The 55,949-nt window shown below is 60.9% G+C and carries 56 protein-coding genes and 1 riboswitch (2 of these 57 cut by a window edge); of the genes, 36 read left to right on the top strand and 20 right to left on the bottom strand.

The annotated features are described in order from the left end of the window. Nucleotides 1-1,199, top strand: partial view of a DUF1501 domain-containing protein gene (locus KCG45_RS01680; protein ID WP_218315412.1) — the 3' portion only. The gene continues 238 nt to the left of window position 1, outside the view; the window shows 1,199 of its 1,437 coding nt (coding positions 239-1,437); its start codon lies off the left edge, out of view; its stop codon occupies nucleotides 1,197-1,199. Between the two features lie 88 nt (nucleotides 1,200-1,287). Here the strand turns inward: KCG45_RS01680 and glnA are convergent, their stop codons facing one another. From glnA to KCG45_RS01655, 5 genes are all read right to left on the bottom strand, one after another. Further along, the gene (gene glnA, locus KCG45_RS01675) at nucleotides 1,288-2,697 is read right to left on the bottom strand and encodes a type I glutamate--ammonia ligase (protein WP_218315411.1); all 1,410 of its coding nucleotides are present in this window, start codon (nucleotides 2,695-2,697) and stop codon (nucleotides 1,288-1,290) included. 82 nt (nucleotides 2,698-2,779) lie between these two features. Further along, entirely contained in the window at nucleotides 2,780-3,118 is a 339-nt protein-coding gene (locus KCG45_RS01670) for a P-II family nitrogen regulator (RefSeq protein ID WP_218315410.1), read from the bottom strand. Between the two features lie 208 nt (nucleotides 3,119-3,326). Beyond that, a complete protein-coding gene (gene argC, locus KCG45_RS01665; protein WP_218315409.1) occupies nucleotides 3,327-4,271 on the bottom strand; it encodes an N-acetyl-gamma-glutamyl-phosphate reductase in 945 nt (314 codons plus the stop codon). A 31-nt stretch (nucleotides 4,272-4,302) separates the two neighbouring features. After that, complete coding sequence (locus tag KCG45_RS01660; protein WP_218315408.1) at nucleotides 4,303-4,656, bottom strand: hypothetical protein; 354 nt, start codon at nucleotides 4,654-4,656, stop codon at nucleotides 4,303-4,305. 130 nt (nucleotides 4,657-4,786) lie between these two features. Then, entirely contained in the window at nucleotides 4,787-6,184 is a 1,398-nt protein-coding gene (locus KCG45_RS01655; protein ID WP_218315407.1) for a leucyl aminopeptidase family protein, read from the bottom strand. A 62-nt stretch (nucleotides 6,185-6,246) separates the two neighbouring features. On the opposite strand from KCG45_RS01655, the gene KCG45_RS01650 reads away from it, so the two are divergent. From KCG45_RS01650 to KCG45_RS01640, 3 genes are read left to right on the top strand one after another with little or no spacing between them, the layout of a single operon-like run. Further along, the gene (locus KCG45_RS01650) at nucleotides 6,247-7,023 is read left to right on the top strand and encodes a DUF4163 domain-containing protein (protein WP_218315406.1); all 777 of its coding nucleotides are present in this window, start codon (nucleotides 6,247-6,249) and stop codon (nucleotides 7,021-7,023) included. Nucleotides 7,024-7,074: 51 nt separating this feature from the next. Further along, nucleotides 7,075-7,902 carry a type I methionyl aminopeptidase gene (map, locus tag KCG45_RS01645; RefSeq protein WP_218315405.1) on the top strand — a complete coding sequence of 276 codons (828 nt, stop codon included), beginning with the start codon at nucleotides 7,075-7,077 and terminating at the stop codon, nucleotides 7,900-7,902. Nucleotides 7,903-7,941: 39 nt separating this feature from the next. Next, nucleotides 7,942-8,505, top strand: a complete 564-nt coding sequence (locus KCG45_RS01640) for a CDP-alcohol phosphatidyltransferase family protein (RefSeq protein ID WP_218315404.1) — start codon at nucleotides 7,942-7,944, stop codon at nucleotides 8,503-8,505. On the opposite strand, the gene KCG45_RS01635 is transcribed toward KCG45_RS01640, so the two are convergent. The 3 genes from KCG45_RS01635 to ccmA are packed head-to-tail and all read right to left on the bottom strand — an operon-like array spanning nucleotide 8,502 to nucleotide 10,423. After that, the gene (locus tag KCG45_RS01635) at nucleotides 8,502-9,164 is read right to left on the bottom strand and encodes a hypothetical protein (RefSeq protein ID WP_255547899.1); all 663 of its coding nucleotides are present in this window, start codon (nucleotides 9,162-9,164) and stop codon (nucleotides 8,502-8,504) included. The genes KCG45_RS01640 and KCG45_RS01635 overlap by 4 nt on opposite strands. Beyond that, nucleotides 9,165-9,815, bottom strand: a complete 651-nt coding sequence (locus tag KCG45_RS01630) for a heme exporter protein CcmB (RefSeq protein WP_218315403.1) — start codon at nucleotides 9,813-9,815, stop codon at nucleotides 9,165-9,167. It lies immediately after the preceding gene. Continuing rightward, complete coding sequence (ccmA, locus tag KCG45_RS01625) at nucleotides 9,812-10,423, bottom strand: heme ABC exporter ATP-binding protein CcmA (RefSeq protein WP_218315402.1); 612 nt, start codon at nucleotides 10,421-10,423, stop codon at nucleotides 9,812-9,814. Before ccmA ends, KCG45_RS01630 begins: the two co-directional genes overlap by 4 nt. A 60-nt stretch (nucleotides 10,424-10,483) precedes the next feature. On the opposite strand from ccmA, the gene KCG45_RS01620 reads away from it, so the two are divergent. Further along, nucleotides 10,484-10,789 (top strand): 4a-hydroxytetrahydrobiopterin dehydratase, encoded by a 306-nt coding sequence (locus KCG45_RS01620; protein ID WP_218315401.1) that lies wholly within the window; start codon nucleotides 10,484-10,486, stop codon nucleotides 10,787-10,789. Here KCG45_RS01620 and KCG45_RS01615 read toward each other — a convergent pair whose 3' ends face one another. The 3 genes from KCG45_RS01615 to KCG45_RS01605 form a co-directional block, all read right to left on the bottom strand. Further along, the gene (locus KCG45_RS01615; protein WP_218315400.1) at nucleotides 10,790-11,605 is read right to left on the bottom strand and encodes an SDR family oxidoreductase; all 816 of its coding nucleotides are present in this window, start codon (nucleotides 11,603-11,605) and stop codon (nucleotides 10,790-10,792) included. A 97-nt stretch (nucleotides 11,606-11,702) separates the two neighbouring features. After that, nucleotides 11,703-13,787, bottom strand: coding sequence for a S9 family peptidase (locus tag KCG45_RS01610; protein ID WP_369410709.1), 2,085 nt, complete (start codon nucleotides 13,785-13,787; stop codon nucleotides 11,703-11,705). A gap of 98 nt (nucleotides 13,788-13,885) precedes the next feature. Continuing rightward, nucleotides 13,886-14,503, bottom strand: a complete 618-nt coding sequence (locus tag KCG45_RS01605; protein WP_218315399.1) for a DNA-3-methyladenine glycosylase family protein — start codon at nucleotides 14,501-14,503, stop codon at nucleotides 13,886-13,888. 110 nt (nucleotides 14,504-14,613) lie between these two features. Here KCG45_RS01605 and KCG45_RS01600 point away from each other — a divergent pair, with 110 nt between their 5' ends. The 31 genes from KCG45_RS01600 (at nucleotide 14,614) to KCG45_RS01450 (ending at nucleotide 48,423) form a co-directional block, all read left to right on the top strand. After that, a complete protein-coding gene (locus KCG45_RS01600) occupies nucleotides 14,614-14,931 on the top strand; it encodes a 2Fe-2S iron-sulfur cluster-binding protein (RefSeq protein ID WP_218315398.1) in 318 nt (105 codons plus the stop codon). A gap of 41 nt (nucleotides 14,932-14,972) precedes the next feature. Further along, entirely contained in the window at nucleotides 14,973-15,995 is a 1,023-nt protein-coding gene (locus tag KCG45_RS01595; RefSeq protein WP_218315397.1) for a cysteine synthase A, read from the top strand. Nucleotides 15,996-16,007: 12 nt separating this feature from the next. Next, on the top strand, nucleotides 16,008-16,403 hold the full coding sequence (locus KCG45_RS01590) for a hypothetical protein (RefSeq protein WP_255547898.1): 396 nt from the start codon (nucleotides 16,008-16,010) through the stop codon (nucleotides 16,401-16,403). Continuing rightward, nucleotides 16,403-17,215, top strand: coding sequence for a motility-associated ABC transporter substrate-binding family protein (locus tag KCG45_RS01585; RefSeq protein ID WP_218315396.1), 813 nt, complete (start codon nucleotides 16,403-16,405; stop codon nucleotides 17,213-17,215). The genes KCG45_RS01590 and KCG45_RS01585 overlap by 1 nt, the downstream gene beginning before the upstream one ends. A gap of 404 nt (nucleotides 17,216-17,619) precedes the next feature. Then, complete coding sequence (locus KCG45_RS01580; protein ID WP_218316348.1) at nucleotides 17,620-18,132, top strand: division/cell wall cluster transcriptional repressor MraZ; 513 nt, start codon at nucleotides 17,620-17,622, stop codon at nucleotides 18,130-18,132. After that, on the top strand, nucleotides 18,132-19,070 hold the full coding sequence (rsmH, locus tag KCG45_RS01575) for a 16S rRNA (cytosine(1402)-N(4))-methyltransferase RsmH (protein ID WP_218315395.1): 939 nt from the start codon (nucleotides 18,132-18,134) through the stop codon (nucleotides 19,068-19,070). The genes KCG45_RS01580 and rsmH overlap by 1 nt, the downstream gene beginning before the upstream one ends. Continuing rightward, a complete protein-coding gene (locus KCG45_RS01570; protein WP_218315394.1) occupies nucleotides 19,067-19,633 on the top strand; it encodes a hypothetical protein in 567 nt (188 codons plus the stop codon). Before rsmH ends, KCG45_RS01570 begins: the two co-directional genes overlap by 4 nt. Further along, nucleotides 19,630-21,426: a peptidoglycan D,D-transpeptidase FtsI family protein gene (locus KCG45_RS01565; protein ID WP_218315393.1), complete on the top strand. Its 1,797-nt coding sequence runs from the start codon at nucleotides 19,630-19,632 to the stop codon at nucleotides 21,424-21,426. The genes KCG45_RS01570 and KCG45_RS01565 overlap by 4 nt, the downstream gene beginning before the upstream one ends. Beyond that, nucleotides 21,423-22,922 (top strand): UDP-N-acetylmuramoyl-L-alanyl-D-glutamate--2,6-diaminopimelate ligase, encoded by a 1,500-nt coding sequence (locus tag KCG45_RS01560; protein WP_218315392.1) that lies wholly within the window; start codon nucleotides 21,423-21,425, stop codon nucleotides 22,920-22,922. The genes KCG45_RS01565 and KCG45_RS01560 overlap by 4 nt, the downstream gene beginning before the upstream one ends. Continuing rightward, nucleotides 22,919-24,379 carry a UDP-N-acetylmuramoyl-tripeptide--D-alanyl-D-alanine ligase gene (locus KCG45_RS01555; RefSeq protein ID WP_218315391.1) on the top strand — a complete coding sequence of 487 codons (1,461 nt, stop codon included), beginning with the start codon at nucleotides 22,919-22,921 and terminating at the stop codon, nucleotides 24,377-24,379. Before KCG45_RS01560 ends, KCG45_RS01555 begins: the two co-directional genes overlap by 4 nt. A 20-nt stretch (nucleotides 24,380-24,399) precedes the next feature. Then, entirely contained in the window at nucleotides 24,400-25,470 is a 1,071-nt protein-coding gene (gene mraY / locus KCG45_RS01550; RefSeq protein ID WP_218315390.1) for a phospho-N-acetylmuramoyl-pentapeptide-transferase, read from the top strand. A gap of 10 nt (nucleotides 25,471-25,480) precedes the next feature. After that, on the top strand, nucleotides 25,481-26,866 hold the full coding sequence (murD, locus tag KCG45_RS01545; RefSeq protein ID WP_218315389.1) for a UDP-N-acetylmuramoyl-L-alanine--D-glutamate ligase: 1,386 nt from the start codon (nucleotides 25,481-25,483) through the stop codon (nucleotides 26,864-26,866). Then, nucleotides 26,863-28,107 (top strand): FtsW/RodA/SpoVE family cell cycle protein, encoded by a 1,245-nt coding sequence (locus tag KCG45_RS01540; protein ID WP_218315388.1) that lies wholly within the window; start codon nucleotides 26,863-26,865, stop codon nucleotides 28,105-28,107. The genes murD and KCG45_RS01540 overlap by 4 nt, the downstream gene beginning before the upstream one ends. Then, nucleotides 28,104-29,327, top strand: coding sequence for an undecaprenyldiphospho-muramoylpentapeptide beta-N-acetylglucosaminyltransferase (gene murG, locus KCG45_RS01535; RefSeq protein WP_218315387.1), 1,224 nt, complete (start codon nucleotides 28,104-28,106; stop codon nucleotides 29,325-29,327). Before KCG45_RS01540 ends, murG begins: the two co-directional genes overlap by 4 nt. Continuing rightward, nucleotides 29,324-30,760, top strand: a complete 1,437-nt coding sequence (gene murC, locus KCG45_RS01530; protein WP_218315386.1) for a UDP-N-acetylmuramate--L-alanine ligase — start codon at nucleotides 29,324-29,326, stop codon at nucleotides 30,758-30,760. The genes murG and murC overlap by 4 nt, the downstream gene beginning before the upstream one ends. Then, nucleotides 30,757-31,731, top strand: coding sequence for a UDP-N-acetylmuramate dehydrogenase (murB, locus tag KCG45_RS01525; protein ID WP_218315385.1), 975 nt, complete (start codon nucleotides 30,757-30,759; stop codon nucleotides 31,729-31,731). Before murC ends, murB begins: the two co-directional genes overlap by 4 nt. After that, complete coding sequence (locus KCG45_RS01520) at nucleotides 31,728-32,216, top strand: DUF4262 domain-containing protein (protein ID WP_218315384.1); 489 nt, start codon at nucleotides 31,728-31,730, stop codon at nucleotides 32,214-32,216. The genes murB and KCG45_RS01520 overlap by 4 nt, the downstream gene beginning before the upstream one ends. Further along, nucleotides 32,213-33,193 (top strand): D-alanine--D-alanine ligase, encoded by a 981-nt coding sequence (locus KCG45_RS01515; RefSeq protein WP_218315383.1) that lies wholly within the window; start codon nucleotides 32,213-32,215, stop codon nucleotides 33,191-33,193. The genes KCG45_RS01520 and KCG45_RS01515 overlap by 4 nt, the downstream gene beginning before the upstream one ends. Then, the gene (locus KCG45_RS01510; protein WP_218315382.1) at nucleotides 33,186-34,097 is read left to right on the top strand and encodes a cell division protein FtsQ/DivIB; all 912 of its coding nucleotides are present in this window, start codon (nucleotides 33,186-33,188) and stop codon (nucleotides 34,095-34,097) included. The genes KCG45_RS01515 and KCG45_RS01510 overlap by 8 nt, the downstream gene beginning before the upstream one ends. After that, entirely contained in the window at nucleotides 34,097-35,440 is a 1,344-nt protein-coding gene (ftsA, locus tag KCG45_RS01505; RefSeq protein WP_218315381.1) for a cell division protein FtsA, read from the top strand. Before KCG45_RS01510 ends, ftsA begins: the two co-directional genes overlap by 1 nt. Nucleotides 35,441-35,620: 180 nt before the next feature. Then, nucleotides 35,621-37,381 carry a cell division protein FtsZ gene (ftsZ, locus tag KCG45_RS01500; protein WP_218315380.1) on the top strand — a complete coding sequence of 587 codons (1,761 nt, stop codon included), beginning with the start codon at nucleotides 35,621-35,623 and terminating at the stop codon, nucleotides 37,379-37,381. A gap of 130 nt (nucleotides 37,382-37,511) precedes the next feature. Continuing rightward, nucleotides 37,512-38,876 (top strand): SPOR domain-containing protein, encoded by a 1,365-nt coding sequence (locus KCG45_RS01495; protein WP_218316347.1) that lies wholly within the window; start codon nucleotides 37,512-37,514, stop codon nucleotides 38,874-38,876. Nucleotides 38,877-39,020: 144 nt separating this feature from the next. Further along, nucleotides 39,021-39,527, top strand: coding sequence for a type III secretion system chaperone family protein (locus tag KCG45_RS01490; RefSeq protein WP_218315379.1), 507 nt, complete (start codon nucleotides 39,021-39,023; stop codon nucleotides 39,525-39,527). A 32-nt stretch (nucleotides 39,528-39,559) separates the two neighbouring features. Then, the gene (locus KCG45_RS01485; protein ID WP_218315378.1) at nucleotides 39,560-40,372 is read left to right on the top strand and encodes a pyrroline-5-carboxylate reductase family protein; all 813 of its coding nucleotides are present in this window, start codon (nucleotides 39,560-39,562) and stop codon (nucleotides 40,370-40,372) included. 144 nt (nucleotides 40,373-40,516) lie between these two features. Next, nucleotides 40,517-41,266 carry a Bax inhibitor-1/YccA family protein gene (locus KCG45_RS01480; protein WP_218315377.1) on the top strand — a complete coding sequence of 250 codons (750 nt, stop codon included), beginning with the start codon at nucleotides 40,517-40,519 and terminating at the stop codon, nucleotides 41,264-41,266. Nucleotides 41,267-41,453: 187 nt separating this feature from the next. Further along, nucleotides 41,454-42,422, top strand: a complete 969-nt coding sequence (locus KCG45_RS01475) for a hypothetical protein (RefSeq protein ID WP_255547896.1) — start codon at nucleotides 41,454-41,456, stop codon at nucleotides 42,420-42,422. A gap of 80 nt (nucleotides 42,423-42,502) precedes the next feature. Beyond that, a riboswitch (cobalamin riboswitch) is annotated at nucleotides 42,503-42,690 on the top strand. A 116-nt stretch (nucleotides 42,691-42,806) separates the two neighbouring features. Continuing rightward, nucleotides 42,807-44,735, top strand: coding sequence for a TonB-dependent receptor plug domain-containing protein (locus tag KCG45_RS01470; protein WP_218315376.1), 1,929 nt, complete (start codon nucleotides 42,807-42,809; stop codon nucleotides 44,733-44,735). 63 nt (nucleotides 44,736-44,798) lie between these two features. After that, nucleotides 44,799-45,857 carry a GTPase ObgE gene (obgE, locus tag KCG45_RS01465; protein ID WP_218315375.1) on the top strand — a complete coding sequence of 353 codons (1,059 nt, stop codon included), beginning with the start codon at nucleotides 44,799-44,801 and terminating at the stop codon, nucleotides 45,855-45,857. After that, entirely contained in the window at nucleotides 45,832-46,983 is a 1,152-nt protein-coding gene (gene proB / locus KCG45_RS01460; protein ID WP_218315374.1) for a glutamate 5-kinase, read from the top strand. The genes obgE and proB overlap by 26 nt, the downstream gene beginning before the upstream one ends. After that, nucleotides 46,980-47,891 carry an NAD-dependent epimerase/dehydratase family protein gene (locus KCG45_RS01455; RefSeq protein ID WP_218315373.1) on the top strand — a complete coding sequence of 304 codons (912 nt, stop codon included), beginning with the start codon at nucleotides 46,980-46,982 and terminating at the stop codon, nucleotides 47,889-47,891. Before proB ends, KCG45_RS01455 begins: the two co-directional genes overlap by 4 nt. Before the next feature lie 106 nt (nucleotides 47,892-47,997). Next, nucleotides 47,998-48,423 (top strand): hypothetical protein, encoded by a 426-nt coding sequence (locus KCG45_RS01450; protein ID WP_218315372.1) that lies wholly within the window; start codon nucleotides 47,998-48,000, stop codon nucleotides 48,421-48,423. A 67-nt stretch (nucleotides 48,424-48,490) separates the two neighbouring features. On the opposite strand, the gene KCG45_RS01445 is transcribed toward KCG45_RS01450, so the two are convergent. The 9 genes from KCG45_RS01445 to KCG45_RS01405 form a co-directional block, all read right to left on the bottom strand. After that, nucleotides 48,491-49,288: a phosphoadenylyl-sulfate reductase gene (locus tag KCG45_RS01445; protein WP_218315371.1), complete on the bottom strand. Its 798-nt coding sequence runs from the start codon at nucleotides 49,286-49,288 to the stop codon at nucleotides 48,491-48,493. Beyond that, entirely contained in the window at nucleotides 49,281-49,733 is a 453-nt protein-coding gene (locus KCG45_RS01440; RefSeq protein ID WP_218315370.1) for a DUF934 domain-containing protein, read from the bottom strand. The genes KCG45_RS01445 and KCG45_RS01440 overlap by 8 nt, the downstream gene beginning before the upstream one ends. Nucleotides 49,734-49,819: 86 nt before the next feature. Next, a complete protein-coding gene (locus KCG45_RS01435; protein WP_218315369.1) occupies nucleotides 49,820-51,454 on the bottom strand; it encodes a nitrite/sulfite reductase in 1,635 nt (544 codons plus the stop codon). Between the two features lies 1 nt (nucleotide 51,455). Continuing rightward, on the bottom strand, nucleotides 51,456-51,755 hold the full coding sequence (locus KCG45_RS01430) for a DUF2849 domain-containing protein (RefSeq protein WP_218315368.1): 300 nt from the start codon (nucleotides 51,753-51,755) through the stop codon (nucleotides 51,456-51,458). After that, nucleotides 51,752-52,510 (bottom strand): uroporphyrinogen-III C-methyltransferase, encoded by a 759-nt coding sequence (cobA, locus tag KCG45_RS01425; RefSeq protein WP_218315367.1) that lies wholly within the window; start codon nucleotides 52,508-52,510, stop codon nucleotides 51,752-51,754. Before cobA ends, KCG45_RS01430 begins: the two co-directional genes overlap by 4 nt. An 80-nt stretch (nucleotides 52,511-52,590) precedes the next feature. Then, nucleotides 52,591-53,715: a mechanosensitive ion channel family protein gene (locus KCG45_RS01420; protein ID WP_218315366.1), complete on the bottom strand. Its 1,125-nt coding sequence runs from the start codon at nucleotides 53,713-53,715 to the stop codon at nucleotides 52,591-52,593. After that, nucleotides 53,712-54,926, bottom strand: coding sequence for a cystathionine beta-lyase (metC, locus tag KCG45_RS01415; RefSeq protein WP_255547895.1), 1,215 nt, complete (start codon nucleotides 54,924-54,926; stop codon nucleotides 53,712-53,714). The genes KCG45_RS01420 and metC overlap by 4 nt, the downstream gene beginning before the upstream one ends. Next, nucleotides 54,923-55,777: a sulfurtransferase gene (locus tag KCG45_RS01410; RefSeq protein ID WP_218315364.1), complete on the bottom strand. Its 855-nt coding sequence runs from the start codon at nucleotides 55,775-55,777 to the stop codon at nucleotides 54,923-54,925. Before KCG45_RS01410 ends, metC begins: the two co-directional genes overlap by 4 nt. Nucleotides 55,778-55,826: 49 nt before the next feature. Next, nucleotides 55,827-55,949, bottom strand: partial view of a hypothetical protein gene (locus KCG45_RS01405; protein WP_218315363.1) — the end only. It continues 1,158 nt past the right edge of the window; the window shows 123 of its 1,281 coding nt (coding positions 1,159-1,281); its start codon lies off the right edge, out of view; its stop codon occupies nucleotides 55,827-55,829.

Below are 55,949 nucleotides of genomic sequence, written 5' to 3'. Positions count from 1 at the left end.
ATATCCGCGGCGGTGGGGGGTCGGAAGCTGGCGGCGGGATCGCGCTGGCGCGTGACAGCCTCGCCTCCACGATGCTGATGACGCCGGATGATCAGACATTGACGGACGACATCACGTATTCGCTCGCGCCTACGATGCCGCTTCTGAAGGCGCGCTATGATGAGGGCGTTATGGCGCCGCTGCTTAATGTCGGACCGCTGGAGGCACCGCTTACCCGCGCGCAATATGACGATCGCAGCGTGCCGCGTCCCGCAAAGCTGTTTTCTCACAACGATCAGCAATCGACATGGCAAAGTTCGCAGCCTGAGGGGTCGCGCACCGGCTGGGGCGGGCGCATGGGCGATCTCGCCCAATCGTCGAACACCAATTCCATGTTCACCGCGATCAACGCGACTGGAAATGCGGTCTTCCTGAGCGGTGACGAGGCCGTTCCATACCAGGTTTCAGCAAACGGCGCGACGCTGTTCCGGCCGCTCCGAAACGGACGCCTTTATCGTTCGGAGGCGGCGGCTACGGCATTGGAAACCGTCTTGCGAACCGGTACCGGGAACATCTTCGCCGCCGATCATGCTTTGATCAACGATCGCTCGATCCAGTACGGCACTTTCGTGAACGATGCGATCGCTTCGACAGCGGTCACGACCGATTTCGGAGACGATAACTCGCTGGCAGGCCAATTGCGCACCGTAGCCGCGTTAATTGCCGCGCGCGGTTCGCTGGGTGTGACCCGGCAGGTGTTCATGGTTTCAATCGGTGGTTTCGACAACCATGACGGACTGATCGGGCAGCACGAGGGACGGCTGGCGCAGGTCGATTTTGCTCTCGATGCATTCTATCGCGCGACGATAGAGCTTGGCGTCGCCGATAAAGTCACGACCTTCACGGCATCGGATTTCGGTCGGACGCTTGCATCGAACGGCGATGGCTCCGATCATGGTTGGGGTAGCTTCCACTTTATCATGGGCGGCGATGTGAATGGCGGGCGTTTCTATGGCCGCGCGCCACAGGTTTCGGTCGAGACGGCAGATCAGGTCGGACGGGGCAGACTGCTTCCGACGACTTCGGTTGATGAATATTCTGCGACTCTGGCGCGTTGGTTCGGCGTTTCCGATTCCGAATTGCCGATCATATCACCCAATATCGGCCGGTTCGCATCGCCGAATCTCGGGTTCATGAAAGAGTTAACTCCAGCCACTTGATACGACTGAGGGAGGTTGGGCCTCTCCACACGAAAAGGGCCGCCCGGAACGCACCGGACGGCCCTTTTTGTTTGAGAGCGCGTAGCGATCAGGCGCTGTAATACATGTCGAACTCGACGGGGCTCGGCGTGGTTTCGAGGCGCATGACCTCTTCCCATTTGAGCTCGGAATAAGCGATGATCTGATCTTGGGAGAAGACGTCGCCCTTCAGCAGGAATTCGTGATCGTCTTCGAGCGCTTCGAGAGCTTCACGAAGCGAACCGCACACGGTCGGCACATCGGCAAGCTCGGCCGGCGGCAGGTCGTAGAGATTCTTGTCCATGGCATCGCCGGGATGAATCTTGTTCTCGATACCGTCGAGCCCGGCCATCAGCAGCGCGGAGAACGCGAGATAGGGGTTCGCGAGTGCATCGGGGAAGCGGAATTCGACCCGTTTCGCCTTGTCGCCTGCTCCATACGGGATTCGGCACGATGCAGACCGATTGCGCGCTGAATAAGCGAGCAGAACGGGTGCTTCGAAACCAGGCACAAGACGCTTGTAGCTGTTGGTCGTCGGGTTGGTGAAGGCGTTGATTGCCTTCGCGTGCTTGATGACCCCGCCGATATAATGGAGGCAGGTTTCCGAAAGCCCGGCATATTCGTTGCCCGCGAATGTTGGCTTGCCGTCCTTCCAGATCGACATGTGCGAGTGCATTCCGCTGCCGTTATCTTCCTTGATCGGCTTTGGCATGAATGTCGCGGTCTTGCCGTAAGCATGCGCAACCTGCTGCACGACATATTTATAGACCTGCACCTGGTCGGCTGCGGTGGTCAGCGAGGAATACGTAATGCCGAGCTCGTGCTGGGCAGCGGCCACCTCGTGGTGGTGCTTGTCCATGTTGAGGCCCATTTCGAGCATCGTCGCGACCATTTCGCCGCGAATGTCCATGGCGCTATCGACCGGTGCCACCGGAAAATATCCACCCTTGGCGCGCGGGCGGTGGCCCATGTTGCCCATTTCATACTCTTTGCCGGTGTTGGTCGGCAGCTCGATATCGTCGATCGCATAACCTGAACCGGCATAGCCGTCTTCGAACCGGACATCGTCGAACATGAAGAACTCAGGCTCCGGTCCGACATAGACAGTGTCGCCAATTCCGGTCGATGCGAGATAGGCCTCGGCCCGCTTTGCGGTCGAGCGCGGATCGCGCGAATACAGCTGGCCATCGGACGGTTCCACGATGTTGCAAAAGATCGACAGCATCGGCGTGGCCGAGAACGGATCGATATAAGTCGCGTCCATGTCCGGCTTCAGGATCATGTCGCTTTCATTGATGGTCTTCCAGCCTTCGATCGAGGAGCCGTCGAACATCAGGCCGTCTTCGAGCGCATCTTCATCCATGACCCCTGCAGCCATCGTGAGGTGCTGCCATTTGCCCTTGGGATCGGTGAAACGCAGATCGACCCATTCGATTTCTTCATCCTTGATCTGTTTCAGGACGTCTTTGGTGCTAGCCATGGTGGTGTTCTCCAGCTGGTAGTTCGAGAGGAAAGCTCGTCACTATGACGAGCGAGAGCGGGAATCGTTCAAAAGTCAGGCGTCAAATCGCGTCGTCGTTGGTCTCGCCGGTGCGGATACGCAGCGCCGTTTCAACGGGGCTGACGAAAATCTTGCCATCGCCGATCCGCCCGGTCTGGGCCGCAGCGGCCACGGCCTCGACCACGCGTTCAGCCTGATCGTCTGCGACCACGACTTCGAGTTTCACCTTGGGAAGAAAATCGACGACATATTCTGCACCCCGATAGAGTTCGGTATGCCCTTTTTGTCGGCCAAAGCCGCGCGCCTCGGTGACGGTGATGCCGGACACGCCGATCTCATGGAGCGCCTCTTTCACCTCATCGAGCTTGAAAGGTTTGATAATCGCCTCGATCTTCTTCACGTGTGCGGTTTCCCCCGGATCGGTATCATTATTGGCAATTATATAACCAAGAATCGTGCCAAGTGACGAGCATACCGAGTTACTTGATACTCGCGCAGACGCAAGTGTCTTGCTCGCTGCCCTGACAGCTACGAAAGATAGTTCCGCGCTGCGATCCGTTGCCCAGTTTACAGCCCTTGCCTGCCCAATAAATGGGCAGTTCCGTGCGCTATGCTTCAGCGTGAGAGAGCGCCAATCCCGTCGTTTCGGGCAGGCCACACATGATGTTCAGGTTCTGGATAGCCGCACCCGATGCGCCTTTGCCGAGATTGTCGAGCACGGCGACGAGCCGCGCTTGCGCGCCGTCTTGGGAATCGTAGACGAACAGGTCGATCCCGTCCCAGGCCTTCGCGCCCTCACGCAAAAGCAATTCATTGGGTAAATCGGCAGCGGAGCGGACGGTTACGATCTCGCTCTCTTCGTAGAAACCGGTGAGTTCCCCTTCGAGAAAGGCCGCCGAAGTCGCGCCGGTCATGGCTGAGAGGGGCAGAGGCACATCGACCACCATACCCCGGTGTGCGTGCACGACGCTTGGCGAAAAGACCGGCGGATAAGCCAGCCCTGCAACATGCTGCATTTCGGCCAAATGCTTGTGCCCCAATCCGAGACCGTAGGCGCGGTATGCAATGTCGCCTTCATCACAGAAACGGTCGATCAGTGCGTTTCCACCGCCAGAATATCCGCTCACGGCGTTGACGGTATAGGGCCAGTCGAGCGGCAGGAGCCCAGCCTTTACCAGTGGGCCTACCAGCGCCAGGAACCCGGTCGGATAGCATCCAGGGTTTGCCACATATTGCGCCGAAGCGATCGCGTCCCGCCCAGTCAGCTCGGGAAAGCCGTAGGTCCAGCCTTCCGCGACGCGGTGGGCCGAGGAGGCGTCAATTATCCGCGTATCACTGCCGCTTGCGAGCGCCACGGCCTCTCGCGCGGCATCGTCCGGCAAGCACAGGATTGCCACATCTGCATCGACCAGCGCCTGTTTGCGAGGCTCGGCTTGCTTGCGCTGCGCATCGTCAAGAACGATCAGGTCGAATTCGTTCCGCCCCCTCAGCCTGTCGCGGATCTCAAGGCCGGTCGTACCGGCTGCCCCGTCGATGAAAATGCGCGTCGTCATTGCAAGGTTTGTAACGGCTTCCGCCCGGCGTTCAATCGGTAAGGCAAGCAGCCTTGCAATAGCCGCTTGGCCCTTCAGGCCCGACACAGCCCCAGGCCCACTCTCCAGCGAAGTCGAGAAGCTCGAAACGCGTGCCTGCGGCGAGGCGATGCATAATCTCGCTGTCATCGCGTGCGGCGAGATAAAGGTCGGCGCCTTGATCGCCGATCGTGCGGACATGGGGGACGACATAATGCGCCGCTAGGTGCGTTCCGGCGAGCGCGATATGGGCGAGGTCTCCGCGAAGGGGCAGGCTGCCGGGAGCCGGTTTCGCGACCGGACCGGTCAGGCCAAGAATGCCGTCCGGTATACCGTAATTGCCTGATTGCACGCCTGTGCCGCTCATTCAGGAAAGACCTTCCGCCCCGTTCGGTTTGCTCTGCCAAAGAGACAATCGCAATGAAGATGCGCGCTTAGCGGCAAGCGGATGCACGGGCAAGTCGGCGTTTTTCCAACGTCCCGCGGGAAGACGTTTGTCAGGCTGAGAAGCGGTCCTTAAGCATATTCCAGGCGGCGCGCAGGCCATAGGCGGTGCCGCCTTTGGTGCGGCCTGGCTTGGCAAAGGGGCGCCACGCAAAGGTGTCGAAGTGGACCCAATCGATATCATCGCCAACGAACCGGTCGAGAAACAGACCAGCAACGCTCGCTCCGGCATAGGGATTGGTGTGGGCGTTCGCGATATCGGCGATGTCGGATTTGAGGTATTCGCGGTACGCTTCGGGCAGAGGCAAGCGCCAGGGTTCGTCGTCATTTGCCTTGCCCGCATCGATCAACGCCTGTGCGGTCGCATCCTCGCGCGCCATCATGGCAGCGTAATCCGGACCCAGGGCAACGCGTGCGGCACCTGTCAACGTCGCGAAATCTATGATGAGTTCAGGCTGCTCCTCGCTTGCACGCGTCAGCGCGTCGCCGAGTATGAGTCGCCCTTCGGCGTCAGTGTTGTGAATCTCGACGCTGAGGCCCTTGCGACTGCTCAGAACGTCACCGGGACGGAAGGCATTACCCGCAATGGCGTTTTCGACAGCCGGGACGAGCAAGTGCAGCCGGACTTTCAGCCTGCCGGCCATGATCAGGCCCGCAAGCGCGATTGCGTGCGCTGCGCCGCCCATGTCTTTCTTCATCAGGCGCATGCCAGAACCCGGCTTGATATCAAGACCGCCGGAATCGAAGGTCACGCCTTTGCCGACGATCGCAAGCACGGGATCGCTTTCCGAACCCCAGGTCAGGTGCATGATGCGCGGGGCATGTGCGCGCGCAGCGGCGCGGCCGACGGCGTGCACCATGGGATATCCCTGCTCCAGCGCATCGCCTTGTGTCACGATGAGCTTGCCGCCATGGGCTTTGGCAAGTTTGTCGCACTCGGCCTCCAGCGCGGCTGGGCCCATGTCTTCGGCGGGCGTGTTGACCAGATCGCGCACGAGCATTTCGGCCTGCGCTTCGGCCGCGACAGCGTCGATCCGGCCAGGCTTGTCTGTCAGCAAAATGCGCGGCCCGGCGGCGTTCTCTTCCTCTTTATAACGGTTGAAGCTGTACTGCCCGGTGAGCCACCCGAACATCGCGGGGCCGGCCCCGGTTTCCGCTGCTGCGCCAGCCAACCGGTATGTGCCTCCGGGAAGCTGTTCGGCAAGCTTGGCAAGGCACCAGCTTGAAAGCTCATGCGGATCGGCGACCCCGCCAACCGCGAAAAAACTGTCGCCATCGGGCACGATTCCGACCTGATATCCGTGGCCTTCGAATTTCTGCCCCGCAAGACTGGCGCGCTGCGCAGCGCTCAACGTCTTGGCAAAATCATCGAACCCTTCCGAGTTCACAAGGTGAATGGCGATGGCGTCTTGGCCGCGGTCGGCCTGGATCAAGTCATTTATATCGGTCATGCTGTTTCAATTAGTCACCATCGGCGGCATGTCACGCAAACTTTCGCGGGAGGGAAAGCAGAATGGGAACCAACAGAGCGTATGCGGCGCTGTCTGCAATTGCGTTGAGCGCGTGTTCGTCGCCTGCCGAAGTCGGCGATGACGTGGGGGTCGACACCGGCGGCGCTTTCACCGCCGAAGGGCTGCGAAGCCAAACCGGCGAATACGAGTTCGATTATTCATGGCCGAGCGAGGCGGCCGCCATTCCTGTCTTGCGAGACCTGATGAGATCGCGGGCGGAAGCGGAAAAGGCCGCGCTTGATGAGGATTCCAGCGAATCCCGATCCGATGCCGAGGAATTTGGCTATCCGTTCAGGAGCTACACCCGCGAAACGAAATGGGAGGTTGCCGCCGATACGCCGCGCTTGCTGTGGCTTTCGGCGACAAGCTCTTTCTACACAGGCGGCGCGCATGGGAATTCTGAGTTTGACGCGCTCGTCTGGGACCGCGACGCCGGACAGGCGCTCGCGCCGCTCGGCTTGTTCGTCTCCGCGGACGCGCTGGAAAGTGCGCTTCGTGAGCCTTATTGCGAGGGATTGCTCGCCGCGCAGGAAGAGCAGCGCGGAGACGCGGTGGTCATTGAGGGGGACATGTTCGCTGGCTGTCCCGCGTTATCCGAACTGGTTCTGTCCGGAAGCTCCCGGGATGGCGTTGCTATCAATGGGCTCACACTCCTCGCGGCGCCCTATGTCGCCGGGTCGTTTGCGGAAGGATCGTACAAGATTGCCGTGCCAGTGACCGGCCGCATACTCGAAACCGTGAAGCCTGAATATCTAGAGGCGTTCGCCATCCTCGACTAGATTTCGGCCACGAAGTGGAAATCCGCCGTCACCTTCGCTACATGGTCAGGCATGGCAGAATACCAACTCGTAGAGAGCAGCGACACCGTCTACCGCGACGGAACGATCAAGCTGCACACAGAAGAGGGCTTTGAAGGCATGCGCAAGGCCGGGCGACTGGCCGCGATTATCCTCGACGAAGTCGCGAACCTTGTGGTGCCAGGTGTCACCACGGCGCAGATCGACGACCGCATTCGCGAAATGATGCTGGATGCAGGCGCGGTGCCAGCGACACTGGGTTACCGCGGGTATGCCCATTCGAGCTGCATCTCGATCAACCATGTCATTTGCCACGGAATACCCAGTGACAAGGTGCTGAAGGAAGGCGACATCCTGAATGTCGACGTTACGCCGCTGCTGGATGGCTGGCACGGCGATACCTCGCGCATGTTCTTCGCGGGAGAGCCATCTATCAAGGCGAAGCGCCTGGTCGATGTCACCTATGACTGCCTGATGCTCGGCATCGAGGCAGCAAGCAAACCTGGCGCTAGGCTTGGCGATATCGGGGCGGCGATCGAAGCGCATGCGAAACAGTTTCGTTACGGCGTGGTGCGCGAATTTTGCGGCCATGGCCTCGGGCGGTTGTTCCACGATGCACCCGAAGTGGTCCATGCTGGAAAAGCCGGGACCGGCCCTGAGCTGAAACCCGGCATGTTCTTTACGATCGAACCGATGATCAATCTCGGCAAGCCGTGGGCGAAGGTGCTGGGTGATGGCTGGACCGCCGTCACGCGCGACAAATCCTTGTCCGCTCAGTTCGAGCATAGCCTGGCGATAACCGAAGACGGGGTCGAGATATTCACCGAAAGTCCGACGGGGCGCAATAAGCCGCCTTATTGATGATCGGGTGACCTGATATTACGGCGCAGGCGGGGTCATATGCGTTCGTTTGCAGACTTACTCACTATCTATCGCATAGCGGCTGCGCCGGTCGTAGCGGGTGTAGCGCTTGCCGGGGTGCGCGATGCGTTTTTCATTCTGCTCATTATCAGTATCGCGACCGATGCTGCGGACGGTCCGATTTCGAGGTGGATGGGGACGGCGTCCCGTCGCGGAGCGCGGCTCGATACGATTGCCGACGCGCTGACCACGATCGCGGCCCTTCTGGGACTTTACATATTCGAGCGAGCGACTTTGCAGCCGGACATAGGCTGGCTCTATGCCTTCCTCGCAACATACACCGCCGCGGCAATCGCATGCCTGGCTAAGTTCGGTGTGCTGCCAGCCTACCACTTGTATCTGTCGAAGCTCAGCGCGGTCCTCGCAGCGTTGTTTATCGTCTTTCTCTACGCTGCCGGATATTCGCGAGAATTCCTGATAGCTGTCTTCGCCGTTGGCATCGCTGCCAATCTCGAATCCATCATCGCGACGCTGCGGCTGCGACAATTTCGGGCTGACATCGGCAGTGTATTTCTCATCAGGGGGCGCGGCGCAGGCGCTTAAAGGAAAAATGCCGCAAGGACAGCGACCATGACGATCACCACCGCGACCGAATAGCCCAGCATGGCCTGGACCTCTTGCGTCAACCGGCCCATCGTCAGCCATTCATAGCTGATCGCCATCAGGACGGTAATCGTCAGTTGGACGACTATCGCGAGCGGGTCAGGCAGGCCGAGCACCTGGATAACGCGGGCATAGGCGGGGGTCATCAGTGCAAGCGTGCCGATCAGCATTGCTTGCCTGTGTGCGTGGATCCTCCGCTTGCGCGCAAAATAGATGCCCGCGCAATACAGAGGTACGAACGTCACGAATGCGGCGACGTTCACAATGGTGACCTCGAACCGGCCGAGTTCCTGTCCGATCTTCCATGAGATTATCACGCCTGAAGCCACCATCGCTGCGACCAGCAATACCGACGCCCGCCCAAGCGTCTTGTGCAAACCAAACCGCTTCCATGCGGCAAGCGAGGCCTGGTTTGCGAAAAGCGCGAGCCACGCCAGCATTACTGCCGCATGAAAGATCACTATCGGGGTGAAACGCGCTTGCACCTCGGTATGGATCAACGCTTTCGCCCCAAAAGCGAGCGCCGAGAACAGCAGCAGGCCGTTGCCGATCCGCCGCAGCCGGATATTGGCAGCGATCTGGTCTCTTGGTTCGAGCAATTAAACGTCCCTTGCGGCTCTGATTGCGGCGCCCGCTGCGAACGGCGCAATCGCCACCAGCAGAAGGCTCGTAGCAACAACGAAGCCGAGGCTTGCTTGATCCTGACGGGCCAATGCTCCCGCGCCAAAAATCAGTATGGGCAGGGCGAGGGGGATCAGCAGCAGACCCGAAAGCGCTGCGCCTGCACGCAGAGATGCGGTGAGCGAGGCGATCATCAGGCCGATTGCGGCGAGGCCCGGCGTGCCGGCAATCAGGCCGAGTAGCAGCAGGTGAAGGGCCGGCCCATCCAGCGCGAGCAGGGCAGCGGCAGGGAAAGCGGCCAGGATCAACGGTGGGCCGAAGCTGAGCCAGTGCGCGAACAGGCGCACAACCATCATTGTCTCTTCTGTCATGCCGCGCAGCCTGAGCTGGTCAAACACGCCGAGTTCAATGTCCTGCGCGACCAGTTTTTCTAGCGGAAGGATCGCTGCAAGCAGTGCCGCAATCCATACGATGCCGCCGCCCGTTCTCGCGAGCATTTGCGGATCCGGGCCGACCGCAAAGGGATAGAGCATTGCAACCGCGACAAAGAAGACGACCGGCAGCGCGGCCCCTCCGCCGGCGAAGGGGAAGAACTTGCCAAGGTCGCGTTTCAACAGGGCGCCGATCATGAAGCGGTTTCCGCAGCGGGAACGTATGGCTCGATCGCGAGCGTCGTAAGTTCTCCTATCGCCAACGGCTGATGCGAGGCGATCAGCGCGATCCCACCTTCGTTGACATGCTGACTTATGAGCGCGGTGACTTGGTCAATGGCACGCGCATCGAGCCCGCTCAGCGGCTCGTCGAGCAGCCAGATCGGCACCTTGCGGTTCACCAACGCGGCGAGGCCTGCTCGCTTCCTTTGTCCCGTCGAAAGGTAGCGCACCGGCACATCAAGCAGCGGCTCCAGCCCGAGCAGCGCGAATGTCGCGAAAGGATCGGTGCACCGGTCCACGCTTTCCCAAAAATGCAGCGCCGTACCCAGCGGCTGGTCGGGATCGAGCCCGGTGCGCTCGTCCAGCAGTCCGACTGCTCCTTCGCTCACCACGCTGCCGCCATAGGGCGTGATCAGACCTGCCAAAGCGCGAATGAGTGTCGTCTTCCCGGTGCCATTGGCGCCTGTCACATGCATCGCGTCGCCTGCCTGCAAATCGAACGAAAGACCACGAAAAAGCACTCTGTCGCCGCGGCGGCAGGCGAGGTCTTTCGACGAAAGGGAAGGAGTGGCAGAACCTTGCATCGAGATGTGCGTTAGGCAAAAGCAACCCTGCTAACAACACTCTCCCCTAGGAGTTTCCCAATGGCCAATGTTCCAGAGCTCGATGACAAGGAACGCGAGACGCTTCTGTCGGATCATCCCGACTGGGAGCTGACCCGCGAAGGCAAGGCGATAATTCGCACATTCCAGTTCGGTGATTTCTCCGAAGCATGGGGCTTCATGAGCCGCGTCGCACTGCTGGCGGATGCGCACGATCACCACCCGGAATGGTTCAACGTGTATGCCAAGGTCGAGATCACGCTCACGACCCATGATGCTGGCACGCAAGGCGGCCTGTCGCACCGCGACGCCAAATTGGCGCGGGCAATTGACAGGCTGGTCAGCTGATCACTTTCCTAGCAGCGATGCCGCCTTGCGTTGTTGCTTACGGATTTTACCCGGCATCCAGCGCTTGGCAAAATTGAGCTGCCGCGCGGTCTTGCCGACGATGTAATGCATCTCCTGCCCGTGGACCGCACGCCAGATTGTCTCGGCGACTTCTTCCACAGGGGTGATTTCTAGCCCCGCCGCCTTCACGCGGTCGCGCACAGCCTCATTCGAATGGCGGTTGCCAGTGCCGTCGAGTAGCGGCGTCTCGATGAAGCTTGGGCATATCGAGCACACCGTAATGTCGTCGGGCGCCCATTCGGCATCAAGGCTTTCTGCAATTCCGCGCACGGCGAATTTCGTGGCGCTGTAGACGCTCATCCCGCTGCCACCGGTAATGCCCGCTGCACTTGCAATATTGACGAGGCATGATCCCGGCGCGGTTCTCTTGAGATAGGGGTACGCCGCCTGCGCGCCCCACAACACACCCTTGAGATTAATATCGAGACACCGTTCGATTTCATCCTGCTCAAGCTCGGCCAGCGGGCCGCCTGTGCCGATCCCGGCATTGTTCACCACCGCATCGATCCGTCCGCCTGCCGCGGTTGAAAAGGCTTCGAGCGCGACGTCCCATGCATCGCGGTCACGTACATCGAGTTTGTGCATGTATTTGTATCCGCCGGGGATCAGGCCGAGCGTGTCTTCCATTCCGCTCTCGTTAACATCGGAAATTCCGATGAACCAGCCTCGCTCACCAAAGTATCGCGCCGTCGCCCGGCCGATGCCCGAAGCGCCGCCAGTTATGAAAATGCTGCGCCGCTGCTCTGTCGCGCTCATCTGATCCCTCCAAAAAACAAAATCGCCCGGAGGTCTATCTCCGGGCGATCGGTTTGTCAGCAATTGACAGCAATGTCAGCTAGGTTTGCTTCGATCCTCAGCTTCCAAGGGCGTCCTGCAGACCTTTGACGTGTTCTGCCCCTTCGACGATTTCGGCGGTCGACGGCTCGAGCACATCGCCGAGCGGCTCTGCGCGTCCGCCAAGGCATTCCGACAAGAAGTTTTCCGCGATGCCGAAGAACGCAATATTGTTCGCAGGCTTGGCAAAGCCGTGCCCTTCATCGGGATAGAGGACGTAGGTAACCGGGATCCCGGCTTCCTTCATTGCGCCGACGATCTGGTCGCTTTCCGATTGCTTCACGCGCGGGTCATTGGCGCCCTGCGCGATCAGCAGCGGCTTGGTAATCTGGTCCGCTTTGTAAAGCGGGCTTGCCGCCTTGAGCAGGGCCAGGCCTTCCTCCGTGTTCGGGTCGCCCATGCGCTCGTGGAAGATCTTCACCAGCGGTGCCCAGTAAGGCGGGATCGTGCTGAGCAGCGTTTCGAGGTTCGAAGGGCCGACGATATCGACACCGCATGCAAACTTGTCCGGCGTGAAGGTCAGGCCTGCGAGCGTCGCGTAGCCACCATATGATCCGCCCATGATGGCAACTTGGCTTTCGCTCGTGATGCCTTCGGAAATGGCCCAATCGGTCGCGTCGATCAGGTCATCGTGCATCTTCAAGCCCCATTGCTTGTTCCCAGCATTGAGGAAATCCTTGCCGAAACCGGTGCTGCCGCGGAAATTCGTGCTGAGCACGGCATAGCCGCGGTTCGCGAGCATCTGGTGTGCGGAATTGAACCCGTACTCGTCGCGCGCCCAAGGGCCGCCATGGACGAGCAATACCATCGGCACCGCTTCATCGGGCCGGCCATCGCCGTCCGTGTCCGAGCCCGGCGGCAGGGTGAGGTATGACGGAAGTGTCAGCCCGTCGCGGCTCGTGATCTCAACCGTTTGCATCGGCTGGAGCGGCGCGCCTTCAAGCTCAGGCCGGGCAACGTAGAACGGCGTCAGCGTGCTCGCGGCGCGATCATAGATATAGGTCGCACTCGGTGCGGTCAGCGGGTCATTCCAGACGATCCAGGTCTGGTCGTCATCGGTGCGGCTCGAAATTCCGAACTCACCATCGAGCCGTTCATCGAGCCATTCCATCGACGCCTTCAGATCGGGATCGATCGCGACCCATTCGTTCTGGAGGTAATTGACGGAATACGCCTCGACCTCGCCGGTCTTCGGATCGCGGATCGTGCCGCCCAGATCGGCCTTGTCATCCTCGGCGATCATGGTTTTCTCACCGGTCGCGGTATCTTGAGCATAAAGTGCAGCCGTGTTGCGTCCCCGGCTGTCGATCCAGTAAAGAGTCGAGCCGTCCGTGGTATATCCTGCGGGGCTGGTCGTGAGGGAATCTTCCATCGCCGTGGCCTCGAACGGTTCATTGGCGACCACGTTGTCCGTGACCTTGAAATAGTCGGTCCCACCCTCGGCGTTTTGCCGGAATGCCATACGCACGGTCAGCGTGTCGTCGGCCATGAAACCTGCATAGCTTTCATTCTGGAGAACCAGCTCGCTCTCACCCGTGTTGAGGTTGAGCATATAAACGTCGTGAAATTGCGGGTTGCGGTTGTTCAGGCCAACCAGGATGCTGTCCTTGATCGTCTCCGAGGTGCCAATGATCTGCACACGGGTGTTTTCGAACGGTGTCAGCGTGGTCTCTTCGCCGGTCGCTACATCCACCTTGTACAGCAGGAAATTCTCGTCGCCTCCCTTGTCCTGGATATAATTGACACTCTTGCCGTCCGGTGCCCAGAAATGCTGGCGAATGGGGCGGTCGGTCGAAGACGTCATCGCTTTGGCATCGTCCGGATTATCGCGCGGGGCGACCCAGATGTTGAGCACCCCATCCTTGGGCGCGAGCCAGCTCAGCCACTGGCCATCGGGGCTCAGGCGACCTTGCGCTTTGGTCGGGTTTCCGAACAGCGCGTCGCGAGGGATCAGGGGAGTGGCTTCGGCAGTAGACGTCATCGAGGCTCCGTTCTGAGCAGTTGAATTGGCATGGTGGTCAGCCGACAGGATTGCCGGAGCTGACAGTGCAAGAGCCGCCACCGAGGCGGCAAGCATGCGAGCGGATTTTGCAGAATGAAACATGGTTTTGAGACCCTCCAAATCAAGCCAGTGTTACGCGAAATGCATTGGAGGCACCGTACACATGGGCGCAGAGCCTGCAAGCCAAACCGATAGCCGTATTAAAGCGCTGGATTGGCGTAATAATGCCAGGTGAAGATCGCCATCGCGCCTCTGTGCGGGGACCATCTCCCGCCGATCTCGCGAGCGGCCTTTTCAGTCGGGCGTTCGTTCAGTTCCAGCAGGCGTTTCACGCCTTCCTGCACCGCGAGATCACCGGCTGGCCAGATGTCGGCGCGACCTTCAGCGAACAGAAGGTATATCTCAGCCGACCAGCGCCCGATGCCCTTGATCCGGGTCAGCTCCTCGATGGCAGCTTCGTCGTCGGTTGGAAGCGAATGAAAGTCGATCTCCCCGGCGTCGACCAGCTCGCACAGGCTTCTCGCATAGCCCTGTTTCTGACGTGACAACCCGCAGGCGCGAAGGGTATCGAAGTCGCGGCTCAGCAGGTCGATGCATGTGAAATTCGCACCAAGTTCCGCCTCCAGCTTGTTCCACATGGAGCTGGCCGCCGCGACAGAAACCTGTTGCCCGACGATCGTTCGCAGGAGTGTCATGTAGCCGCGCTCTCTCATCCGCGGTTCTGGATAGCCGACGCGCTCTAGCTCGGCGGCGAGTTTGGGATCGGAGCTCGCCAATGTGTCCAATCCGCTCTTGATCTGCCGCGCCGTCAGCCCCACTCATCATTTCCTTAGCTTGCGTTGGAATTCGGAACGTCCTAGCAGCGCGGCTGTTTTAGCGATAGCGCGCATTCTTGCGCTCAACCTGAGTCAAAAAGGAATTCGAATCCATGCCAAAGCTGGTCGTCACCAATCGCGAAGGCGAAACGAGCGAGATCGAGGTTGAGGACGGCCTGACGGTGATGGAAGCCATCCGCGACAATGGTTTCGATGAACTTCTTGCGCTGTGCGGTGGGTGCTGTTCCTGCGCAACCTGCCACATCCACATCGATGGCGGTGCGACCGACAAGCTCCCGGCGATGAGCGAGGACGAAGACGACCTGCTGGAATCATCCGAGCATCGAACCGAGAATTCGCGCCTGTCGTGCCAGATCCCCTTCACGGCCGAATTGGACGGGCTCAAGGTAACTATCGCCGAAGAAGATTAATGTTGTTTGCGGGGGCGGGGCGAAGGCCCTAAATCCCGGTCATGAACATCACCCAACCTTTCGGCGATACACTCGCCCTGATCGGAAATACTCCGCTCGTCCGACTTGCCGGTCCCAGCGAAACGGCTGGATGTGACATCTGGGGCAAGTGCGAATTCGCCAATCCCGGATCGTCGGTAAAGGATCGCGCTGCCCTCTACATGATCCGCGACGCTGAGGAGCGCGGCGAGCTGAAGCCCGGCGGGACCGTGATCGAAGGCACGGCCGGCAATACCGGCATCGGCATTGCTCTGGTCGCCAACGCGCTGGGGTACAAGACGGTCATTGTGATGCCCGATAACCAGTCCAAGGAGAAGATGGACACACTGCGGGCGCTTGGTGCCCAGCTCGTCCTGGTGCCACCGACGAAATATGCCGACCCGGCGCATTTCCAGCATGTCTCGCGGCGTATGGCAGAGGAAACCGAAGGCGCGATTTGGGCCGGACAGTTCGACAATGTCGCCAATCGTAAAGCTCATATCGAAGGGACAGCCCAGGAATTGTGGCACCAGACTGGCGGCAGGATAGACGGGTTCACCTGCGCCGCAGGCACCGGCGGCACGATCGCCGGGGTAGGCATGGGCCTCAAGGAAAAAGACGAGAACGTTCGTATCGCGCTTACCGATCCGCACGGCGCAGCGCTTTACAATTACTTTGCTCACGGCGAGCTGAAAAGCGAAGGATCCTCGGTTGCCGAAGGGATCGGGCAGGGCCGCATTACCGCCAATCTCGAAGGTGCGCCGATCGACACTCAATTCCGGATTTCCGATGAGGAAGGCCTGGTCTGGGTCGAGCGTATGCTGCGCGAGGAAGGGCTTTGCCTTGGGCTTTCGTCGGGTATCAACGTTGCGGGCGCGATTGCGCTGGGCAAGCAACTGGTCGCGGAAGGGCGCGACAATCCGCAGGTCGCCACCATTCTATGCGATACCGGATTTCGGTATCTTTCCACGCTTTACAACGCTGAATGGTTGGCCTCGAAAGACCTGCCGGTATTCGACTGGCTGGCGCAGGCGGCGACCGCCTGATAGTCTGCAGCGATGGCAGGCGAAAAGCTTCTTGGACGCATGAAAGACGGAAAACCCGCAGAAAGCTTGCCGCCTGAAGGCGCTCCGCTCGGCGGGACTCGTGCCGAGGCGATACAGCGCTTGCAGGTCGGTCTGTTCGGACTGTTCGCCATGGTCCTGCTGGTCGGATTGGCAAGCATCATCGGCGGGCAGGCGGCATTAACCGAACAGACTGCCGTGCCCGAGGCAGCACCTACTACAGAGCCAAGCGAGGCGCCGCCTCAGCGCGACCCCTTGGTCGATGCGGGCGTGGTGCCCGATATCCCGGCCGAATCCCCGCAGAACTCGGACGAAGATGACGAGGCGAGCACGAATTCCGAGGCGCCGCCGGAAAGTGCCGCACCGCCTGCCGATGTGGACTTCCCATAGTGCGACTATCTTTTCGGCCATCGGTGATGGCGCTGTTGTTCGCGGTGCAGTGCAGTCTTGCAGCCTGCGAATCCAGATCAGCCGAAGCCGAGGCAATCGAACAGTCGGATCCATTGGCGAAAGTCGAAAAACCACGCCTGGGATTGATGACCAGCCTGCCGCTTTATTGGCCTCTCGGGGCTCAGTTCGGTGAACTATTGTCATCGGACGCGCCGATTTCTGATCAGCGCCAAGCGCTTGAGGCGCGCTTCGAATTGCTGCCGCTCGACACGCTGTCGCCCATCGCCGGACTTTCTGCTGGCGAGCCCGACCTTGATCCGCTCGAGGGTCTGGAACGGCTCGCGGTAATCCAGCCTCGCGGTCTCTCGCCCGCGGACAATGTTGCCTTGGACGCGTGGGTGAGGGGAGGCGGGAGGTTGCTGCTCGTACTGGATCCCATGCTGACGGCGGATCATCATCTCCCGCTGGGCGATCCCAGGCGTCCCGTCGACATCGCCTTGATCCCCCCCGTGGTTGGCCGCTGGGGACTTGAGATAGACTTCGATGAAGACCAGCCGGTGCCCCGTAAGGTCGCACTCGGCGACATGCAGCTTTCTGTCGCGCTCGCCGGTGGTATCAGGGTGCGGGATAGTGGCGCGGATGATTGCGACATAATGGGTGATGCCGTCGTCGCCCGCTGCCGGATCGGGGAAGGGGAGGTGACTCTGATTGCCGACGCCCACGCGTTCGAAGGTAATGCCGAGCATGACCACGATCACGCGCTCGACCAGCCGAACCAACTGAGCGAGGTCATTGACTTCGCATTCCGATAGCAATGGAATGGGGAAAACGCGGGAATACGCCGCGAGCCTGCGACTCTGGTCAGGGACTCGGGCGGAAAACTCGGGGAAACGGTCTGAATTCAGCGCCTTCGAGCGGGAAATAGTGGGACCAGGAGGGGTTTCGGGCCGAGGTCAATATGCCGAAGTGTGGGTAAATCCATAAAAATATCATATACTTAACGCTTAATCCCTAGATTTCCCGTAAAAACCCCTTCCATCCCGCTCGTATCCCCGATATTACCGGGTTCCATCAAACATACTCGTTTGCTCCGCGTCACCTCGGTCGGTTGGCGTGCCGTCACCGCTCGCGCGGCGATGGCGACGGAGAAGGTGTGTCTGATGCGGCGGCTATTTCATGGAGGAGTGGCCGGTCAGGGATAAGGGGATTGGGAAGCGTGTCTGCGCTGGGGACATATAGTGGCAAAGCCTACTCGCCGGCAGGCGATAAGGGCCGCTTCGTCCTGCCCCCCGCATTCCGCAAGGCGGTCAAGGAGAGTTCGGGAGGCAGCAAGACCCTGTGCCTTGCCGCGCACGAGAAATTCGATTGCCTGATCGGTTTCGGCCTCTCTCGCATAGATGAACTGCACAAACAGCTCGACCGCGAGGAAGAGCGCGCGATACGTATGAACATCGCCGAATTCGATCGCGACATCCGCGCCCAGCAGCTCTTCGGATTCGAGCAGCTTCCTTTCGATGACAGCGGGCGCTTCGTCATGCCGGATCACCTTCGCGACCTCGGCAATGTCGGCGACGGCCTTTATTATCACGGGGCAGGCGAATTTTTCTTCGTCTGGAACCCGGAAGAGCTCGCTCGCATGGATAAGAGCTTCCGGGGAGCGCAGGTCACCTGTGCGAGCATGGTCAAGGAAGCCGCTGCGAAAGCATCCAAGAAGGGTGGCGGCAAGTGATGAGTGCGCCTCATATCCCTGTCCTGCTCGATGAAGTGATCGCGGCCATCGGTCCAATCGCGGGCATGGAGATCGTCGATGCGACCTTCGGGGCCGGCGGGTACTCCGCCGCACTGCTAGGCAGTGGCGCGCGGGTCTACGCATTTGACCGCGACCCAAATGCGATCCGCGATGGCGCGGCAATGGTCGATGCCTACGATGGGCGGCTCACCCTTCATGCCGAACGCTTTTCGCGCATGCGCGAAGAGATGGAGCGCATCGGCGTGCCGCAGGTTGATGCAGTCGTCATGGATATCGGGGTGTCCTCGATGCAGCTCGATCAGGGGGAGCGCGGCTTTGCGTTCTCAAACGATGGTCCGCTCGACATGCGCATGAGCCAGGAGGGCGAGAGTGCGGCGGATTTTCTCAATACGGCAGACGAAGCGGCGATAGCCGACGTGCTCTACCAGTATGGCGAGGAGCGCCAGTCGCGCCGCGTCGCCCGCGCGATTGTCGCGGCGCGCCCGCTGGAGACGACCGGCGAACTCGCTCGTGTCGTGCGCAAGGCGCTGGGCCACAAACCGCATGACAAGAAAGACCCCGCCACCCGCACGTTTCAGGCGGTGCGGATTCACGTGAACGATGAGCTCGGCGAGCTGAGAGCGGGGCTGCTCGCCGCCGAGGCATTGCTCAGGGAAGGCGGCGTCCTCGCCGTGGTCAGTTTTCACAGCCTCGAAGATCGCATCGTCAAGCGCTTCCTGAAAGAAGCGTCCGGCGCGGGCCGTGCGGTATCGCGGCACTTGCCGGGCGAGCTTCCCGGACCAGCCCCGGTCTTCACGAATGTTTCCAAAGCGATCCGCCCGTCAGAAGCAGAGATCGAACGCAATCCGCGCGCGCGCTCGTCCACGCTCCGCCACGCGCTCCGAACGGCAGCTCCAGCAAGGGAATTGGCACCATGATGGTTACCCGCACTCAAATTCGCTCGCTCGGCTGGGCTGCTGTCCTCGCGATGTGCCTCGGCCTGTTCGTGGTTCTGAGCCTGCGTGTTCACGCCGTAAAAAGCGAAGTGCTGCTGGCGGAACGCCAGATCGTCTCCCTTGAACGCCAGACCAAACTCCTCGAAACGGAGTTCGAGACGCGCGCCAGTCAGCGCCAGCTTGCCAATTGGAATTCGGTTGAATTCGGTTTCGAAGCGCCGCGTGCGGATCAATATCTCGAAGGCGAACGCCAGCTTGCTAGCCTCGGCGAGCCGCTCGGTCCGGATGCTCCGCGGCAGATACGCGTAGCGCGCGCAGAATTGCCAGGTGCCAGCGGGGAGGAAACGCAAGAGCGCGAAATGGTATCGCCCATCACCGGAACTCCGATCACGCTCGCTGCTGCCGCGACCGAGCAGGATGCGGGCACTGTTTTTGCAAGCGCATTCGGCGATTTTCTGATTGAAGCCTCTCCGATCCGCGCGGCCAATGCGCGGACCAATGCGAGCTCCGGCCTTGTCGGTGAAGCGGCAAGAGTCCGCGAATGAATGCGTTTACGCCGCAACTGGGGTTAGGTTTCGCGGAAGCACGGCCGGTTGCGCTGGGAACCTCGCTGCGCGCTCCACTGAAGCCTGCGCAAGGGCCCGCGATTCCCGTCGGACGCATTCAATTGGTCCAGTTGCGGTTCCAGTCGCTTCTCACCGCGCGCATGCGGATACTCTTCATCGCGGTCATTTTCACCGCAGTCGCCGCCGCGGCGCTTTTACGTATCACGTGGCTTGGATTCGCGGGTTCCGCACCGACGCAGTCCAGCCTGGCCGACCGGCTCCTGCCGCCGCGCGGCGAAATCACCGATCGCAACGGCGCACCGCTGGCGCGGGCATTCCCGGCCTACGCCTTGTGGTACGATCCAGATGCGATGGGCGATGGGGGCAAGCCCTTGGTCGGAGAGCCATCCGAAATCGCGGCCAAACTTGCCGCGATATTCCCCGACATGGACGAGGCTGAGACCGCACGAAAGCTCGCCAGCGGCCGCGGGGGATATTTGCGGCGCCGTGTATTGCCCGAAGATGCCAACCGAGTGTTCGAACTCGGCGAAATCGCTCTGCAATTCCCGCAGGAACCCGACCGCCATTACCCGCAGGGCTCGCTTGCGGCGCACGTGCTTGGCTATGTGGTCGAGCAGCAAGGCGGGAAAATCGGCATGGAGGAAGTGCTTGAAGAGCGGCTGTCCGATCCGACCCTGCGCGCCAATCCCGTCGCGCTTTCGATCGATGTGCGGGTGCAGGGAGCACTTGAGGACGAGCTGCGCCGGGGAATGCTGGCGACGGACGCGCTCGGTGCGGCAGGCATCGTGCTCGACGTGGATACCGGCGAGATCATGGCGATGGCATCTTTGCCCGAATTCGATCCCAACGTGGTCGGCGCGGATGGTGCGCCGAATGTCTTCAATCGTGCAACGAACGGCCTTTACGAACTTGGCTCGACCTTCAAACCATTGACAGTCGCTGCCGCCATCGATGCGGGTGTTGTTCGCAATCTTGGCCGCGACTGGGACGCTACCACAGTGGAGGTGGGCAATCGGCGCATTCGCGACCTCAAGCCGAAGGGTGACACGCTCAATGTCCCGCAGGCGCTGGTCTATTCCTCAAACACGGTGACAGCGCGCGTCGCGGACAAGCTCGGCACGGAACGGCTCCAGCAAATGCTGGTTGATCTCAACATGGATCAACGGCCGTTCATCGAGCTTCCCGCACGGGGCAAACCGCTCTGGCCGCAAAACCCCGATAACCGCCATACGAACATGGTGATCGGGTATGGCCACTCCCTTGCGGTAACACCGCTGCACCTGGCGAACGCTTACGCCGCAATGGTCAACGGCGGTATCTGGCGTCCGGCAACTCTGCACAAGCTCGACTCTGCCGATGTTCCTCGGGGCAAGCGCGTGTTCAAGGCGTCGACGTCTGCCCGGATGCGGCAGATGCTGCGTATGATTTCGATTTATGGCACCGGTCGCAGCGCGGATGCGCCCGGCTTCCGTGTCGGAGGCAAGACCGGCTCTGCTGAAAAACCGGGCAAGGGCGGGTATAGCCAGCGCAAGATAATTTCCACTTTCGCCGCCGCTTTCCCGATGGATCGCCCGCGCTTCGTCGTGGTGGCGATGATCGACGAACCACGCGGCACGGTGGCGAGCTCGTTTCAGCGCACCGCCGCGTTCAATGCTGCGCCGGTGGTTGGCCGGTTGGTTCCGCGCATCGGTCCAATGCTGGGAGTGCGCCCGGACGCGAAGCGTGACGTAGACATTTCAGACCTCCGCTATCTGGTGGAAAAGGACAAATGAAGCTCGGCAAACTGATCGAAGAGGCGGGCCTGGCAATCGGTGATGCGGGGCCAGACATCGGCGTTACAGGCTTCGCGATCGATCACCGCAAGGTCGCACCGGGGACCGTGTTCGGGGCGTTCCAAGGCGCCAAATTCAACGCCGAAGACTTCATTCCTTCTGCAATCGAAGCGGGTGCGGTAGCGATTGTGGCGCGGCCTGAGGTCAAGGTTTTAGGCGCGCTCCATATCGCCAGCGACGAGCCGCGACGCGCATTTGCGAACCTTGCTGCACAATTCTTTACTCCGGTGCCCGAAACGATCGTCGCGGTCACCGGGACCAACGGCAAGACTTCGACCGCCGAAATGACTCGCCAGATATGGCGCATGTGCGGCGAACGCGCGGCCAGCATCGGTACGCTTGGCGTTACCACGCCCGATGGAAGTGTCTCAACCGGCCTGACCACACCGGACATCGTCACGTTTCTGTCAAACATGAGCGGCTTGGCGCGCGAAGGGGTGACGCATGTCGCTTACGAAGCTTCCAGCCACGGCCTTTCGCAATTCCGCAACGAAGGTCTGCCGGTCACTGCCTGCGCCTTCACCAATTTCAGCCGCGACCACCTCGATTATCACGGCACGATGGAAGAATACTTCGCCGCCAAGATGCGTCTGTTTGACGAGGTCGTCGATAGCGGCGCGCCGGCGATCATCTGGGCGGGAGCGGACGCAAATGAATGGACGGACAGGGCGATCAAACATGCCGCGAGGCGCGGCCTCGAAGTGCGGACGGTCGGCGAGGGGGGCGATTTCCTGCGCCTGTCCGCGCGGGAGGCCACCCAGCTTGGGCAGTCGCTTACGGTAGAACATGACGGTGAGAGCCGGACGTTGAGACTGCCGCTGATCGGAGCCTATCAGGCTGCAAATGCGCTGGTTTCGGCGGGTCTCGCGCTGGCTACTGGTGCTGACGCATCGCAGGTGTTCGACGCGGTTGGGCGGTTGCAGCCGGTCCGCGGGCGGCTTGAGCGCGCGGTCATCACCGCCAGCGGCGCTCCCGTCTATGTTGATTACGCGCACACACCCGATGCGCTTGAGGCTGCCATCATCGCTCTCAGGCCACATGTGAATGCGAACAGGGGCGGTAAGCTTATTGCCGTGTTCGGCGCAGGCGGAGATCGCGATCAGGGCAAGCGAGCACCCATGGGCGGAGCGGCGTCGCGGAACGCCGATATTGTCATTGTTACCGACGACAATCCACGCGGCGAAGACGCAGCCAGCATTCGAAAAGCGGTTCGTTCGGGCGCGGGCGGCAATGCCTCGGAAATTGGCGGACGGCGCGATGCGATCGCGGCTGCAATCGGGCAAGCGAGGGAGAACGACATTATACTCATCGCAGGTAAAGGCCACGAAGAGGGCCAGATCATCGGTTCGGGAGACGATATGCGGGTTTTGCCCTTCAATGATGTCCAGGTGGCGCGCGAATGCGCAGCCGAAACCACCAGGGAAGGCATCGCATGAGTGCGGTACACGCGCTGTTGCGGGCATGGCCCGCCGATCCGCGAGATGAATGTCCGCTAGCGCTATGGGATGCTGCGGGCATCGAAGCGGCGACCGGCGGGACGGCCAGCCACGCGTTCAGGGCATCCGGGGTCGAAATGGATTCGCGCGATGTGCGTCCGGGAGACCTTTTTGTCGCGCTGAAAGGCGAGGCGATGGATGGACATAAGTTTGTCGGCGCCGCTTTTCAGAAAGGTGCCGTTGCGGCCTTGGTTGATCGTCCGGTTGATTATCCGCATGTGCTGGTCGAGGACACCACGAAGGCGCTGCACGACCTCGCCCATGCAGCGCGCGAACGCTCCTCGGCGGTGCGCGTCGCGGTCACCGGATCGGTCGGAAAGACCGGTGTGAAGGAAGCGATATTTGCGAGCCTCGATCGTTCGAGCCGCGGCGCAGCGCATCGCAGTGTGCGCAGCTACAACAACCACGTCGGGGTTCCGCTGAGCCTTGCCCGGCTACCCGCGCGCGCAAGGTTCGGCGTTTTCGAAATGGGCATGAACCACGCGGGCGAGATCGCTCCTCTCGCAGGCCACGTCAGGCCCGATGTGGCGCTGATCACGACGATCGCGCCAGTTCACATTGAACATCTCGGCAGCGAAGAGGCGATCGCGGATGAGAAGGCGCAGATTTCCACCGGCCTGGTGAAAGGCGGCACTGCAATCATTCCGGCGGACAATGTGCATACTCCCCGCCTGATCGAGCATGCGCAGGCTCTGGGTGCCGAAATCGTCACCTTCGGGCGCAGCGCTGGGGCCGATGTGCGTCTCCTCGATGCAATCCCCAGTGCGCATGGCGGATCGCTCGTCACGGCGGAACTGGGCGACCGGAGGGTTTGTTTTACAGTGGCCGAACCGGGCGAGCACTGGATCGACAATTCGCTTGGCGTGATGGCGGCGGTTCGCGCTGCCGGCGGTGATCTGGCTGCTGCCGGACTGGCTCTCGCCGAAATGGGTGGCCTCAAGGGGCGGGGCGCGCGTTTCGATATCGAAGTGCCCGGCGGGAAGGCCTTGTTGCTCGATGAAAGCTACAACGCCAATCCTGCATCCATGCGCGCAACTCTGCGGCAGCTGGGCCAAACGCCAGCGCATCGCCGGGTGGCGGTGCTTGGCAGCATGGGCGAGCTTGGCGATTTCTCGGCCAAGTTCCATCGCCAACTCGCCGAACCGCTGGCCGATGCCAAGATCGACCATGCGATCTTGGTCGGCGATGAGATGCGCCACCTTGCTGCACAATTGGGGAAAGCGGCAGTCGACCCGCTTGGCTTTGCACCGAGCTTCGCGCATTGCGAAGACAGCGCTCAGGCCATCGCGCAGCTCGAGCAATTCGGCTTGACCCATGGTGATGCGGTACTCGTCAAGGGCTCGAACTTCCTTGGTCTCGGCAAACTGGTGACACACTTTACGAACACCTCGAGCTAAGCGGGGGGCGAAGGACCTGGATGCTCTATCTACTCGCTGAATGGCTGGGCTTCGAAGGGGCACTCAACCTCGTGCGTTATCAGACGTTCCGTTTCGGCGCGACGCTGATGACGGCGCTGATTTTTGGCCTCATCATCGGACCGCGTTTCATCAACATGCTGCGCGTCCGCCAAGGCAAGGGTCAACCGATCCGCGAGGACGGTCCGCAAACCCATCTTGCAAAGCGCGGCACGCCGACAATGGGCGGCCTCATGATCCTCGTCGCGCTGGTGTTTGCGCTGCTGCTGTGGATGGATCTGCGCAGCCCACTGGTCTGGGCCTGTCTCGCCGTGACGGTCGGGTTCGGCGTGATCGGGTTCTTCGATGATTACGACAAGGTTTCGAAGAATTCGCACAAGGGCGTGTCGGGCAAGGTCCGCTTGCTTCTCGAATTCGCGGTTGCCGGTGTGGCGTCGTATCTGATTGTCAGTCAGATTAACACGAACCTCTACATTCCGTTTTTCTCCGACGTGCAAATCCCGCTCGGGCCGTTCTATTACGTGTTTGCGGCCTTCGTGATCGTCGGGGCCGGCAACGCGGTGAACCTGACCGATGGTCTGGACGGATTGGCGATCATGCCGGTGATCATAGCCGCAGGCACCTTTGCGCTCATCGCCTATCTCGTCGGCCGAGTGGATTATTCCGACTATCTCGGCATTCCGCACGTGGACGGTGCGGGCGAACTCGCCGTGTTCTCAGCTGCGATCATGGGTGCGGGGCTGGCGTTCCTGTGGTTCAATGCACCGCCCGCCGCAGTGTTCATGGGCGACACGGGCAGCCTCGCCCTCGGCGGTGCACTCGGCGCTATTGCGGTCGCCAGCCATCATGAGGTTGTGCTCGCAATCGTCGGCGGATTGTTCGTGCTCGAAGCGGTGTCGGTCATTGTGCAGGTTTTCTGGTTCAAGCGCACCGGACGGCGCGTGTTCCGCATGGCGCCGATCCACCACCATTTCGAACAATTGGGCTGGAGCGAAAGCAAAGTCGTTATACGGTTCTGGATCATCGCCATCATCCTAGCGATGATCGGCCTTTCGACTTTGAAGCTGAGGTAAAGCGGCGGCCATGATCACTTCCCCCGCCTTCGCCGATAAACGCTATGCCGTACTCGGCCTGGCGCGATCGGGTGCGGCGGCGGTCGAGGCACTGCTGGCAAGCGGAGCCGAAATCACCGCGTGGGATCGTCAGGACATCGCGCGCGAACCGTTCGAGGGGCGCTGCAGGCTGGCTGATCCGTTGGGCCTCGATTTGACCGGTTATGACGGGATAGTGGTGTCTCCCGGTGTGCCCCTCAACACCCATCCGATAAAGCCTCACGCGGAAAAACATGGTGTTCCAGTGATAGGCGATGTCGAGCTCTTTGCGATGGCGCGAGGCAGCCTTACCGAACACAAGGTTGTCGGCATCACCGGGACCAACGGCAAATCGACTACGGTCGCCTTGCTGCATCACATCCTTGAGATGGCGGGTTTCCCGGCGCTGCTGGGCGGTAACATTGGTGAACCCATTCTGGCGCAGGATCCGCTTCAGCCTAATGAGCAAGGCGTGGGCGTCTATGTGCTCGAGCTGTCGAGCTACCAGATCGATCTAACGCGTTCGCTGGCCTGCGAGGCCGCCGCGCTGACCAACATCACGCCTGATCACCTCGACCGCTATGACGGCTTCGAAGATTACGCTTTTGCAAAGGGACGATTGTTTGCGATGCAGGGTTCCGGCCAGTTCGCGGTGTTTGGATGCACGGCGGAACCAGCGGGTGCGATAATGCGGGCCGAGCAGGCGCGACGCCCGATGGGCCGCGCAGTCCCCGCCGATCTTCAACGGTTTGCCAAGATGCAGGCCGAATGGCCGGGACTGCAGGGTCCGCACAATCTGGAAAACGTGGCTGTTGCGGTCACGCTCGCGGAAGAGCTTGGCGTCACCGAAGCGCAATGGCGTCATGCTCTGCCCCGGTTCCGCAATCTCCCGCACCGGATGGAAATCGTATGCGAAGAAGGCGGCGTGCTTTTCATTAACGACAGCAAAGCGACGAACCCGGCATCGACAGCGCCCGCGCTTGCTGCTTTCCCGCCGCGGCCCGACATTCGCGGCGGCGCGCGGCGCATTCACTGGATCGTCGGTGGTCTCGCCAAGGAAGACGGTCTTGGTGAAACCGCAGACCACCTAGGCAATGTCGCGGCGGCCTATACCGTCGGCGAAGCTGGTCCGATGTTCGCGGATCGGCTGACCGGCGCAATTCCGAATGTCGAACGCTGCGAGCTTATCAGCGAGGCGGTGAGCCGCAGCCGCGCGGCGGCGCAGCCCGGTGATGTCGTGATGCTCTCTCCCGCCTGCGCCAGTTTTGACCAGTTCCGCGATTACGAGAAGCGCGGAGAGCATTTCCGCCAGCTGGTCGGTGTCATGGCCGAGAACGACCAGTGCGCTGCCGGGATCGATACGGTGAACGGATCATGAGCGGTGCCGGTAGTTTCGCTCCTGCGCGCGGTGGCGGCAGTGGCCGCGCACCCATGGCCACAAGCCGGAACTGGGCCGAACACGCGCGCATCTGGTGGCGTGAGGTAGACAAGGGACTGCTGGCGCTTGTCCTGCTGTTGATGGCGCTTGGAACCGTTGCCGTTGCGGCGGCAGCACCTGCAGCGGCAGAACAGCTTGGCCGGCGCGGTGTCACCGTGAGCGAATTCTATTACCTCAGGCAACACATCATGTGGCAGGCCTTAGGCATCATTGGCATGATCGGCGTTTCCTTCCTTGACCGGGACTCGGCCCGAAGGCTCGGAATCCTCGCATTTGCCGGGTTCCTTTTCCTGCTTTTTCTGGTCCCGTTTGTCGGCGTCGAGAAGAACGGCGCGAGGCGCTGGCTCGAATTCGGGATGTCGTTGCAGCCCTCGGAGTTCCTGAAACCCGGTTTCGCGATCATGCTGGCCTGGATTTTGTCGTGGAAGCTGCGCGATCAGAACCTTCCGGTGCTGACTTTCGTGACGGCGATTATGGCGCTCATTGCGGGTCTTCTAATGCTTCAGCCGAACCTCGGCGCTACTATCCTTTTCGGCGGGATCTGGTTCGTGCTCGTCTTGCTCGCGGGTGTCTCAATTCAGCGGATTGGTGGGCTGATCGGCTTGGGACTTGTTGCAATCACTGCGGCCTATTTTTTCTACGACAATGCGCGCTACCGGATCGACTCGTTCCTGGGCGGGGGCACGGCGTTCGACCAGGTAGATTTGGCGCAGCGGACTTTGCTGGCTGGAGGCTGGACCGGGAGCGGTCTTTGGCTGGGCATGCGCAAGATGAACCTGCCGGAGGCGCATACCGACTACATCTTTTCCGTGATTGGCGAAGAATTCGGTCTGTTAATGTGCGGGCTCATAGTGCTGGTGTATCTGGCGATCATCGGGAAGGCGCTGATGCGACTTGTCGATGAGGACAATCTCTTCGCGCTTCTGGCTGGGGCAGGGCTGGTCACGCAGATCGGCGGACAGGCATTCATCAACATCCTGGTGAACCTGCAACTGTTCCCCTCCAAGGGCATGACATTGCCGCTGATCAGCTACGGCGGATCGTCTACGCTTGCCGTGTGTTTCACCATTGGGCTGCTTCTGGCAATCACTCGGCGAAATCCGTTTCTCGAGCGTGAGAGCAGTGGGTTGAAAGACTTGTTCGAGCGACCGAAACTCGGCGCAAGGGAGGAGCGGGCATGACCAGCGAAACGAAACAGCATGTCGCGACGGGCGCAAATCGCCACTTCGTGCTCGCAGCGGGCGGCACAGGCGGCCACCTGATCCCGGCATTTGCACTGGCTACCGAACTGCAGGCGCGCGGGCACCACGTGGCGCTGATTACCGACGCGCGCGGTGCGAACATTCCGGGCAAGCCTTCAGGCCTCACCGCACATGTCCTGCCTGCGGGTCGTTTCGGCAAGAACCCGCTCCAGTGGTTTCGCGGTGCGCGGCTGGTATGGGAAGGGCGCAACATGGCGCTGCGGCTGTTCGAGAGTTTCGAGCCAAGCGCGGTGATCGGATTTGGCGGCTATCCCGCATTGCCTGCCCTGCTGGCGGCTAACTCGGCCGGTATCCCCACCGTAATCCACGAACAGAACGCCGTGCTGGGCCGCGTCAATCGCCTGTTTTCGAGCCGCGTCGATGCAATCGCGACGTCGTACCCTGAAGTCGAGCGGCTCCACCCCAAACATCTGGAAAAGGCCCAACTGGTCGGCAATCCCGTTCGCGAAGAGCTGCTGGTGCTGCGCGACGAGGAATTCCCGCCATTCACGGAAGACGGCCTGCTGCGCGTGCTGGTAACCGGCGGCAGCCAAGGCGCGAGCATCCTGTCCGACGTCGTGCCCGATGGTCTCGCAATGCTGCCCCCCGCGCTGCGCCAGCGGCTGCAGGTTACCCAGCAATGCCGCAGCGAGGATGTCGACCGCGTGCGTGAGCGCTACGCCAACCACGATATCCCTGCAGAACTCGGCACGTATTTCGAGGACATGGACGAGCGGCTTGCCGACACACACCTGTTCATCGGGCGCGCGGGAGCCTCCACAATTGCGGAATTGACCGCGGTGGGCAGGCCGGGCATCCTGATCCCGCTGCCGATCGCAACCGACGACCATCAGGCGGCCAATACCCGCGAGATCACGAAAGCGGGCGGTGCGCGAATGATCCGCCAAGCGAAATTCGTGCCGAAGGAGCTGGCAAAGCAAATCCAAGCGATGGCGCAAAATCCGGCCAGCCTCGCGAATGCAGCTCACGGCGCATGGAATTGCGGGCGGCCACATGCCGCGCGGGATCTAGCCGATCTGGTCGAAAGCATGAGCGGCATCGACATGATGGATGTAATCCGTGTCGGCGGAAACAATGCGCGCGGCGCCACGCAGGGCGCGCCCGCCGGTCAGGGATCGACCAAGGACCGCGCCGCGTGAAGGGCGTTCCCACCAACATCGGCGTTGTCCATTTCGTGGGCATTGGCGGGATCGGGATGTCCGGCATCGCCGAGGTCATGAACAATCTTGGCTACACAGTGCAGGGTAGCGATATCAAGGAGGGGCCCACTGTCGATCGGCTCCGTGAACAAGGCATTTCGGTCAAGATCGGGCACGACGAAAAGAACGTCGAGGGCGCAGGCGTCGTGGTCACGTCCAGTGCGGTCCGGCGGACCAATCCCGAGGTTGCGCATGCACTCGAAACCCGAACACCGGTGGTGCGCCGGGCGGAGATGCTGGCCGAGCTGATGCGGCTCAAATCGACGGTCGCGGTAGCGGGCACGCACGGCAAGACCACGACGACGAGCATGATCGCAAGCCTGCTCGATTGCGGGGGCATCGATCCGACCGTCATCAATGGCGGGATCATCGAACAATACGGTTCCAATGCGCGCCTGGGCGATAGCGACTGGATGGTGGTCGAAGCGGACGAAAGCGACGGCAGCTTCCTGCGGCTCGACGGGACCATTGCGGTCGTCACCAACATCGACCCCGAACATCTCGACCATTACGGCGATTTCGATGGGGTGAAGAAAGCCTTTGTCGAATTCATTCATAACGTCCCGTTTTACGGCGCGGCGATCCTCTGCATCGACCATCCGGAGGTTCAGGCCGTCATCAGCCAAGTCCGCGACCGCAAGGTCCTGACCTACGGCTTCTCTCTTCAGGCCGATATTTGCGGCGTAAATGTACGCCCACACGATGGCGGGAACACATTCGATGTGATCGTGCGTCAACGCGGCGAAGAGGATCGGCGCATCGAGGGCGTACATTTGCCAATGCCGGGCAAGCACAATGTTCAAAATGCACTCGCAGCAATCGCCGTCGCGGTGGAAATGGGCTGTCCCGACGACGTAATCTGCAACGGCTTTGCCAGCTTCGGCGGGGTGCGCCGGCGCTTTACCAAGGTGGGCACGGTTCCATTCGACACCGGCGCGGCGACGATCATCGACGATTACGCCCACCACCCGGTGGAGATCAGCGCGGTACTCGGTGCTGCGCGCGAGCAGGTCGATGCAGCTGGCGTTGGCGGGCGGGTTATCGCCGTTGCTCAGCCGCATCGGTACACCCGTCTCCGCGATCTGATGGATGATTTCCAGAGCTGCTTCAACGATGCCGACATCGTCTATGTGACCCCCGTTTATGAAGCAGGTGAAGACCCGATCGAAGGGTCGGACGCTCCCGCACTGGTATCAGGTCTCAAGTCGCACGGGCACCGGTCCGCTGCGACGATCGAGGATGAAAGTGACCTTGCGCGCACACTTGCGAGGGAAATCGGCCCCGGTGACATGATTGTGTGCCTCGGCGCGGGGGATATCACCCGGTGGGCCGCTGGCCTTGCGAGCGCAATCGACTCAGAACGGGGTGCATGAGCGATATGGTTCAACCCGACGACCGGTCAGACCGAGACGATGGGTCCGCACCGACCTGCGCGGTCGAAGGCGCGGTGGATGCGCCGGTGCCCATCGCGGACATTCGCGGCGACCTCACACGCGATGCTCCGCTGAAGAAACTCGTCTGGTTCAAAAGCGGCGGTTGCGCAGACTGGCTCTTCGAACCTGCCGATCTCGCAGATCTCAAACTGTTTATGGAACGGCTGGGCGGTTCGATGCCAATCATGGCGTTGGGCCTTGGTTCGAATCTCATCGTCCGTGATGGCGGTGTGCCCGGGGTTGTCATCCGTCTGGGCAAGCCGTTTTCCGAATGCGAAGTCACGGGTGACACGACGATCACCTGCGGCGCAGGGACGCCAGGGATACTCGCCGCGTCGACTGCTCGCGATGCCGGTATTGCCGGACTTGAATTTCTGCGCGGTATCCCCGGAACAGTCGGAGGGTTCGTGCGGATGAATGGCGGGGCCTATGGGCGCGAAGTGGCCGACATCCTGATTGATTGCGATGTCATCATGCCGGATGGCGAATTGGTGACGCTCCCCAATTCCGACCTGAAATACACCTATCGCCACTCGGCACTGCCCGAAGGCGCGGTGGTTGTGTCCGCGCGTTTCGAGGGGACGCCCGGCGATCCGGAAGAGATCGGCGCGGAAATGGACCGCATTGCCGAGGCGCGCGAAAACTCGCAGCCGCTGCGCACCAAGACAGGCGGATCGACATTCAAGAATCCCGGTGGGATGAAGGCGTGGCAGCTTGTCGATGAAGCCGGATGCCGAGGCTTCAAGGTCGGCGGCGCGCAGGTAAGCGAAAAGCACACGAATTTCCTCATCAATACAGGCGATGCTACCAGCGCCGATATCGAAGGGTTGGGCGAAGAGGTTCGCGAGCGGGTATTCAGAAACTCCGGCGTCGCGCTCGAATGGGAAATCCAGCGGGTGGGGCGACCATGAGCGGGCAGCCCCTCAACGAATTCGAGGAAAGAATTCTTCAGAATATTGCCGATCACGGCTGTCAGGTGAATCACGTTTTTGACCCTGATGGGGCGAGTCCGCGCTTTAGTTATTCCGTCGGTCTACCAAAGACCGTGGGACAACCAGAGGTCATTGTCTTTGGACTCAAAAACGATGTCATGCATTCGATGATTAATGCTCTACTCGATCAATGTCGGTCTGGTCTCGAACTGCAGGATGGTTTGATCATTGACGATTTGCTCGATGATTATGAATGTGTCGCCAAGAAGGTATTGCCGGAAAACATCGTCAGCGATTGGTTCGCGTCGGCAATCTGGTACGAGCGGTATCGCACTGGGCAAAACATGAGCGCCGCTTTTCAGATCGTATGGCCCGGCGTTCAGCAAAGGCTATTCCCGTGGGAAGCGACTTGCGACGAGACCGTAATCGACGCTCAGCCTGCTCTCTATGAGAGGGCGAGATGAACGTGCTCGACCAAAAGCTCCACATCGCCGTGCTGATGGGCGGCTGGGCGAATGAGCGGGAAGTTTCGCTCATGTCGGGCAATGGCGCGGCCGATGCTCTCGAAAGCCGCGGCCACCGGGTCACGCGGATCGATATGGGCCGGGACGTGGCTGCGCGTATCGCAGAGGCCGCACCTGACGTCGTTTTCAACGCATTGCACGGCGTGCCGGGCGAAGATGGTACGGTTCAAGGGATGCTTGACCTGATGGGCATTCCGTACACGCATTCGGGCGTTGCGACGTCGGTCATCGCCATCGACAAACAGCTTACCAAGCAGGCGCTTGTACCGCACGGCATCCCCATGCCTGGCGGACGGATCGTAAAGTCGGAGGATCTCTTCAAGCGCGATCCAATGCCGCGTCCTTACGTTTTGAAGCCGGTGAACGAGGGATCGTCGGTCGGTGTGGCAATCGTCACCGAAGACAGCAATGTCGGCAATCCGATTGCCCGCGACGCTGCGGGACCGTGGCAGGACTTCAGGGAATTGCTTGCTGAACCCTTTATCCGGGGGCGCGAGCTGACAACCGCCGTCATCGACAGCGCCGAAGGGCCTCGTGCGCTCGGCGTGACCGAACTCATTATCGATAACGGTTTCTACGATTTCGAGCACAAATACACCGAAGGGCGCACGCAGCATGTCTGCCCCGCGAATATCCCTGCGGAGATCGTGCGGCTGTGCGAACAATACGCTATCAAGGCGCATCAGGTGCTCGGCTGTCACGGCACCAGCCGAACTGATTATCGCTGGGACGACGAAGCAGGCGAAGACGGGTTGTTCGTGCTGGAAACCAATACACAGCCTGGCATGACGCCGCTCAGCCTAGTTCCAGAGCAGGCAAAAGATGCCGGGATCGACTATGCAGAGCTCGTCGAGATGATCGTACGCGAGGCGCTCCGGGTACATGCCGGAAAACATGTGGAGGACGTACATGCCTAATATCAAGCGTTCGGGCGGCAAGGGCGTCCGCCGGGCGGCGAAGGCGCAAGGACGCGCAGCCGGCGCTCGCCGGGCCAAGGCGAAGACCACCGGCCTGGTCGACAGTGCCATGGGGATTCTGCCCTTCACAGAGGACCAATGGAGCCGCATCTGGCTCGCAATCATCATCGGCGGAGCGGTCGCGCTTGCCTGGGTCATCGCCAACCTTGCAGGCGTTCCCGCCATGGCGCAGGCTCAGGTCGCGCACCTGGCCTCCGACGCTGGTTTCGAGGTGCGGCACGTGCGTGTCACTGGCACCGACAGGATGGATGAGCGCGAGGTCTATGCCCGCGCACTTGCGCAGCGCGACCAGCCGATGCCGCAGGTCGATATCGAGCAGCTGCGCGCAGAATTGCTCGAACTGCCATGGGTCGCCGATGCTCGTGTTTCGGTCCAGCTGCCAGAAACGCTCGCAATCGATATTGTCGAGCGTGAGCCGCACGCCGTTCTTGAACAACCCGATCGGTTGATGCTGATCGATGCCGGCGGGCACGAACTGGCGCCCATTTCGCGCGAGGCTGCCGCTGGGATGCTCAAGATATCCGGACCCGGCTCGACGAAACAGGTCGCCAGTCTCGACCGCTTGCTCGCCGCTGCGCCCGCGCTTCAACCTCAGGTCGTCTCCGCAGAATGGATCGGCAACCGGCGCTGGAATGTTACCTTCAAGAGCGAGCAGGTTCTCGCCCTTCCCGAAGGCGATGATGAGGCAGCCTCTGCACTGGTGAAGTTCGCGCGCATGGACGGTCAGAATCGCCTTATCGGCGGCAAGGTCGCCAGTTTCGACATGCGCGACCCACCGCGCATCTACATGCGTATTCCGGGCCGCGCCGACGCGGTTCAGACCCTCGCCGAGAATGCGCCCTGATGACGAGTTCCAAAACCGGTTCCCGCGCAAAAGCAGCGACCCCAAAGGCCCGCCTTGCTAAGGTGTTCGGCGCGGTCAATATCGGCAGCTTCCGCATCTCCGCGATGATCATGGGCGAGACCGAGGCGGGCGACCTGCTTGTACTCGGGTCCGGCCACCGCGCCAGCGCCGGGGTCAAACGCGGCTACATCACCGACATGCGGGCAGCGACCTACGCCATACGCGACGCCGTCGAACGCGCAGAAAAGAGCGCCGGGCAGAGCGTCCAGAGCGTGTGGATTGCGTGTTCAGGTGCAGGGCTGGAAAGCACCGTCTCCAAGGTCGAAATCGAAATTGGCGGGAGACGCATCGAGGAAGAGGATGTCGAGCACCTCCTGATGGCGGCGCGCGACACCATTCAGCCAGACGGTCGGACGGTGCTTCATGCGCAGCCGGCTCACTACACGCTAGATGGAGCGCATGGTGTCGCCAATCCGCGCGGATTGCACGCCGAAAGGCTTGGCGTGGACGTGCATGTCATGCTCGCGGACGGAGCGCCCGTCCGCAATCTGATGGAAGCAGTCCAGAGCGCGCATCTCGAGGTTGAGGGCGTGGTCGCCGCACCGCTTGCTGCGGGCTATGCCTGCCTTTCGGAGGAAGAGCGCGATCTGGGTGTCGCGCTCGTCGAGATCGGGTCGGATGTCACGAATATCTCCGTCTTCGCAGGCGGCATGCTGCTGGGTCTGCGCGCAGCACCGATCGGATCGGGCGACATAACCGATGCAGTCGCAAGCGCATTCGGTATTCGGCGGTTTCAGGCAGAGCGGCTCAAATGCGTGTCCGGTTCTGCCATCGCAAGCCCGAGCGATCACCGCGAGATGATCCCCGTGAACGGTCCCAACGATGGCTGGGAGGAAGGCACGTCTGGCCCAGTCGCACGCGGTGCCGACGACAAGAACCGCATTCCTCGCGCCGAGCTTGTCTCGGTAGTGACACAGCAGCTATCGGAACTCACCCGCGAGGTAGGGAGGGCGCTGAAGGACATGGGGTTCTCCGGATCGCGTGCAGGGCAGGTGGTCCTGACCGGCGGTGGTGCAGAGCTGGCGGGCCTCGCTGAATTCACGCAGAGCGCGCTTGGCATGCCCGTACGCATCGGGCGCGCGCCGTCACTAACAGGGCTGCCAGAGGCTCACGCGACGCCGGGTTTCGCTACACTCGCAGGCCTGTGCCTTTATGCAGCGGACGATCCGGTCGATATTCGCGCTGTCGGAGGGCGTCATCAGCAGGCGCACGGTTTCAGCCCGTCGGCCTCCGGCTCTTTCGCGTTCGGACGTCTGTTTCGTGCGCTCAAGGAATACTTTTGACGTCCGCATACGGCCTACTGCGTGGGCAGAGCGTGAATGGAGTGTTATAAACCACTGTGGATAAGGATTTCTGCGGTATAACGGGCTTGATGGCGTATGTGTCACAAGCGATTTAACGAACGGCAAGGCCAGGCGGTAGATAAAACAGGGACGCCCCCGCCTGCTTAAAGGAAGAACCAGATGAGCATCAATATCGGACCAGCAGCCAGCGACGACATGCGCCCGCGCATTACCGTGATCGGTATTGGCGGCGCAGGCGGCAACGCCATCGCCAACATGATCGCCTCCGACATCGAGGGCGTCGAATTCCTGGTGGCGAACACCGATGCGCAGGCGCTGAGCAGCAGCCCGGCAGAAAAGCGTATCCAGCTTGGTCCCGATATAACGGGCGGTCTTGGAGCAGGCGCTCGTCCAGAGGTGGGCAAGGCTGCCGCTGAGGAGACCGTCGCAGAGCTTGAAGAAGCTCTCGAGGGCGTGAACATGGTCTTCATCGCGGCTGGTATGGGCGGCGGCACCGGTACCGGTGCGGCACCTGTCATTGCCGAGGCTGCCCGGCGCAAGGGTGTGCTGACAGTGGGCGTGGTGACGAAACCGTTCCTGTTTGAAGGCACGCGCCGCATGCGCGCTGCCGAAGCAGGCATCGAAGAATTGCAGGACCACGTCGACACGCTCATCGTAATCCCGAACCAGAACCTGTTCCTGATCGCCAGCCCGGAAACGACTTTCAAGGAAGCATTCGGCCTTGCCGACGAGGTGCTGCAACAGGGCGTTCGTTCGATCACCGACCTGATGGTGATGCCCGGACTGATCAATCTCGATTTTGCCGATGTCCGCTCCGTGATGAGCGAAATGGGCAAGGCCATGATGGGCACGGGCGAGGGTGAAGGTGAAAACCGCGCGCTCGATGCCGCCGAACAGGCAATCGCGAACCCGCTGCTCGACGGAGTGAGCATGCAGGGCGCGAAAGGGGTCATCATTTCGATCCTGGGCGGTGAAGACATGAAACTGCTTGAGGTCGACGAAGCGGCTAACCACATCCGCGAGCTTGTCGATGAAGACGCAAACATCATCTGGGGAAGCGCGTTCAACCCTGATCTCGAAGGCAAGATCCGCGTGTCGGTCGTCGCGACAGGGATCGAGCAGAGCGCCGCTGGAAAAGCGGAGCGATCGCAGCCGGTTTCTCTGTCCAATGCCCGCGCGCCCAAGCGCCCGATCCTGGATCTGGGCACGACCAGCGAAGAACCGGTTGCCAAAACGCCGCTCGATCTCGCCGAACCCGAGCCGGAAGTTGAACCGGCGATCGAAGCTATCCCCGAACCAGCAAACGAAGCTGAGCCCTTCGACCTGACAGGAATGCAAGCGGGAGACGACATGGGCGAAGATGGCGACGACGTTGATGACATCGTCGATCCACTCGCCGGTCTGCGCGATGCAGAAGACGACGAGTATAATCTCGGCGGCGCAGGCGATAGCGGTTCCTTGGCCGAGCCCACCGAAGATGGCAATTTCGGTTCGGCTGGCGAGGGTGGATTCTCCAGCACGTCCGCGGATGCTGACGATGATGAGGAACCTCTCGAACTGGGTGGCGAATATGCCGCTGATGGAGATCTCGGGGCGGACGACGATCTGCTCGGAAATGCAGATCGTCTTGCCGCCGATGACAATCCGGTCGAAGCTCGCGGCGGCGGTGAACGCAAGCCCGGCCTGTTCGGAGGCGGTTCCTCAAGTGCAGGAGCTGGCACAGGCGACGGAAGTGGGCCCGGCGATGCTGGGTCTGACAAAGCTGCTGGTGCTGCCGCCACGGGCAGCACTCTGTTCGAACGCATGGCGAACCTTTCGCGAAGCGGCTCGGATGACAAGGGCGAAGACGATGAAGACGGTGATGACGATGGTCCAGCGCTCAGCATCCCGCGCTTCCTGGGTCGCCAAAACAACCAGTAATCACACGCATCGCGTCCGCAATACGGATTCCCCGTTGTCGGCGTTTGGGCGGGCGCTCGGTGCTATTCGCCTCGCATTCAGGCGGAATGCTCTAGCGCGCGGCGAGAATCCGATTAGCTGATTGACTGATATGACGTTTCCGTTTTTCCCGTTTTTCGATGCCACGGCCAAGCCGTTTTTCCTGCTTGGGACTGCGTTTGCGGCCTCTTTTCTGGTAATTGCCCCCGCCGCCGCGCAGGATGCGACGGCGCGCGCTGTCGTCCAGCCGCTCCCGTCGAAAGAAACGCAGGGACTTAATCGTGCATTGATGCGGCTCGCCAAGAGCCCGAATAGCGTCGATGCATTGATCGACGCAGGCGAGGCATCGGTAAAAGTCGGCGACCTCGATGCAGCCATTGGATTCTATGGACGTGCCGAGGATCTCTCACCGAATAACCCCCGTGTGAAGCTGGGAATGGCGAGTGTCTATCTACGCTCGGGCCGACCGGTCGACGCGCTTCCACTCTACGCCGCTGCACAAAGTGCGGGTGCGGCAGCGAAGGACTTGTTGAGCGACAGGGGGCTGGCTTTCGATCTGGTGGGCGATTCCGCTGGTGCGCAAGCCGCGTATAAGCGGGCGATAACCCTAAGTCCCGAGGATATGGAAGCACGCCGCCGTCTCGCGCTCAGCTACGCGATCACCGGCAATCGCGCCGGTTTTGAAGATACGCTGCGGCCAATGCTTGATCGGCGCGATCTGGCATCGTTCCGGACGCGGGCGTTCGGTCTCGCGATCCTGGGCGAACAGGACAGGGCGTCGGCGATTGTTGACGCAGTCATGCCTCGCGATCTCGCGGGTCGGATCACGCCTTATCTTGCGTACATGCCGCGACTGACCCGTTCACAGCAAGCTGCGGCGGCGAATCTAGGTATATTCCCGCGCGCTGCGGATATCGGCAGGGACGACCCGCGGATCGCTGCCTTCGTCAGCGGTGCTGGCGATAGCGGTCCGGTTCGGGATGTCGCGAGCAGGTTGGAACCTGCAGGCGAACCGTTAGGCGCGCAAAGACAGGCGGCGGTTCAAAGCGAACCGACCGCAGCGCAGCCAGCAAGCGTCGCAGATGCGTTTGCGGACATGGGAAGCGGATCATTGCCCGATGCAGCAGCAACCGGGAATGCAGTCAATCTTGCCGCGCTTGAGATTCCCCGTGAAGTCGAACAGGCGGAGACTCCCACCAAACCTGCACATCCCAGTCGGATCTGGGTGCAGGTCGCCACGGGCCGCGACATAGCGGCTTTGAAATTCGACTGGCGGCGCTTAGCCGGCCGAGCCCCCGATCTGCTTGGCGAGTTTGACGCTCATGTGACACCATGGGGTCAAGCCAACAGGCTGCTCGCGGGGCCGGTTGCAGACCGGTCAGAGGCCCGTGACCTGATCAATGCTCTCAAAGAGAAGGGCATTGACGCTTTCCGGTTCGAGAGTTTGGAAGGCACTGAAATAAAAGAATTAAAGTAAGAAGATTGGGTCATCCACCGCTTTCTGTGCACAAGCTTTGAACAGGCGAAAAGCGTTCTCCCCAGCCGCGCTGCATAGCTAGATTGCCAAAAGACCGCTTGTGCAGGCATCCCTGCAATCGATGATTAACGAGACCTCAACCACATGAGAGCGCGCGAGCATGATTTCTCTGCGCAGGATGATGCCGCGCCCGTCGACATGCTTGCGGCATTGTTCGAGGCGCGCGGCTGGACCTGCGAGGTGGTGTCCGACGACGAGATGGTCGGAGAGGTTCAGGGCAGCTGGGCAAAGTATCAGCTGCGGGCGATCTGGCGGGCGCAGGACAATGTCCTGCAATTCCTTTGTCTCCCCGATATCCGCGTCCAGGATGAAAAGAAGCAGCGCGCCTATGAACTTTTGAGCCTCGTCAACGAACAGATGTGGCTCGGCCATTTCGATATCTGGTCGAATGGCGAGGTCCTGCTTTACCGTCACGGAGCGCTGCTCGGCGATGACGGAATGCTCAGCCTGACGCAGGCGCAATCACTGGTTGAAAACGCGATTGATGAATGTGACCGGTTTTATCCGGCATTTCAGTTCGTGCTGTGGGGAGACAAGGACCCGCGCGCCGCACTGGATGCAGCGATGGTTGACGCGGCCGGCGAAGCATAGGCAAAGGTTTCGCCGAAAGGTGGTTCTGCTGCATGGTCGAGATCAAGAAGCTCCTCATCATCGGATGCGGCAACATGGGCGGGGCGATGCTCGCGGGTTGGCTTGCCGCGGGATATGATCCCGCGCGGTTTGCCGTTCTCGATCCCGCGCTCGGCGACGCACCGGAGGGCGTTGCGCTCTATCGCTCCCCAGAGGAAGCGGAAACGGCGGGCGATCATGACGCAGTGCTGCTCGGGTTCAAGCCTCAGCAATTGGGAGCGCTCGCGCCTGGCTTGCAGAGCCTCACGTCCGAGGGCGTTGTGGTATATTCGTTGCTCGCTGGGCTTACGCTGGCCCAGCTCGAAACTGCGTTTCCCGGTGCACGGGCGCATGTGCGGGTGATGCCCAACCTCGCCTCGCGCATTAACAAATCGCCTATTATTCTGCTCGAGAAAGGCCTTCAGCCTCCCGAACGGAGCATTGCATACGAATTCTTCGATAGCCTCGGCACCGCGCTGTGGCTGGATGATGAAGGACAATTCGACCTGGTCACCGCCTTGGCCGGTTCCGGGCCCGGCTTCGTTTACCGCTTCATCGATGCGCTTGTCGGGGCGGCCGTTGAGCTGGGCTTGGTGCGCGAGCAAGCGGAGGCGCTTGCATTGAGCATGGTGGAGGGAGCGTCAGCCTTGGCAGCGGGAGAAACGATCTCTCCGGGAGAGCTTGCGGAACGGGTCGCCAGCCCAGGCGGCATGACCCGCGAAGGTCTGAATGTGCTCGATAAAGACGAGGCACTGCACAAGTTGCTGGTCGAAACCCTACAGGCGACGGCTGAGCGTGGCGCGCAACTTTCAGCTGGAAGCGATTGATTATTTGGGAAATTGACGCACCGATCAGGGTTAATGCCTGTCAATATGTTCGTACCGGTTTCACTTGAAATTCTGCGGCAAAACACCGATATTATTCGGGAAAGGCGCGGCAAGTCGCGCCGTCAATGGAGTTAGGGATCCAATATGGCTGATTGGAAGAACACACAGCGCACCGGATTTGGCTCGGTGCCGCGCGCCGGCGGCGATGTCGCTGGTGTCACTTATGACGAGGGTCTGCGTAAGCACATGCTCTCGATTTACAACTATATGGCTTCCGGCGTCCTCTGGACCGGTATCGTGGCCATCCTGTTCTCGTGGGGCGGTATGGAATCGCCTGCGGCATGGCTTGCCATCAATGGCGGCATCCTGCTGTGGGTCGTGAAACTTTCGCCGCTCGCTTTCGTGCTCGCGATGAGCTTTGGCCTGCACAAGATGAGCCAGTCGACGCTGCAGATCGTTTTCTGGTCTTTTGCAACCGTCATGGGGCTGTCCCTTTCGACGATCTTCCTCGTTTACACAGGTGAATCGATCGCCGTGACATTCTTTGCAACGGCTGGTGCTTTTGCCGGTCTGTCGCTGTTCGGTTATACCACTAAGAAGGACATGTCGGGTTTCGGCAGCTTCCTCATCATGGGTGTTGTCGGGCTCATCATCGCGAGCGTCATCAACATTTTCCTGCAGTCCGAGGCATTCGCATTCGTGATCAGCGGGATCGGCGTTCTCGTCTTTGCTGCACTGACGGCATATGATACGCAACGACTGAAGAATGAATATCAGTACGTGCGCGGAACCGAATTCGCCGGCAAGGCCGTGATCATGGGCGCGACGAGCCTGTATCTCGACTTCGTCAACATGTTCATGTTCCTGCTTCAATTCCTCGGCAATCGCGACTGATTTAGAGGCATTGACCTGATCGGAGGCACGGTTCCTCGATCAAACTGGTGACATCTTGAATGCCCGGGCCCTTAGCGGGGTTCCGGGCATTTTCTTTGCCTGTGTTTGGGATTATCAAAACAGCCTTAATATCATGGTAATGCGGCGTCGGGCATGATCCGGCATCGGCAATGAGAGAGTACACAATATGACACATGCGGATGGTCGCCCAGCAAGTGCCTTGCAACACCACGAAAAGCCTTCGTCGGGAATTCGGATCACCTCGATCGCCATCGCGACAGCGATGCTGGGAGCGTGCGCAACGCCTCCCCCTCCGCCGCCTCCACCGCCGCCTCCGCCTCCTCAGGTGGAGGCCGTTCCCTATCGCCCGCTTCCCCCTGGCGGAGCTGCTTACGTCATGAACATTCCGCAGCGTGGGGCAGATGGGATGCATCTCACGGTCAACCGCAGTATCACCGAAGATGAGAAGGTCTGGTATTTCCGCTCTGGCTGGAACGTGGCTGCACTGAACTGCACCGCCCCGCAGTATCAGCCGATACTCGACGGCTACAGCGCGTATATCAAGGATCACGCGAGGACGTTGAAGCGGCTAAATGATCGCATCGACCAGATGTACCGGCAGCAGGGCTCCTCGCGGCGTCAGGCCATGCGCACCCGCGAAGCGCAGATGACGAGCGTTTACAATTATTGGGCCCTACCGCCTGCGCGCGCCGGTTTCTGCCGCGCAGCGCTCGATATGTCGAACCGGGCCATGGCGGCTCCGCCAGAGGATGCGGTGGCCTTCGCACTGGCCAATTTCGACGCACTTGAAGCGCCGTTTGAGAAATTCTTCGCAGAATACCAAGAGTATCGCCAACTCTCGGCGGATTGGGACGCGAAATACGGTCGGCAATACGGACCATCTCAGCCTGGCTGGGTCGCGGTGCAGACTGCGCGCGCGAATGGTGCCATAATCCCGACCGTGGGCGCGAGCGCGCCGACCGCAACGCTCGCCTCGCCCTCTTCGGTGAGCGGCACGGTGGTGCAGAGCCAATCCGGTGCGGAAGTTCCTGTGGTGCCGGTCGACGAGAACGTGGTCTCTCAGCCTGTCGTGGAGCCAATCCCGAGTGACGGGCAGGCAGCCGCCACGGCGCCCGCACCTCGTGGTATTCGGTAAGATGCAGCATTAAGCGAATTTCGCACAACGAATGGGCAGGCGGTCCGAGGCCGCTTGCCCATTCGCTTTTGCCACGCTAATTCATCCTTCATCACTTCGGTAACGGGAACGCGGTTCGAATCCGCGGCTGTCCCTGCAACTGTAAGCGGCGAGTGTTCGTTTCGTGTGGCTCATTTCGGGCCGCAGCCACTGAGGGAAACCTTGGGAAGGTGAGATGCAGACGCGCTGACCCGCAAGCCAGGAGACCGACCGAGGCGTGTCGCTTGTTGCCTGGTTCAGGGATTGATCCGGCGCGAAGACCTTTCGTTTCGAGCGACGATTAGCTGGCCGTGCAGGAGTTTCTCCTCACGTCCAATCGTGTTGCTTGAGCGGGAGGAATCCTCAGTGGGAAAGAAATTGAAGTCATGCGGTGTCGCGATTGCGGCACTCGGTTGGTGCACGCCGATATTGGCGCAGGACTTGGCCGTGGAACGGTCCGATCGGGCCGAAGATCCAGAAGTGCTGGTGACGGCGAGCCGTACCGACAGATCGGTCGCGCTAGAGGACTATACCGGGTCCGCATCGATTATCTCGGCGCAGGATCTTGTCGACCGGCAGGTCCGCGATATTGGCGATGTGTTGCGCGACGTGCCGGGTGTGGCTGTCAGCTCAGTTGCGGGACAGACCCAGATCCGGTTGCGTGGTTTCGAAGCCAATCACGTGCTTGTCCTCGTCGACGGGATCGAGGTCTCGGATCCGTTTGCGGGCGAGTTCGATATCGGCACCTTGCAGGCCGAAATCGGAAGCCGAGTCGAGGTGCTGCGCGGGCCGCAATCGGCGCTTTACGGCAACGATGCGATCGGCGGCGTTGTCGCCTATGAAAGCGCCAGCGGCCGCGATCTCAACGGATTCGCCGCGAGGATCGAAGGCGGTACTGATGACACGGTCAACGGCTCGGCACGGGTCGGTCTTGTTGGTGGCCAATGGGACGCAGCCCTGTCTGCAACCGTGGTCAGCACCGATGGCCAACCGAATGCAAGAGGTGGCACGCGAGATATCGGGCGCGATAGCTACACCGCTTCGGGGAAGGGCGCGGTCGAGTTTGCCCCCGGTTTCGAGCTGCGCGCGGCGGGTCGTTTCATCCGCACCGAGGGCGATTTCAACGACAGCGATTTCGATCCGACCGCACCAACATTTGGCCTGGTGATCGATAGTCCGGGCACCCGGTTTAAGAATGATGCGATCTATGCCCTGATTGGCGCGCGTGCTTCGGTCCTAGATGATCGCTGGTCACATGATCTCTCCGCGCAGATTGCCGATATCAGCCGTGACAGCTTCGGACCGTTTGGGCGTACCAGCGGTAGCGAAGGCGACCGCTTGAAAGCGTCCTATGTCAGTGCCTTCGCAATTGACGGACGGCACAACCTGACCTTCGCCGCCGATTGGGAACGCGAACGGTTTCGCAACGATGATCCGTTCGGATTCGCGTCCGGCACCCGGCAGGAAATCGAGAATGTCGGGCTCGTCGGAGAATACCGGTTCAGCGGAGAACGTCTCGATATTGCGGCTGCGGTCCGCCACGATATCAATGATCGGTTCGCGGATGAGACCACGTTTCGTGTTGGCGCCGGCTTCGATGTCACAGCGAGCACCCGTTTGAGGGCAAGTGCGGGGTCAGGGATCAAGAACCCCGGATTTTTCGAGCTTTTCGGCTTTTTCGACGGGCAGTTCATCGGCAACGAGGACCTGACGCCTGAAAAGTCGAACAGCTGGGAGGTCGGTATCGATCAGCAGCTGGCGAATGGGGCTGTTACGCTTTCCGCCACCTATTTCGACAGCGAGCTGGAAAACGAGATTTTCACGACGTTTCCACCACCGGATTTCATAGCAACTCCGGCGAACCGTGACACCGAAAGCACGCAGCGCGGTGTCGAGGTTTCAGCCAGCGCCCGTCTCGGCGGCGGGTTCAGCCTCGATGCGGCATACAGCTTCCTCGATGCCGAAGAAGACGGGATCGAGGAAGTCCGACGGCCAGACAACATTGCCAGCGCAGCGGTCAGTTGGACACATCCTAGGGACGCAGCCTCGGCGACTCTCGTCGTGCGTCACAATGGTGAAGCGGAAGATCTGGCCTTCACAGATCCCAGCTTCATTCCCCTGCGCGTGACGCTCGACGATTACACGCTCGTGAACCTCAATGCGCGGGTCCAGCTGACGGACAGGATCGATGCGTTTGCGCGGGTCGAGAATATCTTCGATGAAACATTCGAGCAGGTGTTCAGCTTCGTTTCGCCGGGCCGGACCGCCACCGCCGGGCTCAGCGCGAGTTTCTGACAATCTGTCGGGCGCCCGTTCGAGAACGCTCGCTTTTTTCGGGAAAATGCATAGGTGGAAGCCATGCATTTTCTCGATCAGGCTAAAATCTATTTGAAATCGGGCGCGGGCGGACCTGGCGCGGTGAGTTTTCGGCGTGAGAAATATGTCGAATATGGCGGTCCCGACGGGGGCAATGGCGGAAAGGGCGGCGACATCGTGTTTGAAGCGGTGCAGGGCCTGAACACGCTCATCGACTTTCGCTACGCCCAGCATTTCAAGGCCAAGCGCGGCAATCATGGGCAGGGCCGCGATCAGACCGGCGCCGGGGCGCCCGACCTCATCGTCAAGGTTCCGGTAGGCACACAGGTCCTGTCCGAAGACAAGGAAGAAGTGCTCGCCGATTTCACCGAGATCGGCCAGCGGATTACTTTTCTCAAAGGCGGCATGGGCGGGCGCGGTAACGCATCTTACAAAAGCTCCACCAACCGCGCTCCGCGGCAGCACCAGCCGGGCGAAGCGGGCGAAGAGATGTGGGTCTGGCTGCGCCTGAAGCTGCTCGCCGATGTCGGCCTGCTGGGTCTCCCGAATGCTGGCAAATCCACCTTTATCAACGCGGTTTCGAACGCTGGCGCAAAGGTCGGCGATTATGCTTTTACCACCCTTATCCCAAAGCTTGGCGTGGTGCGGCACAAGGGGCGGGAATTCGTGCTCGCTGATATTCCGGGCCTGATCGAAGGGGCGGCGGATGGCGCGGGCATTGGCGACCGCTTCCTAGGCCATATCGAACGCTGCCGAGTGCTGATCCATCTGGTCGACATTGCGGGTGAAGATCCGGCGGAGGCCATGCGGACAGTGCAGGCTGAGCTGGCAGCTTACGGCGCAGGTCTTGAGGATAAACCGCAGCTCATCGCACTCAACAAGATGGATCTTGCAGACAAGGAACTGGGCCAGGCTTTCGCGCAGGAATTGATCGAGGCTGGCGCGGACAAGGTCTTCAACGTGTCGGGCGCGACCGGCGAAGGCATCGAGCAATTGCTCGACGCCGTGCTCGGCTATTTACCCGATCAGACCTCCACAGAGACCAACGCTGCGGAGCTTGAAAGCGAAGATGAGAATGGCAGTGAGTGGTCGCCAATCTGACGTGAAGCGCATCGAAGCGATCAGCGAGATAGGTTCGGCGCGGCGATTGGTCGTCAAGATCGGCAGCGCGCTGCTGGTGGAAGAGGGCAAGCCTGCGATTGAGCGGCTGAACTCTTTGGCGAAGGATCTGGCAACTCTTCGGGAGCAGGGCACCGACATCATTGTCGTCAGCTCCGGCGCGATTGCGTTGGGGGCAGCTCGATTGCGATTGCCGAAAGGCGGGCGTGCCAGCCTCGCCGATGCGCAGGCAGCGGCATCGGTCGGGCAGGTCGCTCTGGCGCAGCTATGGGCACAGGCGCTCGGCGACCATGACATTCTGGCGGCCCAAATGCTCGTCACGCTCGGCGATCTCGAGGATCGTCGGCGGTACCTGAATGCGGCAGCCACGCTCGAACGCCTGCTGGAAACCGGCGCGGTGCCGGTGGTAAACGAGAATGACAGCGTTGCGACGGAGGAAATCCGGTTTGGCGACAACGATCGGCTGGCGGCCCGCGTGGCGCAAGCGGCCCGCGCGGATGCCGTGTTGCTCCTGTCCGATGTCGATGGCCTTTTCGACCGGTCTCCAGATGAAGCAGGTGCAACGCTGATCGACCAGGTTGAAGGCGTAACGCCGGAGATACTGGCGATGGCAGGCGACGGCTCGTCTTCAGGATTGGGCTCGGGCGGAATGGCGTCCAAACTGGAAGCTGCACAGATCGCCGGGCGCGCTGGTATCATGCTTGCAATCATCAATGGCTCGCGGCTGTCGCCCATTGCCGGTGCGATTGCCTCCGATCGTGGCACGGTTTTCCTGCCAGTCCGGTCGGACAGCGCGCGCAAGGCATGGCTCGGCGGACGGCTGGCGCGCAAGGGCACGCTTATCGTTGATGCCGGTTGCGTTTCGGCCATCGCCAAGGGCGCAAGCCTGCTGGCTGCGGGAATGACACGGGTCGAGGGTGAGTTTCAGCGTGGCGATCTTGTACAGGTTGACGGACCAGGCGGAGAGGGACTGGGCCAGGGGTTGGTCGAATACAGCGCCGCAGAATGTCGCGCCATTTGCGGCCTGCGCGAAAGCGAACAGGAAGCAAAGCTAGGTTACGCTCCACGCGCAGCGGTCGTGCACCGCGACCACATGGTGCGATCATGAGCGTCGCAATTACCGGTGCGACCGGATTTGTCGGCAGCGCCGTCCTAGAGGTGGCCCGGCATAAACGGAGCGAAGTGCGTGCCTTGACGCGAAGGCCGCAGACCGATCAGCCGGGTGTGACTTGGGTCAAAGGAACTCTCGACGATAAGAGCGCCCTGCATGAGTTGATGCGGGGCACTAACGCCGTGATCCATATTGCGGGCCTCACAAACACTCCCAATCCCGCGCGGTTCGAGGCCGCGAATGTCGCCGGCACCGCCAATATGATCGCCGCTGCCAGGGCCGCGGGCGTCCGGCGATTCGTGTTCGTTTCTTCCCTATCTGCCCGCGAGCCCGAACTGTCTGCCTATGGCGCATCGAAAGCGCGCGCCGAGGAATTGGTCAAAGCGAGCGATCTCGATTGGACCATTGTGCGTCCTCCAGCAGTGTATGGCCCTCGCGATGCCGACATGTTCGAACTGTTCCGTGCGGCGAAATACGGGATCGTCCCGGTCCCGCCAGAGGGCCGAACGTCGATAATCCATGTCGAAGATTTGGCGCGGCTGCTCATCGCCCTGATACCCTACAGCCACATGGTGGCAGGCCAGGTTTTCGAGCCGTGGGATGACAATGCTTTCGGCTACGAGCATTCCGAGCTGGGCAAGATGATCGCAGAGGCGGTCGGTAATCCAAATGCGATCGCACCGAAGCTTCCGGCGGGCATTCTGCATCTCGCGGCGAGAGCGGACCAGGCCATTCGCGGTCCCATGGCGAAATTGACGCCCGACCGGGTCGGCTACATGCTCCACCCAGATTGGGTCTGCGATATGAAAAAGGCACCGCCGATTTCACTCTGGCAGGCGGTATGGTCCGGTGAAGATGGTCTGAAAATGACTGCCGAGTGGTACAAGGCCGAGGGCTGGCTTTAGCAGCGCCGCTTTGACGCGGACTGCGGTACGGGTATGACGCGCGTGGGTCGCATCAATCTCGGACCATGCGAAGCATGCGGGTCCGACATTTCCCTGGGGGTAACTTATGAGATACATCGCACTGGCGGGAGCACTGACCGCAGTTTCGGCCTGCACCGCCGCCGAAACCAACGAAGCTGCATCCGCAGATGCTACAGCTGTCGAAGAAACCGCAATTGTGGCCGAAACGGCTGCCGCCGATGGCGGTCCGTCCTATGGCACTTTCCGGATCACGCGGGCCAATGGCGACGTAATCGTCGAAGAGCTTGCGGAAGACGGAACATTCACCGCAACCGATCAGGATGGCGAGGTCACGACGGGCACCTACGAACAGAGATCGCCCAACGAATTCTGCTCAAAGGATGACGATGATGCAGAAATGACGTGCTACGCTGAAGAGGTCAATGACGAGGGCGTCTGGATCTCGACCGATCCGGATGACGGCGAATCCTCGACTGTGGAGCGCGTGACTGGGGACGTTGAGGCCGAATAAAGTTCGAAGGTTTACGATGCGACTGAAGAACGCCGCCCGGACCATAAATCCGGGCGGCGCTTTCGTTTTAGAGGAAGGGTTCTTCACCGGGCTTGTGGATGCCGCATTCAGTCTTGTCCCAGCCTTTCCAGCGGCCCGAACGCGGGTCTTGGCCATCGGCGACCTTGTTCGTGCATGGCTCGCAGCCGATCGATGGGAAACCTTGCGCGACGAGCGGGTGGCGCGGCAGATCGTGTTCTTCGAAATAGGCCTGAATATCTTTGGCCGACCAATCGATCAGCGGGTTGATCTTCAAGCGGCCCTGCTCGTCCGAACTGTCGACTTCGAACCGGGGCAGGTTGGCACGCGTTTCCGACTGGAATGCCTTGCGGCCCGTGAAGCTGGCGTCGAACTCGGCAAGAGCCTTTGCCAGCGGTTTGACTTTGCGTATTTCGCAGCAGCCGTCCGGATCGTACGACCAGCGCAGGCCAGTCTCATCCTTTGCCACGACCTCCGCTTCTTCCGGCTTGAGGATTTGCAGGTTGGTGAGGCCGAGCCTCTCGGCGACCTCATCGCGGTAGCGAATTGTCTCGGCAAAGTGCTTTCCCGTGTCGAGGAACAGCACCGGCACATTGGGGTCGACCTGCGCAATGAGGTGCAACAGGACTACACTTTCGGCGCCAAAGCTGGAAACAACCGCCAGATCGCCTGCGAGATTACCCTTGATGACGCCTTCGAGCATTTCTGCCGTCGAGCTGCCGCGGAACATCCGGTTGAGGCGCACCGCATCGTGATCGGAAAAACGCGGACTGGTGTCGATACGATCAATCGCCCGGTCGAGCGCTTCGTGCTGATCGAAGGGAGCGGAGCTTTCTGGCTTATTCATGGCGTAATTCCTGAATGGTTTTGCGGCCATCGGCGGCGCTTTGATAGACGTTGTCCCACGTCGCGAAAGCCTTGGCCGCGTCGTCTTCATCGAGACGTTTATCGGGCGCGAAGGCATCGAAACCGCAGCGCCGCATATGCGAAAGCTGATCGATCAGGACATCGCCGACCGCGCGCAATTCGCCTTGGTAGCCTGCCTCGCGCAATATCCGGGCGGCCGAATAGCCGCGCCCGTCGCCGAATGTGGGGAAATTGACCTCCACCAGGGCGAGCCGATCGAGAAAGGGGAGCAGAGCGCGCGCATCGTCACCAGGTTCAATCCGCACGGCGGTCGCGTTGGTCTGATCGCAGCACGCGTCGACGGTCACGGTGCCGTGATCGGCGACCTCGTCATCGCGGAACCGGAACTGGACGTCGTCGGGGGATGTGCCGAAATCATTTCCCATTATGGGTTCCTTGTGCGGTCTGTCCGCTCGCCTTGCCTTTGTGAGAATGAACTCTCGCTTCGGTCGGAGCGACGGCCCTGAGGTCATCATTTGCCATAAAGCGCCTCCTTGAAAGGTGTCATGCCGATACGGCGATAGGTGTCGAGGAAACGCTCGCCCTCCTCGCGTCTGGCGAGGTAAACGTCCGTGACGGTCTCGACTGCTTCGATCACGCCGTCCTCGTCGAAACCGGGCCCCGTAATCTTGGCGAGGCTGACATCCTCTGCCTCGCTGCCACCGAGCGAGAGTTGGTAGTTTTCTTTGCCCTTCTTATCGACGCCAAGGATGCCGATATGGCCCGCATGGTGGTGACCGCAGGCATTGATGCAGCCGGAGATTTTCAGCTTCAATTCGCCGAGTTCGCTCGTTTTGCCTGACTGGTCGAAGCTTTCCGAGATGCGCTGAGCCAAGGGGATAGAGCGAGCATTGGCGAGCGCGCAGTAATCGAGCCCGGGGCATGCGATGATGTCCTCGATCGTGTCGAGATTGGGTGCACCAAGATCGGCCGCATCAAGTTGTGTCCACAGCGCGTGGAGATCGGCGATCTTCACATGCGGCAGGACGATGTTCTGTGTGTGCATGACGCGCAGTTCGTCAAAGCTGTACTGCCTGGCGAGCCGCGCCATGATGCGGATCTGTTCGCCAGTCGCATCGCCGGGGATACCGCCGACCGGCTTGAGCGAAATCACTGCCGAGACATAGCTGTCGTGTTTGTGGCGCACTGTGTTGCGGTCAACCCATAGAGCGAAATCGGGGTCGGACCGATCGACGGTCTTGGGGCCATCCTCAAACGGTGGATCGGCAAAGAAAGGCTTGATCCGCTCCAGCTCCTCTCGCGGTGGTTCGACGCCCTGCTTGAGCAGGTGTGCGAATTCCTCTTCTACCTGGCGCGTGTATTCCTCCTTGCCGAGTTCGTGGACGAGGATCTTGATCCGCGCCTTGTACTTGTTATCGCGCCGTCCGTAGCGGTTGTAGACCCTGAGGCACGCCTCGGCATAGGTCACCAGTTGATCGAGCGGAACGAAATCGCGGATCATGGGCGCGATCATCGGGGTACGGCCCATCCCGCCGCCGACATAGAAGCGCGCGCCGATCTCGCCAGCGTCATTCTTGACTATCTGGATGCCGATGTCGTGTAGCCGCATCGCCGCACGGTCTTTTTCAGCCGCGATCACGGCAATTTTGAACTTGCGCGGCAGATACGTGAACTCCGGATGGAAGCTCGACCATTGGCGCAGCAGCTCCGCATAGGGTCGCGGATCGACCAACTCATCATGGGTCGCGCCGGCAAAGTGATCCGAAGAGATGTTGCGGATACAGTTTCCGCTGGTCTGGATTGCGTGCATTTCGACCTTGGACAGGTCTTCGAGGATGTCGGCCGCATCTTCCAGCTTGATCCAGTTATACTGGATGTTCTGACGGGTGGTGAAATGACCATATCCGCGGTCGTATTTATCGGCGATGTCGCCGAGCGCGGACATCTGGCGCGAATTGAGTGTGCCATAAGGGATGGCAACGCGCAGCATATAAGCGTGCAACTGCAAATACAGTCCGTTCATCAGCCGCAGCGGTTTGAACTGGTCTTCGGTCAGCTTGCCTTCGAGACGGCGTTTCGCCTGATCGCGAAATTCCTCGACGCGGGCATCGACCATCTGCTGGTCGTAATTGTCGTACTTGTACATGTCAGATTACCCAGTCGAGTGCTTCGGGATTTTGCGGCTTCAACGTGAGGTCGGGGCGCACCGTCGGGCCGAGGGCGCGAACGCGGTCCTTGATATGGGCGGGCCGAACCTTGCCATCCTCCTCGTGCGTCGCATCGAGTGAGTAGGGGACATTTACCCGGCGCGCAGCTTCTTCGCGGGCCATGATCTCGTCTGCCTGCTCGCCGACATCGACGGCATCGTCGACATAGATCGACCAGCCCTCTCCGCTCCACCAGACAACAGCGCCCGATTTGAGATCGTTTCCGGTGAGGATCTTCACTGTGCAACCTCCGCTGCGATCTGGCGTAGCGCGATATCGCCGCGCGCAGTCACTTCTCCGATCACGATCAGCGCCGGGCTCTTGATGTCACGCTCAATGACGAGATCAGGCAAACCTGCAAGAAGACCGCGCACGACGCGCATGTCCGGGCGCGCACCATTTTCGATCACGGCGAGCGGAACGTCGGGGGCGAGACCGTCCGCCATCAGCTTCTCGGCAATCTGGGGGGCAGTCTTGACGCCCATGTAGATCACGAGTGTGCGCCCCTTTCCTGCAAGACCGGACCAATCCTGGTCCGACAGTCCTTTGCACTGGCCAGCGACGAAACTGACAATGCTGGAGGCATCGCGGTGGGTCAGGGCGATTTGGGATGCGGCTGCGGCGCCATTGGCTGCGGAAATCCCGGGAACGATCTCTACCCGGATGCCGGCCGCCTTGGCGTCCTCGGCTTCCTCGCCGCCGCGCCCGAAGATCAGAGGATCGCCGCCCTTGAGCCGGACTACGTCGCGCCCGGAGAGAGCTTCGCGCACCAATAGAGCGTTGATCTGATCCTGCGGCAAGGTGTGTTTCGACCGCTGTTTCGCAACCGAGATCAGCCGGGCGTCCTGCGAAGCCAGCGCGAGAATTTCACGGCTGACAAGGCCATCGTGGACAATGATTTCGGCGCGCTCGATCAGGCGCGCTGCGCGAAGGGTCAAGAGGTCGGGATCGCCGGGGCCTGCGCCCACGAGATAGATGGTTCCATGCGTGCTCATGGTGCTGAAATGGCGGGGAGAACGCGCCAACACCAGCGAGAATGGATTTGCGATGCGTAAGGAAAGCTTTTGCGGCTGGCCTAATCGGGCTTTGAATGGCGGTCCGCGAGGGCGCCGATCAGTCGGTCCATCTGTTCGCTCGCACGCAGATTGAGGTCGCGCTGTGGGAACGGGATTTCGATATCGTGTTTCTTGAACAGCTCCCACATGCGCATGTAGACATCGGACCGAATGTTCGCGATGCCTTCCTCGGGATCCTGGATCCAGAATCGCACGTCGAAGTTTATCGAACTGTCGCCGAATTCCATGACGTTCACGCGCGGCTTTGGCCGTTTGAGGATGCGGTCGGTTTCCGCCACCGCCTGATAAAGCAATTCGGTAACCAGATTCAGGTCGCTGCCATAAGACACACCGACCGGTGCCTTCACACGCACATCGCGTGATGAATAGGACCAGTTGACCACCTGATTGATCATCAGGTTCTCGTTCGGGATCAGGTGTTCGGTCTGGTCGCGCGTGATGACAGAAATCGCGCGGATGCCGATCTTGCGAATTTGCCCGATCGCCTCATTGCCCGCCTGATCCGTGACCGAAATCACGTCGCCCGGCTTGATGGACTTGTCCAGCAGCAACAGAATCCCCGAAATCAGGTTACCAAAGGTCTTTTGCAAACCGAAACCGATGGCGAGGCCGAATGCGCCGCCAAAGAACGCCAGTGCGGTCAGATCAATGCCAAGCAGATCAATCCCGATCAGGAATGCCAGCGCCCAGATTGCGATTGTGCTGAGCTTCTCGGCGAGCAATTTCTGGGTGCTGTCGAACTTCGAAATCCGGCGGATCAGCCCGCGACTGAGCCGCGTCGCGATCCATGCGAGAGTGATAACGAGCAGTATGACACCGATGACAAGCAGCACGTCGAGCATCGAAACTCGCAGGTTGCCGACATTAATCGCAGCATCCTGAAGTGATTGTAGAACCGCACCTGCAGTCTCGCTTTTCTCGCCTACCCCCTCGACGAATTCCTGCGAGGCTTCGATGGCCTCAACCGGCTCTTCAGGTGTCGGCTCGGGCGTCGGCTCGGGTGTAGGCGTGGCTTCATCTGCGGGCGCCTCACCGACTGTGCCGGTTTCATCCGCCGCTGCGCCATCGGCGCTGGGATCTACTGTCTCCGTAACATCGGCTGGCAGCGAGGCGGACGTCGTCATTTTTGTTCCATCTTTGCAAGCGCCTGCGCGAGGTCCGCGATCAGGTCCTGTGGGTCTTCAAGACCGATCGATAGGCGAATGGCGGGTTTTGTACCAGTGTCGCCGACCGGCTGGGTGGGGGAAGCCATGATTGCGCGGTATTCCTGCGGGACGATCGGCAGGGCGAGGCTTTCAAATCCGCCCCAGCTGTAGCCTATGCCAAAATGGTCGAGCGCATCGACCACGCGGCCGCACGCGTGCGGATCATCGCTTTCGAGGAGGAAGCTGAACAGCCCGCATCCCCCCGTAAAGTCGCGCTTCCAGACCGCGTGTCCGGCATCCCCTGGACGCATCGGGCACAGAACCTGCGCGACCTGCGGCTGTTCTTCCAGCCAGTTCGCGATTTGCAGCGCACTCGCGGTGCTCTGTTCCAACCTGATGGCCATGGTCCGCAGGCCGCGTGAAGCGAGTGCCGCGTCGTCGGGCGAGACGACCTGACCCAGTTCTTGAGAGGTGCGCCGCAAGGCGCGGTACCACCGCTCGCCCGCGCTGGCAGAACCCATCATCAAATCGGAATGCCCGCCGACATGCTTCGACAGGCTCATCATCGTGATGTCGCAACCATGCTGCAAAGGAGCGAAGCCAAGCGGACTGGCCCAGGTGTTGTCGATCATGCTGACGGCCTTGTTCTCACGGGCGACGGCAGCGAATGCAGGGATATCGCAGACTTCCATTGTCAGGCTGCCGGGGCTTTCGAGCCAGACTGCCCGTACGGGCTCATCGAACAACGCAGTGTAAGCATCGAGATCAAGCGGATCGAAAAATTCGGCTCTGACCCCCAGCCGTTTCAAGAGGCCAGTCGCCATGCTGCGCGTCGGGTCATAGGCGTTGTCGGTCATCAGTAGCCGGTCACCCGGTCGCAGTACCGCCAACATGCAGCCTGCAATCGCCGCAACGCCGCTCGGGTACAGGACCGTACCATGCGCGCCGGGTTCGATCTGGGTAAGGGCGTCGGCCAGCGACCATTGGGTGGGCGCACCGCGTCTCCCGTAGAAGAACCCGCCATCGGCATTGGTTTTGCCCGCATTCTTGCGATCGGCCTCTGTATCGTAGAGGTGGGTTGATGCGCGCCAGACCGGGGTATTGACCACTGGCCCGGTCCATTCGGCACGCCGTCCCGCCTGCGTTACGCGCGTAGCGGGCCGTGTGTTCTTGGGGTCCTTGCCGCTCATGCGGGTCCTTGTGCTTTCGGCGTGTCGGGGTCGGCGCTCCATTCCTGCCAACTGCCGTCGTACAGCGCGGTATCGCGCTTCCCGATCAGATGAAGCGCAAACAGCAGCACGCTCGCCGTGATGCCGCTGCCGCAGGTTGTGACTACCGGTCGTTCGAGATCAACACCGGCTTCGCGGAAGGCTTCGCGTAAGGCGTCTGCGGATTTGTAGGTGCCGTCCGCATTGAACACTTTCCCGAAGGGCAGATTTAGCGAACCGGGGATGCGGCCGTTTTGCCCGCCATGCACCGGATCGGTGCCGCTCCCGAAAACGCGGTCGGCGCTGCGCGCGTCAAGAACCTGCTCGGTTTCCGTGTCGAGATTGCCGAGCATGTCGCGCTTGCTGCGAACCCCTTGAGGTGAGAAAACACCTCCAGTCGCGACGGGGTCGAATGACGCACTTCCGCGTTCGAGAGTGCCGCCTTGCGTTTTCCATTTGCCGAGGCCGCCATCAAGGATAGCGACGTCCTCGATCCCATGCGCGGTAAGGGTGAACCACGCCCGCGCCGAGGTTTTCAGGTCGCTGTCATCGTAGATCACAACGGCATCGTCAGGCTCGACGCCGAGCCGATCCAGCCGGTTGGACAGCTGGTCTGCGGTTGGCAGGGCTGAAGGAACGTCCGACGCGGCGTCGGTCAGGCTAGCCAGGTCAAGGAAACGCGCCCCCGGGATGTGCGCCGCCTCGAATTCCGCGCGGGAATCGCGGTTCGCTGCGGGCAGATGGTAGGACGCGTCCAGAATGACGAGATTGTCGCTGCCGAGGCGCGCGGCCAGCCAGTCGGTCGATACGAGGCTCGGGATCGTGTCAGTCATGATCGCAAGCGGTAGCGCGGCCCGCACGGCTCGCCAAGTGCGAGAGCAATTAGGCGGGCTCAGGCACTGCGCTTTGTTTGATTTCCTGCGCCCGCAATCCGGAAAGACTGCCAGGCGGTGTATCGAGCTGGATGGGATGCAGGCGCGATTGGCTGGCAGAGCTTGGCACGCC

This window comes from Erythrobacter ani (assembly GCF_019204025.1).
GTDB classification, from domain to species: domain Bacteria; phylum Pseudomonadota; class Alphaproteobacteria; order Sphingomonadales; family Sphingomonadaceae; genus Erythrobacter; species Erythrobacter ani.
This window is presented reverse-complemented; position numbering and strand designations above follow the sequence as displayed.

What these genes read in the sequence shown, in the direction of transcription:
- argC (WP_218315409.1), bottom strand. Translation starts at nt 4,271, where the DNA reads ATGACGACGCGCATTTTCATCGACGGGGCAGCCGGTACGACCGGCCTT.
- rsmH (WP_218315395.1), top strand. Translation starts at nt 18,132, where the DNA reads ATGAGTGCGCCTCATATCCCTGTCCTGCTCGATGAAGTGATCGCGGCC.
- obgE (WP_218315375.1), top strand. Translation starts at nt 44,799, where the DNA reads ATGCATTTTCTCGATCAGGCTAAAATCTATTTGAAATCGGGCGCGGGC.
- KCG45_RS01485 (WP_218315378.1), top strand. Translation starts at nt 39,560, where the DNA reads ATGGTCGAGATCAAGAAGCTCCTCATCATCGGATGCGGCAACATGGGC.
- KCG45_RS01445 (WP_218315371.1), bottom strand. Translation starts at nt 49,288, where the DNA reads ATGAATAAGCCAGAAAGCTCCGCTCCCTTCGATCAGCACGAAGCGCTC.
- KCG45_RS01510 (WP_218315382.1), top strand. Translation starts at nt 33,186, where the DNA reads ATGCCTAATATCAAGCGTTCGGGCGGCAAGGGCGTCCGCCGGGCGGCG.
- KCG45_RS01600 (WP_218315398.1), top strand. Translation starts at nt 14,614, where the DNA reads ATGCCAAAGCTGGTCGTCACCAATCGCGAAGGCGAAACGAGCGAGATC.
- KCG45_RS01615 (WP_218315400.1), bottom strand. Translation starts at nt 11,605, where the DNA reads ATGAGCGCGACAGAGCAGCGGCGCAGCATTTTCATAACTGGCGGCGCT.
- KCG45_RS01570 (WP_218315394.1), top strand. Translation starts at nt 19,067, where the DNA reads ATGATGGTTACCCGCACTCAAATTCGCTCGCTCGGCTGGGCTGCTGTC.
- cobA (WP_218315367.1), bottom strand. Translation starts at nt 52,510, where the DNA reads ATGAGCACGCATGGAACCATCTATCTCGTGGGCGCAGGCCCCGGCGAT.
- KCG45_RS01595 (WP_218315397.1), top strand. Translation starts at nt 14,973, where the DNA reads ATGAACATCACCCAACCTTTCGGCGATACACTCGCCCTGATCGGAAAT.
- ftsA (WP_218315381.1), top strand. Translation starts at nt 34,097, where the DNA reads ATGACGAGTTCCAAAACCGGTTCCCGCGCAAAAGCAGCGACCCCAAAG.
- KCG45_RS01640 (WP_218315404.1), top strand. Translation starts at nt 7,942, where the DNA reads ATGCGTTCGTTTGCAGACTTACTCACTATCTATCGCATAGCGGCTGCG.
- KCG45_RS01475 (WP_255547896.1), top strand. Translation starts at nt 41,454, where the DNA reads ATGACACATGCGGATGGTCGCCCAGCAAGTGCCTTGCAACACCACGAA.
- glnA (WP_218315411.1), bottom strand. Translation starts at nt 2,697, where the DNA reads ATGGCTAGCACCAAAGACGTCCTGAAACAGATCAAGGATGAAGAAATC.
- KCG45_RS01480 (WP_218315377.1), top strand. Translation starts at nt 40,517, where the DNA reads ATGGCTGATTGGAAGAACACACAGCGCACCGGATTTGGCTCGGTGCCG.
- KCG45_RS01630 (WP_218315403.1), bottom strand. Translation starts at nt 9,815, where the DNA reads ATGATCGGCGCCCTGTTGAAACGCGACCTTGGCAAGTTCTTCCCCTTC.
- KCG45_RS01450 (WP_218315372.1), top strand. Translation starts at nt 47,998, where the DNA reads ATGAGATACATCGCACTGGCGGGAGCACTGACCGCAGTTTCGGCCTGC.
- KCG45_RS01435 (WP_218315369.1), bottom strand. Translation starts at nt 51,454, where the DNA reads ATGTACAAGTACGACAATTACGACCAGCAGATGGTCGATGCCCGCGTC.
- KCG45_RS01515 (WP_218315383.1), top strand. Translation starts at nt 32,213, where the DNA reads ATGAACGTGCTCGACCAAAAGCTCCACATCGCCGTGCTGATGGGCGGC.
- proB (WP_218315374.1), top strand. Translation starts at nt 45,832, where the DNA reads ATGGCAGTGAGTGGTCGCCAATCTGACGTGAAGCGCATCGAAGCGATC.
- KCG45_RS01420 (WP_218315366.1), bottom strand. Translation starts at nt 53,715, where the DNA reads ATGACGACGTCCGCCTCGCTGCCAGCCGATGTTACGGAGACAGTAGAT.
- KCG45_RS01555 (WP_218315391.1), top strand. Translation starts at nt 22,919, where the DNA reads ATGAGTGCGGTACACGCGCTGTTGCGGGCATGGCCCGCCGATCCGCGA.
- KCG45_RS01490 (WP_218315379.1), top strand. Translation starts at nt 39,021, where the DNA reads ATGAGAGCGCGCGAGCATGATTTCTCTGCGCAGGATGATGCCGCGCCC.
- ccmA (WP_218315402.1), bottom strand. Translation starts at nt 10,423, where the DNA reads ATGCAAGGTTCTGCCACTCCTTCCCTTTCGTCGAAAGACCTCGCCTGC.
- KCG45_RS01620 (WP_218315401.1), top strand. Translation starts at nt 10,484, where the DNA reads ATGGCCAATGTTCCAGAGCTCGATGACAAGGAACGCGAGACGCTTCTG.
- KCG45_RS01495 (WP_218316347.1), top strand. Translation starts at nt 37,512, where the DNA reads ATGACGTTTCCGTTTTTCCCGTTTTTCGATGCCACGGCCAAGCCGTTT.
- KCG45_RS01455 (WP_218315373.1), top strand. Translation starts at nt 46,980, where the DNA reads ATGAGCGTCGCAATTACCGGTGCGACCGGATTTGTCGGCAGCGCCGTC.
- KCG45_RS01655 (WP_218315407.1), bottom strand. Translation starts at nt 6,184, where the DNA reads ATGACCGATATAAATGACTTGATCCAGGCCGACCGCGGCCAAGACGCC.
- mraY (WP_218315390.1), top strand. Translation starts at nt 24,400, where the DNA reads ATGCTCTATCTACTCGCTGAATGGCTGGGCTTCGAAGGGGCACTCAAC.
- KCG45_RS01520 (WP_218315384.1), top strand. Translation starts at nt 31,728, where the DNA reads ATGAGCGGGCAGCCCCTCAACGAATTCGAGGAAAGAATTCTTCAGAAT.
- KCG45_RS01560 (WP_218315392.1), top strand. Translation starts at nt 21,423, where the DNA reads ATGAAGCTCGGCAAACTGATCGAAGAGGCGGGCCTGGCAATCGGTGAT.
- ftsZ (WP_218315380.1), top strand. Translation starts at nt 35,621, where the DNA reads ATGAGCATCAATATCGGACCAGCAGCCAGCGACGACATGCGCCCGCGC.
- KCG45_RS01540 (WP_218315388.1), top strand. Translation starts at nt 26,863, where the DNA reads ATGAGCGGTGCCGGTAGTTTCGCTCCTGCGCGCGGTGGCGGCAGTGGC.
- KCG45_RS01410 (WP_218315364.1), bottom strand. Translation starts at nt 55,777, where the DNA reads ATGACTGACACGATCCCGAGCCTCGTATCGACCGACTGGCTGGCCGCG.
- murG (WP_218315387.1), top strand. Translation starts at nt 28,104, where the DNA reads ATGACCAGCGAAACGAAACAGCATGTCGCGACGGGCGCAAATCGCCAC.
- KCG45_RS01440 (WP_218315370.1), bottom strand. Translation starts at nt 49,733, where the DNA reads ATGGGAAATGATTTCGGCACATCCCCCGACGACGTCCAGTTCCGGTTC.
- murB (WP_218315385.1), top strand. Translation starts at nt 30,757, where the DNA reads ATGAGCGATATGGTTCAACCCGACGACCGGTCAGACCGAGACGATGGG.
- KCG45_RS01650 (WP_218315406.1), top strand. Translation starts at nt 6,247, where the DNA reads ATGGGAACCAACAGAGCGTATGCGGCGCTGTCTGCAATTGCGTTGAGC.
- murD (WP_218315389.1), top strand. Translation starts at nt 25,481, where the DNA reads ATGATCACTTCCCCCGCCTTCGCCGATAAACGCTATGCCGTACTCGGC.
- KCG45_RS01660 (WP_218315408.1), bottom strand. Translation starts at nt 4,656, where the DNA reads ATGAGCGGCACAGGCGTGCAATCAGGCAATTACGGTATACCGGACGGC.
- KCG45_RS01590 (WP_255547898.1), top strand. Translation starts at nt 16,008, where the DNA reads ATGGCAGGCGAAAAGCTTCTTGGACGCATGAAAGACGGAAAACCCGCA.
- map (WP_218315405.1), top strand. Translation starts at nt 7,075, where the DNA reads ATGGCAGAATACCAACTCGTAGAGAGCAGCGACACCGTCTACCGCGAC.
- KCG45_RS01565 (WP_218315393.1), top strand. Translation starts at nt 19,630, where the DNA reads ATGAATGCGTTTACGCCGCAACTGGGGTTAGGTTTCGCGGAAGCACGG.
- KCG45_RS01610 (WP_369410709.1), bottom strand. Translation starts at nt 13,787, where the DNA reads ATGTTTCATTCTGCAAAATCCGCTCGCATGCTTGCCGCCTCGGTGGCG.
- metC (WP_255547895.1), bottom strand. Translation starts at nt 54,926, where the DNA reads ATGAGCGGCAAGGACCCCAAGAACACACGGCCCGCTACGCGCGTAACG.